General features: G+C 60.3%; 58 protein-coding genes and 1 riboswitch (2 of these 59 running past the window's edge). Of the genes, 27 read left to right on the plus strand and 31 right to left on the minus strand.

From position 1 onward, the window contains the following. Positions 1-596: the 3' portion of a DapH/DapD/GlmU-related protein gene (locus tag FP026_RS19410; RefSeq protein WP_149636255.1), read on the plus strand. Its footprint begins 37 nt before the window's first position; only the last 596 of its 633 coding nucleotides appear in the window; its start codon lies beyond the left edge, outside the window; the stop codon is at positions 594-596. Positions 597-608: 12 nt separating this feature from the next. On the opposite strand, the gene FP026_RS19415 is transcribed toward FP026_RS19410, so the two are convergent. Genes FP026_RS19415 through FP026_RS19445 form a run of 7 tightly spaced genes read right to left on the minus strand, consistent with a single transcriptional unit; the run spans position 609 to position 6,302 of the window. Then, entirely contained in the window at positions 609-929 is a 321-nt protein-coding gene (locus FP026_RS19415; protein ID WP_149636256.1) for a TfoX/Sxy family protein, read from the minus strand. A 3-nt stretch (positions 930-932) separates the two neighbouring features. Further along, the gene (locus FP026_RS19420) at positions 933-2,567 is read right to left on the minus strand and encodes an NTP transferase domain-containing protein (RefSeq protein ID WP_149636257.1); all 1,635 of its coding nucleotides are present in this window, start codon (positions 2,565-2,567) and stop codon (positions 933-935) included. After that, on the minus strand, positions 2,564-3,271 hold the full coding sequence (locus FP026_RS19425; RefSeq protein ID WP_149636258.1) for an XdhC family protein: 708 nt from the start codon (positions 3,269-3,271) through the stop codon (positions 2,564-2,566). The genes FP026_RS19420 and FP026_RS19425 overlap by 4 nt, the downstream gene beginning before the upstream one ends. Further along, entirely contained in the window at positions 3,271-3,600 is a 330-nt protein-coding gene (locus FP026_RS19430; RefSeq protein ID WP_047633158.1) for an XdhC family protein, read from the minus strand. The genes FP026_RS19425 and FP026_RS19430 overlap by 1 nt, the downstream gene beginning before the upstream one ends. A 10-nt stretch (positions 3,601-3,610) precedes the next feature. Next, positions 3,611-4,855, minus strand: coding sequence for a vWA domain-containing protein (locus FP026_RS19435; RefSeq protein WP_149636259.1), 1,245 nt, complete (start codon positions 4,853-4,855; stop codon positions 3,611-3,613). A gap of 3 nt (positions 4,856-4,858) precedes the next feature. Then, the gene (locus FP026_RS19440; protein WP_149636260.1) at positions 4,859-5,788 is read right to left on the minus strand and encodes an AAA family ATPase; all 930 of its coding nucleotides are present in this window, start codon (positions 5,786-5,788) and stop codon (positions 4,859-4,861) included. 19 nt (positions 5,789-5,807) lie between these two features. Further along, positions 5,808-6,302, minus strand: a complete 495-nt coding sequence (locus FP026_RS19445) for a flavin reductase family protein (protein ID WP_149636261.1) — start codon at positions 6,300-6,302, stop codon at positions 5,808-5,810. Positions 6,303-6,470: 168 nt separating this feature from the next. Here FP026_RS19445 and FP026_RS19450 point away from each other — a divergent pair, with 168 nt between their 5' ends. From FP026_RS19450 to FP026_RS19470, 5 genes are all read left to right on the plus strand, one after another. Beyond that, complete coding sequence (locus FP026_RS19450; RefSeq protein WP_149636262.1) at positions 6,471-7,553, plus strand: ABC transporter substrate-binding protein; 1,083 nt, start codon at positions 6,471-6,473, stop codon at positions 7,551-7,553. Positions 7,554-7,694: 141 nt separating this feature from the next. Beyond that, positions 7,695-8,381 (plus strand): ribulose-phosphate 3-epimerase, encoded by a 687-nt coding sequence (rpe, locus tag FP026_RS19455; RefSeq protein ID WP_113332575.1) that lies wholly within the window; start codon positions 7,695-7,697, stop codon positions 8,379-8,381. A gap of 16 nt (positions 8,382-8,397) precedes the next feature. Next, positions 8,398-8,889, plus strand: a complete 492-nt coding sequence (locus FP026_RS19460; protein WP_149636514.1) for a hypothetical protein — start codon at positions 8,398-8,400, stop codon at positions 8,887-8,889. A gap of 132 nt (positions 8,890-9,021) precedes the next feature. Continuing rightward, positions 9,022-10,323, plus strand: a complete 1,302-nt coding sequence (purB, locus tag FP026_RS19465) for an adenylosuccinate lyase (protein ID WP_149636263.1) — start codon at positions 9,022-9,024, stop codon at positions 10,321-10,323. 121 nt (positions 10,324-10,444) lie between these two features. After that, positions 10,445-10,855, plus strand: a complete 411-nt coding sequence (locus tag FP026_RS19470) for a hypothetical protein (RefSeq protein ID WP_246665390.1) — start codon at positions 10,445-10,447, stop codon at positions 10,853-10,855. Between the two features lie 28 nt (positions 10,856-10,883). On the opposite strand, the gene FP026_RS19475 is transcribed toward FP026_RS19470, so the two are convergent. Both FP026_RS19475 and FP026_RS19480 read right to left on the minus strand, forming a co-directional pair. After that, positions 10,884-11,306, minus strand: coding sequence for a low affinity iron permease family protein (locus FP026_RS19475; protein ID WP_149636264.1), 423 nt, complete (start codon positions 11,304-11,306; stop codon positions 10,884-10,886). A 128-nt stretch (positions 11,307-11,434) separates the two neighbouring features. Further along, entirely contained in the window at positions 11,435-12,241 is an 807-nt protein-coding gene (locus FP026_RS19480) for a DUF2189 domain-containing protein (protein WP_149636265.1), read from the minus strand. Positions 12,242-12,411: 170 nt separating this feature from the next. Between FP026_RS19480 and FP026_RS19485 the strand changes: the two genes are divergently transcribed. The 5 genes from FP026_RS19485 (at position 12,412) to FP026_RS19505 (ending at position 15,563) form a co-directional block, all read left to right on the plus strand. Further along, complete coding sequence (locus FP026_RS19485; RefSeq protein ID WP_149636266.1) at positions 12,412-12,966, plus strand: RBBP9/YdeN family alpha/beta hydrolase; 555 nt, start codon at positions 12,412-12,414, stop codon at positions 12,964-12,966. Positions 12,967-13,231: 265 nt separating this feature from the next. Further along, complete coding sequence (gene purC / locus FP026_RS19490) at positions 13,232-13,996, plus strand: phosphoribosylaminoimidazolesuccinocarboxamide synthase (protein ID WP_007696300.1); 765 nt, start codon at positions 13,232-13,234, stop codon at positions 13,994-13,996. Positions 13,997-14,013: 17 nt separating this feature from the next. Then, the gene (gene purS, locus FP026_RS19495) at positions 14,014-14,256 is read left to right on the plus strand and encodes a phosphoribosylformylglycinamidine synthase subunit PurS (RefSeq protein WP_112339946.1); all 243 of its coding nucleotides are present in this window, start codon (positions 14,014-14,016) and stop codon (positions 14,254-14,256) included. A 103-nt stretch (positions 14,257-14,359) separates the two neighbouring features. Further along, positions 14,360-15,031: a phosphoribosylformylglycinamidine synthase subunit PurQ gene (gene purQ / locus FP026_RS19500; RefSeq protein WP_149636267.1), complete on the plus strand. Its 672-nt coding sequence runs from the start codon at positions 14,360-14,362 to the stop codon at positions 15,029-15,031. 124 nt (positions 15,032-15,155) lie between these two features. Beyond that, positions 15,156-15,563 (plus strand): hypothetical protein, encoded by a 408-nt coding sequence (locus tag FP026_RS19505; protein WP_149636268.1) that lies wholly within the window; start codon positions 15,156-15,158, stop codon positions 15,561-15,563. Positions 15,564-15,612: 49 nt separating this feature from the next. Here the strand turns inward: FP026_RS19505 and FP026_RS19510 are convergent, their stop codons facing one another. Continuing rightward, entirely contained in the window at positions 15,613-16,587 is a 975-nt protein-coding gene (locus FP026_RS19510) for a threonine ammonia-lyase (RefSeq protein ID WP_149636269.1), read from the minus strand. Positions 16,588-16,610: 23 nt separating this feature from the next. Further along, positions 16,611-16,689, minus strand: a riboswitch (ZMP/ZTP riboswitch). A 90-nt stretch (positions 16,690-16,779) separates the two neighbouring features. Next, positions 16,780-17,025 (minus strand): DUF1127 domain-containing protein, encoded by a 246-nt coding sequence (locus FP026_RS19515; RefSeq protein ID WP_149636270.1) that lies wholly within the window; start codon positions 17,023-17,025, stop codon positions 16,780-16,782. A 105-nt stretch (positions 17,026-17,130) separates the two neighbouring features. On the opposite strand from FP026_RS19515, the gene FP026_RS19520 reads away from it, so the two are divergent. From FP026_RS19520 to FP026_RS19535, 4 genes are all read left to right on the plus strand, one after another. Further along, on the plus strand, positions 17,131-18,549 hold the full coding sequence (locus FP026_RS19520; RefSeq protein WP_149636271.1) for a PLP-dependent aminotransferase family protein: 1,419 nt from the start codon (positions 17,131-17,133) through the stop codon (positions 18,547-18,549). A gap of 120 nt (positions 18,550-18,669) precedes the next feature. Then, positions 18,670-19,272: an acyloxyacyl hydrolase gene (locus FP026_RS19525; RefSeq protein WP_149636272.1), complete on the plus strand. Its 603-nt coding sequence runs from the start codon at positions 18,670-18,672 to the stop codon at positions 19,270-19,272. Between the two features lie 170 nt (positions 19,273-19,442). Continuing rightward, a complete protein-coding gene (gene purL, locus FP026_RS19530) occupies positions 19,443-21,674 on the plus strand; it encodes a phosphoribosylformylglycinamidine synthase subunit PurL (protein WP_149636273.1) in 2,232 nt (743 codons plus the stop codon). Between the two features lie 14 nt (positions 21,675-21,688). Next, positions 21,689-21,922 carry a BolA family protein gene (locus tag FP026_RS19535; RefSeq protein ID WP_004108912.1) on the plus strand — a complete coding sequence of 78 codons (234 nt, stop codon included), beginning with the start codon at positions 21,689-21,691 and terminating at the stop codon, positions 21,920-21,922. Here the strand turns inward: FP026_RS19535 and FP026_RS19540 are convergent. Next, the gene (locus FP026_RS19540) at positions 21,908-23,107 is read right to left on the minus strand and encodes a hypothetical protein (RefSeq protein WP_149636274.1); all 1,200 of its coding nucleotides are present in this window, start codon (positions 23,105-23,107) and stop codon (positions 21,908-21,910) included. The genes FP026_RS19535 and FP026_RS19540 overlap by 15 nt on opposite strands. 217 nt (positions 23,108-23,324) lie before the next feature. Next, positions 23,325-23,627, minus strand: a complete 303-nt coding sequence (locus FP026_RS19545) for a hypothetical protein (RefSeq protein ID WP_149636275.1) — start codon at positions 23,625-23,627, stop codon at positions 23,325-23,327. A 383-nt stretch (positions 23,628-24,010) separates the two neighbouring features. On the opposite strand from FP026_RS19545, the gene grxD reads away from it, so the two are divergent. From grxD to FP026_RS19560, 3 genes are all read left to right on the plus strand, one after another. Further along, positions 24,011-24,346, plus strand: a complete 336-nt coding sequence (gene grxD, locus FP026_RS19550) for a Grx4 family monothiol glutaredoxin (RefSeq protein ID WP_149636276.1) — start codon at positions 24,011-24,013, stop codon at positions 24,344-24,346. 138 nt (positions 24,347-24,484) lie between these two features. Next, positions 24,485-25,717 carry a multidrug effflux MFS transporter gene (locus tag FP026_RS19555; RefSeq protein WP_149636516.1) on the plus strand — a complete coding sequence of 411 codons (1,233 nt, stop codon included), beginning with the start codon at positions 24,485-24,487 and terminating at the stop codon, positions 25,715-25,717. Between the two features lie 13 nt (positions 25,718-25,730). Beyond that, complete coding sequence (locus tag FP026_RS19560) at positions 25,731-27,014, plus strand: multidrug effflux MFS transporter (protein WP_149636277.1); 1,284 nt, start codon at positions 25,731-25,733, stop codon at positions 27,012-27,014. A 17-nt stretch (positions 27,015-27,031) separates the two neighbouring features. Here the strand turns inward: FP026_RS19560 and FP026_RS19565 are convergent, their stop codons facing one another. The 6 genes from FP026_RS19565 to rpsD form a co-directional block, all read right to left on the minus strand. After that, complete coding sequence (locus tag FP026_RS19565) at positions 27,032-27,961, minus strand: adenylate/guanylate cyclase domain-containing protein (protein WP_149636278.1); 930 nt, start codon at positions 27,959-27,961, stop codon at positions 27,032-27,034. Positions 27,962-28,079: 118 nt separating this feature from the next. Next, positions 28,080-28,904 carry an inositol monophosphatase family protein gene (locus tag FP026_RS19570; protein WP_149636279.1) on the minus strand — a complete coding sequence of 275 codons (825 nt, stop codon included), beginning with the start codon at positions 28,902-28,904 and terminating at the stop codon, positions 28,080-28,082. 16 nt (positions 28,905-28,920) lie between these two features. After that, positions 28,921-29,748 (minus strand): inositol monophosphatase family protein, encoded by an 828-nt coding sequence (locus FP026_RS19575; RefSeq protein WP_149636280.1) that lies wholly within the window; start codon positions 29,746-29,748, stop codon positions 28,921-28,923. Positions 29,749-29,820: 72 nt separating this feature from the next. Continuing rightward, complete coding sequence (gene ttcA / locus FP026_RS19580) at positions 29,821-30,708, minus strand: tRNA 2-thiocytidine(32) synthetase TtcA (protein WP_149636281.1); 888 nt, start codon at positions 30,706-30,708, stop codon at positions 29,821-29,823. Positions 30,709-30,769: 61 nt separating this feature from the next. After that, complete coding sequence (locus FP026_RS19585; RefSeq protein WP_149636282.1) at positions 30,770-31,699, minus strand: glutaminase; 930 nt, start codon at positions 31,697-31,699, stop codon at positions 30,770-30,772. A 72-nt stretch (positions 31,700-31,771) separates the two neighbouring features. Then, on the minus strand, positions 31,772-32,389 hold the full coding sequence (gene rpsD, locus FP026_RS19590) for a 30S ribosomal protein S4 (RefSeq protein ID WP_149636283.1): 618 nt from the start codon (positions 32,387-32,389) through the stop codon (positions 31,772-31,774). A gap of 285 nt (positions 32,390-32,674) precedes the next feature. On the opposite strand from rpsD, the gene FP026_RS19595 reads away from it, so the two are divergent. Then, a complete protein-coding gene (locus tag FP026_RS19595; protein WP_149636517.1) occupies positions 32,675-32,902 on the plus strand; it encodes a CopG family transcriptional regulator in 228 nt (75 codons plus the stop codon). Further along, positions 32,899-33,339, plus strand: coding sequence for a TA system VapC family ribonuclease toxin (locus FP026_RS19600; protein WP_149636284.1), 441 nt, complete (start codon positions 32,899-32,901; stop codon positions 33,337-33,339). The genes FP026_RS19595 and FP026_RS19600 overlap by 4 nt, the downstream gene beginning before the upstream one ends. Positions 33,340-33,346: 7 nt before the next feature. Here FP026_RS19600 and FP026_RS19605 read toward each other — a convergent pair whose 3' ends face one another. From FP026_RS19605 to FP026_RS19630, 6 genes are all read right to left on the minus strand, one after another. Then, the gene (locus tag FP026_RS19605; protein ID WP_149636285.1) at positions 33,347-34,861 is read right to left on the minus strand and encodes an ATP-binding protein; all 1,515 of its coding nucleotides are present in this window, start codon (positions 34,859-34,861) and stop codon (positions 33,347-33,349) included. 130 nt (positions 34,862-34,991) lie between these two features. Continuing rightward, a complete protein-coding gene (locus FP026_RS19610) occupies positions 34,992-36,137 on the minus strand; it encodes an alpha-hydroxy acid oxidase (RefSeq protein ID WP_149636286.1) in 1,146 nt (381 codons plus the stop codon). A gap of 85 nt (positions 36,138-36,222) precedes the next feature. After that, positions 36,223-36,687, minus strand: coding sequence for a GNAT family N-acetyltransferase (locus FP026_RS19615; protein ID WP_149636287.1), 465 nt, complete (start codon positions 36,685-36,687; stop codon positions 36,223-36,225). Between the two features lie 2 nt (positions 36,688-36,689). Continuing rightward, the gene (murI, locus tag FP026_RS19620; protein ID WP_149636288.1) at positions 36,690-37,490 is read right to left on the minus strand and encodes a glutamate racemase; all 801 of its coding nucleotides are present in this window, start codon (positions 37,488-37,490) and stop codon (positions 36,690-36,692) included. Next, positions 37,471-38,313 carry an RNA methyltransferase gene (locus FP026_RS19625; protein WP_149636289.1) on the minus strand — a complete coding sequence of 281 codons (843 nt, stop codon included), beginning with the start codon at positions 38,311-38,313 and terminating at the stop codon, positions 37,471-37,473. The genes murI and FP026_RS19625 overlap by 20 nt, the downstream gene beginning before the upstream one ends. Positions 38,314-38,427: 114 nt before the next feature. Then, complete coding sequence (locus FP026_RS19630; protein WP_188112635.1) at positions 38,428-39,033, minus strand: hypothetical protein; 606 nt, start codon at positions 39,031-39,033, stop codon at positions 38,428-38,430. A gap of 222 nt (positions 39,034-39,255) precedes the next feature. On the opposite strand from FP026_RS19630, the gene FP026_RS19635 reads away from it, so the two are divergent. After that, on the plus strand, positions 39,256-40,470 hold the full coding sequence (locus tag FP026_RS19635; RefSeq protein ID WP_004108975.1) for an NADP-dependent isocitrate dehydrogenase: 1,215 nt from the start codon (positions 39,256-39,258) through the stop codon (positions 40,468-40,470). 119 nt (positions 40,471-40,589) lie between these two features. Then, the gene (locus FP026_RS19640) at positions 40,590-41,216 is read left to right on the plus strand and encodes a glutathione S-transferase family protein (protein WP_149636290.1); all 627 of its coding nucleotides are present in this window, start codon (positions 40,590-40,592) and stop codon (positions 41,214-41,216) included. A 150-nt stretch (positions 41,217-41,366) separates the two neighbouring features. On the opposite strand, the gene FP026_RS19645 is transcribed toward FP026_RS19640, so the two are convergent. From FP026_RS19645 to recA, 3 genes are all read right to left on the minus strand, one after another. Further along, positions 41,367-42,218, minus strand: a complete 852-nt coding sequence (locus FP026_RS19645; RefSeq protein ID WP_149636291.1) for an AraC family transcriptional regulator — start codon at positions 42,216-42,218, stop codon at positions 41,367-41,369. Positions 42,219-42,355: 137 nt separating this feature from the next. Further along, on the minus strand, positions 42,356-45,016 hold the full coding sequence (gene alaS, locus FP026_RS19650) for an alanine--tRNA ligase (RefSeq protein WP_149636292.1): 2,661 nt from the start codon (positions 45,014-45,016) through the stop codon (positions 42,356-42,358). 172 nt (positions 45,017-45,188) lie between these two features. Then, a complete protein-coding gene (gene recA, locus FP026_RS19655) occupies positions 45,189-46,274 on the minus strand; it encodes a recombinase RecA (RefSeq protein WP_149636293.1) in 1,086 nt (361 codons plus the stop codon). A 239-nt stretch (positions 46,275-46,513) separates the two neighbouring features. Here recA and FP026_RS19660 point away from each other — a divergent pair, with 239 nt between their 5' ends. Both FP026_RS19660 and FP026_RS19665 read left to right on the plus strand, forming a co-directional pair. Then, positions 46,514-47,458, plus strand: a complete 945-nt coding sequence (locus FP026_RS19660) for a carbohydrate kinase family protein (RefSeq protein WP_149636294.1) — start codon at positions 46,514-46,516, stop codon at positions 47,456-47,458. 46 nt (positions 47,459-47,504) lie between these two features. Next, positions 47,505-48,431 carry a pseudouridine-5'-phosphate glycosidase gene (locus tag FP026_RS19665; protein WP_149636295.1) on the plus strand — a complete coding sequence of 309 codons (927 nt, stop codon included), beginning with the start codon at positions 47,505-47,507 and terminating at the stop codon, positions 48,429-48,431. A gap of 71 nt (positions 48,432-48,502) precedes the next feature. Here the strand turns inward: FP026_RS19665 and trpS are convergent, their stop codons facing one another. Together trpS and cckA are read right to left on the minus strand one after the other, a co-directional pair. Then, positions 48,503-49,522 carry a tryptophan--tRNA ligase gene (gene trpS / locus FP026_RS19670; RefSeq protein WP_149636296.1) on the minus strand — a complete coding sequence of 340 codons (1,020 nt, stop codon included), beginning with the start codon at positions 49,520-49,522 and terminating at the stop codon, positions 48,503-48,505. 224 nt (positions 49,523-49,746) lie between these two features. Continuing rightward, positions 49,747-52,404 carry a cell cycle histidine kinase CckA gene (gene cckA / locus FP026_RS19675; RefSeq protein ID WP_432444136.1) on the minus strand — a complete coding sequence of 886 codons (2,658 nt, stop codon included), beginning with the start codon at positions 52,402-52,404 and terminating at the stop codon, positions 49,747-49,749. Positions 52,405-52,656: 252 nt separating this feature from the next. On the opposite strand from cckA, the gene FP026_RS19680 reads away from it, so the two are divergent. Next, complete coding sequence (locus FP026_RS19680; protein WP_149636298.1) at positions 52,657-53,610, plus strand: flagellar biosynthetic protein FliO; 954 nt, start codon at positions 52,657-52,659, stop codon at positions 53,608-53,610. An 87-nt stretch (positions 53,611-53,697) separates the two neighbouring features. Here the strand turns inward: FP026_RS19680 and dksA are convergent, their stop codons facing one another. After that, positions 53,698-54,117, minus strand: coding sequence for an RNA polymerase-binding protein DksA (gene dksA, locus FP026_RS19685; protein ID WP_015340076.1), 420 nt, complete (start codon positions 54,115-54,117; stop codon positions 53,698-53,700). A 281-nt stretch (positions 54,118-54,398) separates the two neighbouring features. On the opposite strand from dksA, the gene FP026_RS19690 reads away from it, so the two are divergent. After that, entirely contained in the window at positions 54,399-54,890 is a 492-nt protein-coding gene (locus tag FP026_RS19690) for a SixA phosphatase family protein (protein WP_149636299.1), read from the plus strand. A 139-nt stretch (positions 54,891-55,029) separates the two neighbouring features. Further along, positions 55,030-56,258 carry the 5' portion of a YcjX family protein gene (locus FP026_RS19695; RefSeq protein ID WP_149636300.1) on the plus strand. The gene runs 247 nt beyond the window's last position, so 1,229 of the gene's 1,476 nt are visible here — the first part of the coding sequence; the start codon lies at positions 55,030-55,032; its stop codon lies beyond the right edge, outside the window.

The raw sequence follows: 56,258 nt of genomic DNA on the forward strand, positions 1-56,258 counted from the left end.
CCGAGACCGTTATTCACCCAACGGCGAGCATAAGAGATTCGAGCGTCGGCAAATGCTGCGAAATCCTGGCCGACACGTCTTTGCATACCGTCGAACTCGGGGATTACTCCTATTTAGGTCCTCGCTGCATTGTGGGTGATGCAACGATCGGAAAGTTCTGCGCTATCGCCGCAGAAGTCAGGATCGGCGCCCCCAATCACCCGATGGACCGCCCATCCATGCACCGCTTCACCTATTGCCCGGAATATTACTCGGCGGACACCGTACGCGACACTTCTTTTTTTGATCGACGCAAGCAGGATCGCGTCGTCATCGGTAACGACGTTTGGATCGGTCACGGGGTCATTGTTTTGCCAGGCGTGAAGGTTGGAGACGGCGCCGTACTCGCGGCAGGCGCCGTTGTCACCAAAAACGTCGAGCCATATACCGTCGTCGGTGGTGTTCCCGCCAAATTCATCCGCGAGCGGTTCACGCGAACCATTGCAGAGAGACTTACGTCGATCGCCTGGTGGGATTGGCCATTCGAGACCATCATGGGACGGCTCGCGGATTTTCAGTCAAGCGATATCGAGGCCTTTTGCGAGCGCTGGGCGTAGGACGCACTTGCCCTACTTATCCGAGCGCAATGCCGCCTCATAGGCGAGCCAGACCCACCGCGCCATCACATCTGGATCGTCGAAAGCATCGTCGGGTATCGACCAGTAGGGCATGTTGATCGGCTTGCCCTTCTTGCCCTCGTAAGCCCAGCGCCGCGCGCCGGCTGCTTCGAATTCGGAAGCGCTGGCATCGTCCGCCTTCAATAGAATCTCGTCGTCCACTTCGAGCGCCAGGATTCGACCCAAGTGGTAGATTCCCTTGCCGCCGAACATCCGTTTGATGGTGATCGGCCCGAGAGACTGAAACATCTCTTCGATATCGGTATTGTCCATTCCCTACCCCTTCAAAATACCGCCGGCCGCGACGACGGCGTCGGGCGTATCGACATCGAGATGTGCAGCCTCGCCGATCTCCACGTCAACAACGGGAAGCCCTGAGGTTTCGATGATATGTCGGGCGCCTACATCGCCCTCCAGTCGCATCACGGCGTTCAAAACGGATCTCGGCAGGATAACGGGATTGCCGCGCTTGCCGCCGGATACCGCCCGCACGATCGCCTGACCATTCGCCTTGCGAAAAGCGGCAGTCAGTTTTTTTAGATCGTCGCTGGTGACCCCAGGCATATCGGCAAGCATGACAAGAACGCCATCGGCCTTTTGCGCCGCGTGCGTACCAACGCCCGCAACAAGCGAACTCGCCATGCCCGAGGCGTAATCCGGATTGAATACCGATTCGACGGCAAGACCGCTTAACGCGTCTTCGATCTCCTCGCGGCGATGCCCGGTGACCGCTACGATATCCGATACGCCGCTTGCCATGGCAATCGATGCCGAACGGCGAACCAGCGGCACCCCGTCGAACTCCGCCAGAAGCTTGTGCGAGCCACCCTCACCCATGCGGCTTGCCTTCCCAGCAGCCAGGAGCACGATGGCAACCGATATCTGCGCGGCCGGCTTGGCAACCATATCGCGTGGCCGCGGCCGTGACTGAATTTCCATGAGCAACCCTCCCACGCCCATGCCAGTGATATCCCGCGACGCCGGTCGTTCGCCGGCTAAGATACGATCGAGCACCCAATCGAAACCATTCTCCTTCGGGCTGCGCGCGCATCCGGGCGCCCCGACGACGTAGACGTCGCCCACGCTGCCGAGCACCAGCAGATTGCCGGGATCGACTGGCATGCCGACCTGGATCACCTCGCCGCCGACAAGCCGGATCGCTTCCGGAATGACGTCGCCAGCATCGATGACGGCCGATGCCCCGAAAACGATCACCAGCTTGGGCAGTTGGTCGGGTGCCGCCAAGCCGCGGCGGATCGCGTGGGCGACAGCACCCGCTCTATGAGCAACCCGCTCTTCCCGCTGCAATACGCTGCCCGACGACTGCAGCCGCTGCGACAGGATCCGTGCCGTCTTGTCCATGACCGAGGCCTTCAGCGACGGCAGTTCGGTGGCGACGAGCGATATAGCGTGCGGCACGAACGGCTTGACCTCGAAGACCGGCATGCGCCGCAGAATTTCGACGCCTTCGGCGACTTTGGCTCCCGAAACGGCAAGCGGAATGATCTTGAAGGTCGCGACCATGTCGCCGGCGCGGATGGGCACATGATCTGCGAGACAGGCAAGGGTGATCGCCGGATCGACGCTGTTGATCCGATCGACCGCTGCGCGATCTGCAACGAAAAGACCATCGACGGCGCTGTGAACATTGACCCGTCCCGTGGCAGCCTCGGAGAAAGTCAGATGATCGGGAGCGACGGACCGCGCCAGCCGGTCGGCTGCCTCATCTTCCATGAGATCGCCCGGCTCGATCCGCGCGGCAATAACGCGCTCGATCCCGGCGGCAGCGAGCCGTTCGATATCCTCGCCGGCAAGTCTATGTCCCTTGGAAAGGCTGCCATCGGACAGCCGGACGGAATGCGCGAGAACCGCGCCTTCCGCCTCCGTAGTCGAAAATTCGCCGAAGATCATAACGTGCCGCCCTTTGGCGAAGATACGTCGCGCCCGCGAAGGGAGCCGACGATCTCAGCCAGAATGGCGACGGCGATCTCGGCCGGACTGGCGGCGCCGATAGGAAGCCCGATCGGCGCGTGGATACGGGCAAGCTCCGCTTCGCCCAACCTCTCGCGCCTCAAGCGCTCCAGACGACCCGCATGCGTCTTGCGGCTGCCGAGCGCCCCTACGTAGAAACAGCCCGTTCTCAGCGCCTGGATGATTGGCTCATCATCGATCTTCGGATCGTGGGTCACGGCGACCAGCGCCATATAGCTATCCAGCGGACGCTCCTTCAGCGCATCGACCGGCCAATCTGCGATGAGGTCGATCCCCTCGAAGCGCTCCGGTGTCGCAAAGGCGGTGCGGGGATCGATGATCGTCACGTCGAAGCCGGCAAGCGCCGCCATCCGCGCCAGGATCTGGCTGATATGCACGGCGCCGATGATGACGATGCGGGGCGGCGGCAGATGCACGTTGAAGAACAGGCTCTGTCCGTCCACCTCAAGCGCTGCGGACTTGCCCGAACGGAATGCCGCCGAAACAGCATCGGCAAGCGCGCCTTCCAGCGCGTCGCCTTCGACAATGAGCCTGTCCGGCCCACCGGAGAGATCGGTGACGAGGATAGCCGCCTGCCGCCTGCGCCTCATCTCATTCAGCCGCGCCAATATCTGACGGTCCATCAGGCAAGCCTTTCGACATAGACGCGGATGCGGCCGCCGCAGGAAAGGCCGACGCGCCAGGCCGTTTCATCGGCAACACCGAATTCCAGCATGCGTGATTTGCCGGTCTCGATGACGTCGAGAGCCTCGGTAATGACGGCGCCTTCGACACAGCCGCCGGAAACGGACCCGTGAAAATTACCCTCGCCGTCGATAACGAGATGGCTGCCGGACGGGCGTGGCGCCGAACCCCAAGTATCGACAACAGTTGCCATGGCCACGTTGCGGCCCGCCGATACCCATTCCTCCGCAATCACGAGCGGATCCAGACTTTCGGATATATCTGACATCGGAGCCTCATTATTTGCCGAGAAACCGTCGTGGATCATAGGTATCCGCGCGGCCGGCTGTGAGGGCCGATACAAGATCGGCCAGAGATAATAGATTGTGAACCGGACGGAATTCGTCAACATGCGGCAGCATTGCTTTTACGCCGCGGGCGCGCGCCTCGAAACCCTCGAATCGCAGGAGCGGATTGAGCCAGATCAGCCGTCGGCAGGAGCGATGCAGGCGATCCATCTCCGCGCCGAGCAATTCCACGCCTTCGCGCTCCAGCCCGTCGGTGATCAAAAGCACGATCGCGCCCTGCCCCAGCACCCGCCGCGCCCATATCAGGTTGAATTCCTTCAGCGTCTCGCCGATCCGCGTTCCGCCAGACCAATCGCGCACCGCCACCGCGCATTCATCCAGCGCCTGATCCGGGTCTTTGTGGCGCATCGCTCTGGTGACATTGGTCAGGCGCGTTCCGAACAGAAACGTATGCACACGCCGGCGCCGTTCGGTGAGCACATGCAGGAAATGCAGAAAGACGCGCGTATACTGGCTCATCGAGCCTGAAATGTCCGCGAGGACGACCAGTGGCGGCTGGATTTCCTTCGGTTCCCGGAAGCGCGGCAGGATCAGCGCCCCTCCGGTTCGCAGGGCTGAACGCATCGTCGCGCGCGGATCGACCTTGGCCGCTGTGCGGGATGGGGCGAAGCGGCGCGTGCGCACGCGGTCCAGCGGCAATTGCAGCTTCTCCAGCTCCTTCTTGGCGACAGCTATCTCCGTGGCGGACATCTGTGCGAAATCCAGACGGCGCAGCACCTCGCTGCCGGAACTGGTAAATCGTGCATCGATTTCGATGTCAGGCGTTTCGCGCTGCGGGCGCTGGTCGTTGCGGTCATTGAGCAACGCATCGCTTGCCCGGCTCTCGCCCGGCTTCGGCTTTTCTTTTTCTCGGTAATCGGGCGCGACCGGCGACATCATCGCGATCATTTTCGCGATGAGATCGCGCGAGCGCCAGAACAGCCGGAATGCCTCATCGAATACAGCAAGATCTTCATGCCGCTTGACGAAGACGGAACAGAGGGCGGCATGGAACTCCTCGCGGGAACCGATGCCGATCGCCTCGACCGCCTCGATGGCATCGGCAATCGCTCCTGGGCCGATCTTCAGGCCGGCCTTGCGGAGCACCCGGCCGAACAGCACGATATTATCGGCGAGGCGCCCGTCACCAGGCGGTGACGGCGCAACGATGATGCCATCCTGCGCGCCCGGCTCCATGGCTCATCCCGCCGCAAGCAGTTCGGATTTGACTTCGTCCAATACACGCTTGCCCTCGGTACCCTGAATACGGGCGATATCGTCCTGGTATTTCAGCAGCGTTCCCAGCGTATCCGAAACGGTCTCCGGATCGAGCGCCAGCCGATCGAGTTCCGTCAGGGCGGTCGCCCAGTCGATCGTCTCGGCGACGCCCGGATTTTTGAAGAGATCGAGCGCACGCAGCTTCTGCACATAGGCGACGATCTGGCGCGACAGCACCTCATTACATCCCGGCACCTTGCGGCGGATGATTTCGAGTTCCTGCTCGGCCTCAGGATAATCGACCCAATGATAGAGGCAGCGCCGCTTCAAAGCGTCGTGAACTTCGCGCGTGCGGTTCGTGGTGATGATGACGATGGGCGGCTCGGCAGCGCGGATCGTCCCGAGTTCCGGCACCGTCACCTGAAAATCGGAGAGCACTTCCAGCAGGAATGCTTCGAAAGCCTCATCGGTGCGATCAAGCTCGTCAATCAGGAACACCGGCGCGCGCCCACCGACACCCGACAGCGCCTGCAGCACCGGCCGGCGGATAAGATAGCGCTCGGAGAAGATATCAGCCTCGATGCGGTCGCGGTCGGTAAGACCGGAGGCTTCCGCGAGACGGATTTCCAGCATCTGCGCCGGATAGTTCCATTCATAGACAGCCGAGGAAACATCCAGTCCCTCATAGCATTGCAGGCGGATCAGCGGCCGATCGAGCGCCTTCGACAGAACCTTGGCGATTTCGGTCTTGCCGACGCCGGCCTCGCCTTCGAGAAAGAGCGGCCGCCTCATCTTCAATGCGAGAAACAGGACCGTGCCAAGCGCACGTCCGGCCAGATAGTCATGGGCGCCGAGCAGCGCCATCGTTTCATCGATGGAACCCGGTAGCGAAGGTAATGTCTGATCCGCCATGAAAACTCCCTTGAAGGGGTTATAGCGTGTGATAGCCCCGGTTCATATAGAGCAATGCCGGCTTTGGCTCGCTGTAGCGTATGGCCATCACCTCGCCGAAGATGATGTTGTGCGTGGAAGCTTGCTTGATCTCGATCACGCGGCAATCGAAAGCAGCAAGCGCGTCGCTGAGGACAGGCGCGCCTGTCACCAGCGTTTCGAACTTGCCGGTTGCGAAGCGCTCGTCGGTGGTCAGCTGCGTCTTCCCGGAAAAGGCGTCGGCTAGGGACTGGTGATCGGCACCGAGCGTATTCAGGGCAAAAATGCCGCTATTGAAGAAGATCTCGTTCTTGACGTTGCTGTTGTTGACGCAGATGAGAACCGTCGCGGGGCTGTCCGACACCGAGCAGGCAGCCGTGATCGTCACCCCGCGCCGCTCCGAGCCGAGCGCCGTCGTCACCAGCTGCACATGTCCCGCATAGCGGCTCATGGCATCTCGATAAAGCGCCGGATCCATACGCTGCCTGTCTAGCATCACCGTCTCCATATTCCTGTGATACCTTATCTTCCGCTCAATATGGCGGCCAGGTGTTAGCTTTTCTACAATAGCGCCATTGAAAACAGAGCGATTTTGTTGCTTTTTCTTTGACGATGCCTATCAGGCGGATAAATAGAGCAGAAAATTGTCCGGGATAATCCATCGATGAATGTTCTGCGTCGCCTTCCGCTTCTTTTCGCACTGCTTTCGGCGGCCGGCAGCAGCTACGCCGCAGGAATCCATATCGGCGTGGTGGCGCCGCAGGGCGGCAATTTCGCAACGCTGGGCGCGGAGATCACCACTGGGGCCAATTTCGAGATCCAGGCCCAAAAGGATACGGCGACCGTCATCGACGACCCCTGCACCGAGGACGGTGGCCGGGCTGCCGCCGAGGCATTGATCGCCGCCAAGGCACAGATCGCAATCGGCTTTCTTTGCACCGAAACATTGGAGGGCGCGCTTCCGCGCCTCAAGGACGCCGGTATCCCGGCCATTACCATCTCCGTACGCTCCCGCATTTTGATGGAAGATGCGCTGAAGAATGGCTGGCCCCTGTTCCGCCTCGCACCCACCGATAGCGCCGAGGCTGCCGTCGCGATTAACACCATCCTGAAAAACTGGACGGCCGAGCCGATAGCACTGATCGAAGACGGCACGATCCACGGTCGCGAACTGGTGGGTGCGATCCGTAGCGCGCTCGAGGAAAAGGGGTTGAAGCCGGTCTTCACCGATACCTACCGACCCGGCCAGGATCAACAGATCGCGCTTGTCCGTCGCTTGAAGAAGGCCGGCGCCACGCATGTCTTCATTGGCGGCGACCGCAGCGATGTCGCCGTCATCGCGCGCGACGCCAAGAGCGAAAACATTCAACTGGCCCTGATGGGTGGCGACGCAATGCGTGCAGCCGATACGCCCGTGCCTTTGCTGGAAGGCGTGCAGGCGATCGCCCTGCCCGACTATGCAAGCCTGCAGGCCGCACAGCAGACCGTCCAGGCCATGCGCGCTGGTGGCATCGAACCAGACGGCTATATCCTGCCGGCCGCGGCCGCGGCGCAGATCGCCAGCCAGGCAGCCGAAGGCGCCAAGGCGGAAAACAAGCCCGTCGCCGATAAGTTCGTCGACACGGCATTCCAGACGGCGATCGGCCCGATCACCTTCGGACAGAACCACGAATTGACCGAAAACCCCTATCGCCTGCTGGAATGGCGCGGCAATGCTTTCGTCCCGGTGACGACGCCGTCGAACTAAGGCGATCCGTTCGGGCGGTTGTTTGCCCGCGACAGCGGTGCTAATCCAGACACCACTGCATAATTTAAAGCGCTACAGCGGCCTCAGCGCGTCACAGGTGACGCGCGGCGCTGTAGAAATCAGTTGGAGCTCAGCTATCCCATGACCTTGCCGATCCGTATCGCCCCTTCCATCCTCGCCGCCGATTTCGCCAAGCTCGGACAGGAAGTCAAGGACGTGACCGAAGCCGGAGCCGACTGGATCCACCTGGACGTCATGGACGGGCATTTCGTGCCGAACATCTCCTTCGGCGCCGATGTCATCAAGGCACTGCGCCCCTATACGACCGCGACCTTCGACTGCCATCTGATGATCTCGCCCGCCGATCCCTATCTGGAAGCCTTCGCAAAGGCCGGGTGCGACCGCATCACCGTTCATGCCGAAGCCGGCGTGCATCTGCACCGCTCGCTGCAGACCATCCGTCATCTCGGCAAGAAGGTCGGCGTCACCCTCAATCCGGCAACGCCGCTTTCCGTGCTGGAAAACGTCCTCGACGATATCGATCTCATCCTGATCATGTCGGTCAATCCGGGCTTCGGTGGCCAGAAGTTCATTCCGGCCATGGCCGACAAGATTCGCAACGCCAAGTCCCTGATCGGTGACCGCCCGATCGAACTCGAAGTCGATGGCGGCGTCTCCGTTGAAACGGCCCCTCTGATCACGGCTTCCGGCGCCAATGTCCTCGTTGCCGGTTCGGCGATCTTCAAGGGCGAATCTGTCGATGCCTACCGGCAAACGATCGGTGATCTCCGGGCAGCCGCCGAACGAGGTCGCGTTGGATCAAACTAATCCGACCAATGCCATCATCGTGGCGGGCCGGACACGGACCGTCGCCTCGCATTGCCTTGAAGTTCTGGGCGGTGCGCTATGCTGGGGTGCGGCCATGGCCGCTTCGGCGCTCGTTGCGCTTTATTGGCGCAACGGCCTTCTGACCAGTCATCTCCCGGCTCTTGCCCTGGTGTACTTCTTCGGCGGCACCCTCGCCTGGCCCATTCTCGTGCCGCTCACCCGGCGCGTCATCCGTAACCGCCCGACAAGCGCGCGCTTCGCTGCTTTCTTTCTAGCGCTCTCTATCGGCACGGCGGCCATGACGGCGTTTCTCTTTGCCATGGACTATCGCTGGTTCTATTCGCGCTGGCATGCGCCTTTCGGCTCGCTCATCTGGACATTCCAGTTCCTGTACACCGGCGCCAGCGCCGTTTACCAGTTCGCCATTCTCGGCTTGCCCCTATTTCTGCCGTTCGGCCTGCTATGCCTGATCGCCGTTTCCGCCTATCTTGCGCGACGGACACGTTGAGGCGTACCAAGGATTGGCCCAACAAACATTGTGCCAACAAACATTGTGCCCACAAACATTGTGATTGCCGCTCGTCTTTGTTATGGGGGCGCCGAGGTTTCCTTTCCCATTAGCCAAGAAAGCTTTGAGCCAATGATCCCGCGCTACTCCCGACCGGAAATGGTCGCCATCTGGTCGCCCGAAACCAAGTTCCGTATCTGGTTCGAGATCGAGGCCCATGCCTGTGATGCGCTGGCAGCTCTCGGCGTCATCCCGAAGTCGGCGGCAGACACCATCTGGGAAAAGGGTGGCAAGGCCACCTTCGACGTTGCCCGCATCGATGAGATCGAGGCCGTCACCAAGCACGACGTCATCGCCTTCCTGACGCATCTGGCCGAAATCGTCGGGCCGGATGCCCGCTTCGTGCACCAGGGCATGACCTCATCGGACGTGCTCGACACTTGCTTCAACGTTCAGCTCGTCCGCGCCAGCGACCTGCTGCTTGCCGATATCGACAAGCTTCTGGAAGCCCTGAAGCGCCGCGCCTTCGAGCACAAGGATACCGTTACCATCGGCCGCTCGCATGGCATTCATGCCGAACCGACGACCTTCGGCGTCAAGCTGGCGCTCGCCTATGCCGAATTCGAGCGTTGCAAGCAGCGCCTGATCGCGGCTCGCGAGGAAGTCGCCACCTGCGCCATTTCCGGCGCCGTCGGCACCTTCGCCAACATCGATCCCCGCGTTGAAGAACATGTTGCCGCTGCCCTCGGCTTGAAGCCGGAGCCGGTCTCCACCCAGGTCATCCCGCGCGACCGTCATGCAATGTTCTTCGCCACGCTCGGCGTCGTCGCCTCTTCGATCGAACGCCTGGCCACTGAGATCCGCCACCTGCAGCGCACCGAAGTCCTGGAAGCCGAAGAGTATTTCTCGCCCGGCCAGAAGGGCTCGTCCGCCATGCCGCACAAGCGCAATCCGGTATTGACGGAAAACCTGACGGGCCTTGCCCGCATGGTCCGCTCCTATGCCATGCCCGCCATGGAAAACGTAGCCCTCTGGCACGAGCGCGATATTTCCCACTCGTCCGTCGAGCGCATGATCGGCCCGGATGCGACCGTCACGCTCGATTTCGCGCTCGCCCGCATGACAAGCGTCATCGACAAGCTGCTGGTCTACCCGGAAAATATGATGAACAATTTGAACAAGTTCCGCGGACTTGTTCATTCGCAGCGCGTGTTGCTCGCCCTCACCCAGGCAGGCGTTTCCCGCGAGGATGCCTACCGCCTCGTTCAGCGCAATGCCATGAAGGTCTGGGAGCAGGGCAAAGATTTCCTCGAGGAACTGCTCGCCGACCAGGAAGTGCGCGCAGCGCTTTCCGAAGAGGATATCCGCGAGAAATTCGACCTTGGCTATCACACCAAGCATGTCGACACGATCTTCAAGCGGGTTTTCGGCTAGGCCCGATCCATCGATCTGATTTTGAAGAAGCGGCGCGGAAAACTCGCCGCTTCTTCTGTTTTGCGGATAAGATCCTGGCAGCGATTATTCCAACGCAGTGTGCAAGCGCGGTGTGCAAGCAATGATCTGGTTCGACGCAGTCCTGGAACATCCTGCGGACGATGACCTGCTGAGAGGCTGCATCGCGGCGTTACTCGATCTGCACACGCAGAGCGTGGACGTCGTCCACGACATCGGAGAAATGCGCGGTGCGTCCGTCACTTGCGTGGTCGCCGGCGCATCGGAAGACGCCTATTCGCAAATCGTGACCATCTATCTTTCGGGGGATCGTCAACAGCCCGATATCATTGAAGGTGGCGCACGGCTGGCACGATTGCTCGGCAGATCGTTGCTTCTTGCGAACGATGCCACCGCGGACCCCTACTCGTTCATTCTCGTGTCCAGGACCGGAGTGCGGTCGGTCGTATCGGTCAATCCCGGCGAGCTAGACACGCACGACCGTTACGTGATCCCGAAGCAACAGGAGCGTTAAGCGACTGGGGCCTATTCGCTTGGCGCGTCTACGTTTCGCGTCCGATTTTCCGATGGATCGATCTTTGCGACGATCCTCTTTCGCCGTTGTCGTCGCGTCGGGCCGCCTTCTCCACCAGACGGTCGAGATGCTTCAAATCCTCCTCGTCCAGGTTCTCGATGCCGATGAAGCGGTTCTCTGCGGCACTGGTCAGGATGAGCTCGTTGAGCTTGGCCTGGATGGCACGCGTGTCGCGCGTCTGCGCGTTCTGCAACAGAAAGACCATCAGGAAAGTGATGATCGTCGTGCCTGTGTTTATCACGAGCTGCCAGTTTTCGGAAAAATCGAAAATCGGCCCGGTCAAGCCCCAGACGAAGACCGACAGCAGCGCCAGTATGAAAACGACCGGTTTTCCCGCCCCTTCCGAAACCACCGTGGCGAAACGAGCGAAGATATGTTTAAGCCTTGCCATGAACCTTATCCTCGGCTGAACTCACCTATCTCTCGAACTTATTTCAATTCGCGAGATGGACGCAGATCAACGCTGCAAGGTCACGCTGGTTCCCGCCGAGAAGACGGGAACCAATGACAAGCCGGCCTCTAGCGAGGCTCGGTCGGCACCACCAGCTTGCGATAGAGGTGCCAAGTGGCGTGACCGAGTATGGGCATGATCACGGCCAGCCCCGCGAAGATCGGAATCGTACCGATCACCAGCAGCGCCGCCACGATCAGGCCCCAGACCGCCACCGGTATCGGATTGATCAGCGTCGCCCGGATGCTGGCGTCGACCGCGGCCACGACACCGACATCGCGGTCCAGCAGCAGCGGAAAGGTAACGACCGTGGTCGCCAGCACGACAAGCGCGAAGATGAAGCCGAGGAGATTGCCCCAGAACATCATCGCTATGCCTTCGGGCGTCGTCAGGATACTCGACACGAAGGATGTGAGCTTCGGCGGTGCGCCATCACCGAAATAGATGAAGTAGAGATTCTGCGCCACGAAGAGCCAGACGATGAAAAGGCCGAACAGCATGAGGCCTGCGACGATGATCGACGGCAAGGCTGGCGAGAAACGGACCTCGAAAGCATGGCTCCATGACGTATCCAGCCCCTTCTCCCGCCGTCGGCTGATCTCGTAAAGGCCGATTGCCGCAATGGGACCCAGCAGGGCAAAGCCCGACATCAATGGAAACAGCAGCGGCAGCAGGTTCTGGTCCGTGCTCCAGATCGCAAGCGCAATGCCTGCAATCGGATACATCAGGCACAGGAATACGTAATGCGATGGCTTTTCGCTGAAGTCGTCCAGCCCCAGTTTCAGGGCATCGACGAGGTCAGCAATGCCGATCTTGCGGATGGCGGGGCGGGTAAATGTGTGGTCCGCTCCTGCCATGACGTGAAAGGCCGTCATAATGCTCTCCTCCTCAACCTCGATGTGCTCGGCTGGCGGCGCAAAATGGCGGCAAAATGGCTGCCGACATCCTCATTCGCTACCGGCAGCGGCGATATTAGCAAATTCTGCCGCAATTGTCGCCTTTCTCACTTGACAGTTGGGCTCCCGTTTTCCACATCGGCGCAATCATGAAAGCCTCCGACGCAAACATTCTCATTATTCCCGGCTATACGAATTCCGGCCCCGACCACTGGCAGACGCGGTGGGAGCAGAAGCTCTCCACCGCGCGGCGCGTGGAACAGGCGGAATGGTCGAAGCCGGTGCGCGATGACTGGGTCGCCCGCATTGCCGAGGAAGTGAACGCTTCGGATAAGCCCGTTGTGCTCGTCGCGCATTCGCTCGGCGTCCCCTCGGTGATCCATGCGATCCCGCATTTCCGCAACAAGGTTGCCGGCGCCTTCTTCGTGGCGCCGCCCGATGTCGCCAATCCGGATATCCGGCCGAAGCATCTGATGACCTTCGGCCCCTATCCTCGCGATCCCCTGCCGTTTCCCTCTGTTACCATCGCAAGCCGCAACGACCCCTTCGGCAGTTACGAGCATGCGGATGATGTTGCCAACAGCTGGGGTTCACTGCTGATCGATGCCGGTGAAGCCGGCCATATCAATACCGAATCCGGGCATGGCCCCTGGCCCGAAGGCACGATGGTCTTCGCCAAGTTCCTCAGCCAGCTGAAGCCTTGATTGCGCCGAAGCAACGGTGGGTAGAAGCGCGCCGCGCCTCACTAGCCTGTGAAGTAGCGGGCACCTTCATTCCATCGTCAGATAAAAGCCTGTAAAACAGGCTAGCAAAGGATCCCGATTCCCAGCATTGGCACCCCGTCAAGGCCGGAATTCCGAGGAAGGAGGCGCAGGCGGATTGTGAATTCGCTTCTTATCCGTTATGGGGACGCCCACATATGATCCACTTGCGCTATACCGTAAGCGCCAAAGACAGAGAACAATACCAATGAACCGTCGCCGCCGTATTTACGAGGGCAAGGCCAAGATCCTTTATGAAGGGCCTGAGCCGGGCACGCTGATCCAGTTCTTCAAGGACGACGCCACCGCCTTCAACAAGAAGAAGCACGAAGTCATCGATGGCAAGGGTGTTCTGAACAATCGCATCTGCGAGTATATTTTCAGCCATCTGAACAAGATCGGCATTCCCACGCATTTCATCCGCCGCCTCAACATGCGCGAGCAGCTGATCAAGGAAGTGGAAATGATTCCGCTCGAGATCGTCGTGCGCAATGTCGCCGCCGGTTCGCTCGCCAAGCGCCTCGGCATCGAGGAAGGCGTGGTCCTGCCGCGCTCGATCATCGAGTTCTACTACAAGTCCGACGCGCTCGAAGACCCGATGGTCTCCGAAGAGCACATCACGGCCTTCGGTTGGGCCAATCCGGCCGAGCTCGATGACATCATGGCGCTCGCCATCAGGGTCAACGACTTCATGACCGGCCTTTTCCTCGGCGTCGGCATCCAGCTCGTCGATTTCAAGATCGAATGCGGCCGCCTCTTCGAAGGCGACATGATGCGCATCATCCTCGCAGACGAGATCTCGCCGGACAGCTGCCGCCTCTGGGACATCGAAACCCACGAGAAGATGGACAAGGATCGTTTCCGCCGCGATATGGGCGGTTTGGTCGAAGCCTATTCCGAAGTGGCGCGCCGCCTCGGCATTATCAATGAAAACGAACCCGTGCGCGGCACGGGCCCGGTTCTCGTCAAGTAAGTTCAGAAAGGACAATCGTGATCAAGGCTCGTGTAACCGTCACGCTGAAGAACGGCGTTCTCGATCCGCAGGGCAAGGCAATCGAAGGCGCGCTCGGCGCACTCGGCTTTGACGGCGTCCATCAGGTCCGCCAGGGCAAGGTCTTCGACCTCGAGCTGGAAGGCGCTGACAAGGGCAAGGCCGAGGCGGACCTCAGAGCCATGTGCGAAAAGCTTCTCGCCAACACGGTGATCGAGAACTTCAGCATTTCGATCGACTGATTGTCCTCTTTCGCGAGCCATCCTTTCTTTGCCTGAGGCAATGAGGTATGGCTCACGAAGCCCATTCCAGCGATTACTCTTCGCCTATTGCGGGACCAGCATCATGAAATCAGCAGTCGTCCAACTCCCCGGCCTCAATCGCGATCGCGACATGATTGCGGCACTGACCAAGATTTCCGGTCATGCGCCGGTGACGGTCTGGCAGACCGAAACCGAAATCCCGGATGTCGACCTGATCGTCATTCCCGGCGGCTTCTCTTACGGCGATTATCTGCGCTGTGGTGCAATCGCCGCCCGTATGCCGATCATGCAGGCGATCAAGGACAAGGCCGACAAGGGCGTCAAGGTTCTCGGCGTCTGCAACGGTTTCCAGATCCTGCTCGAAGCCGGCATGCTCCCTGGCGCGCTGATGCGCAACGCCTCGCTGAAATTCGTCTGCCGCGAAGTGAAGCTGGAAGTTGTCAATGCCGAGACGGACTTCACCGCCGCCTACGCCAAGGGTCAGGTTATCCGCAGCCCGGTCGCGCATCACGACGGCAACTATTTCGCCGATACCGAGACGCTGAAGGCGATCGAAGACAACGGCCAGGTGGTCTTCCGCTATGCGGAAGGCACGAACCCCAACGGCTCCGTCAACGATATCGCCGGCCTGATGAACGCTAAGGGCAACGTGCTTGGCATGATGCCGCATCCGGAAAATCTGATTGAGGCCGCCCATGGCGGCAGCGACGGCCGCGGATTGTTCGCCTCCGCGCTCGGTGTGGTCGCCGCCTGAGGCGATCATCCACACCAACGTGGAATTGCGAACTGACCGGCGCTTTGTCCGATAAGTGCGTTGGAAGGTTCCTTTCATATCATCGGCTAGAGCAGCCCAAACCCATCCATTGGAAGAGAGATTGATGCGCCCTCGCCTCGCTACCGGATTTTATTCTGCTGCTGCTCTTGTGGCTGTCGGCCTTCTCGTCACGTCCTGCGGCACACGCGCACCGACCGCTGTTACGGTTGATCGCACCGCCCTGACGACGATGGAACGTGTCATGCTCAATGCCAGCGCCTGCTGGTTTAAGTCCTCCGACCCGGCCTTCGCCGGTTATCAGCTCTCTCCGGAGCTCAACTCCTTTACCGGTCGCCCGCGCATTCTTGTGGTCGACAAGAAACATCCGACCGGCCGGCCGTCGCTCGTTGTGCAAGCGGAAGGCAATCCCGCACAGCTGCAGGCCTTCGGTCCGATGATGTCAGGCGCTTCCGGCGGCCGCATCACGGGCGACGTCAATCGTTGGGCTGCGGGTTCGAAGGGCTGCCAATAACGGTTTCGCCGCCGCGGTTCTGTTACCGGCGAATAAGCCACCGCTCGGATTACGCGGACGTACTTTTAGGGTTCCCAATCCACGATTCGAACGCCCCGGGTTCGACGTTGCTGCCGCAGACAACGGTTGCCACGGTCTTGCCGGAGAAACGCTGTCGATTCTCAAGAATGGCAGCGACGCCAAGCGCAGCAGCGGGCTCCACGACAAGTCCCGAATGCAGATATAGAAGTCGCATTCCCTCCCTGAGGCTTTCTTCGCTAACCAAAAGGGCGTCATCGGCGACGGCCAATAAATCATCCAGAACTTCCGGGATTACATAGCGCCCGGCGACCCCATCGGCGATGGTGTTCGGATCACCCGCGTCCACAATCCGCCTGGCTTTAAAGGAAAGGGTCATGGCCGGCGCGTTTTGGGGCTGGACCGTGATTATCTCCACGTTCGGCCGCCGGCACTTCAAGGCATAACCGATGCCCGTCGCCATTGCCCCGGCACCAAGAGAAATCAGAACAGCATCCAGCGCTTGAGGAAGTTCCGAAAGCTCAAGCCCGATTGTCGCGGCACCTTCGCAAGTGTCGAGATTCTTGCTGTCCTCCAGGAGGAAGGCACCCGTCTCTGCGGCGAAATCCGAGGCTGCCTGGAGCGCGCCTTCGATCTCTCCTTCGACCAACACCACATTTGCCCCCAGTAGCCGCATCTTTTCCACCTTGAAGGCATTGGCGGTGACAGACGCCGTCACCGTGACATCAAAGTTTCTCAGCCGGCCGCCATAGGCGAGTGCCTGACCCAGATTGCCCGCGCTAGCGCAGACGACCGATTTCCTATCACCTTGCGACTGTAGCCGTGCCAAAACCATCTCGGTGCCACGCCCCTTGAAGCAGCGCACAGGATTCATCGTTTCGACTTTGAGAACAATCCGGCAGCCCAGAGCCCGGCTCAAACTTTCACAGACATATTGCGGTGTATGTCGAAAGACCTTGTGTATGGTCGTGGCAGCGGCTTCGATTCGATCGATATTCAAGCGCATATGAGCCCCCATTGCGTTTCTCGGTAGGGCCCAGGCGGTCGGCATATATCGCTGCGTTCCACGATGGTTTTCCATCATAATCCGCCAGTCGCGCAGCCATAACAAACTCGTTCATCGGCCAGGCGATGTCAACGATGTGAACAACTCTGGATAAACCGGACGTGGACAGGCTTGAAGCGCGGCCGAGCCCGCTCAATCCCAGAAGAACGACTTTTTGGCCTCCGTCGCCGCCTCGTGCCGCGTCAGGCCGATGTCGCGCAGCTGATCATCCGTCAGGCCTCGCAAGACCCAGCGGCTCTCACGCTTCTCCAGCCAATGCAGATAGACGGCCCAAAGCCGAAGCACCGGATGCGGCTTTGGCTGTGCCGCCCGGACTTTTACGCCTGCCGAAGACGCGTCTTGCGCCTCGGTCGAGCAGATTGCATCTATTGTACTCATCTTCATTCTCACATGATGGTGACAATTTTCGTGCATCAAGCCAAACGATACAAATTGACTCATAATCTTGACTCAATGACGGAGACAATCTAGGAAATTGTCATTATGACAAATTGGCTTCCTGACATTTCAAGCGGGACTGGTCCCGTCTACATCCGCGTCGCCGACAGTATCGAGAATGCGATCACGCATGGCGTTCTGCCGCCCGGCACCAAGCTGCCGCCACAGCGCAATCTTGCCTATGACATCGGCGTAACCATCGGCACGGTAAGCAGGGCCTATGCGCTCGTGCACGAACGCGGCCTTGTGGCCGGCGAGGTCGGCCGCGGCACCTATGTGCTGGAACGCTCGAATGGCAAGCAGATCGAGCTCGTCGATCCGATCACGCAGGCGCTTGCCGGCACGCGCGGCCTGAATACGCCGGAAGCGAAGATTCGCTTCGATACGACCGCCGCGCCCGACATTGGCCAGGGCGAAATCATCGGCAGGCTCTTTGCCGACATCAGCAGCGAGCATCAGACGGAAATTTCCTCCTATTCCCGGAATTTCCCGGCAAGCTGGTTCCAGGCGGGACAAATCTGGCTCGCCCGCAACGGCTGGCAGCCGGCAATCGAGACGATCGTGCCAACGCTCGGCGCCCACGCCGCCGCCATCGCGGTTATTTCGGCCGTCACGTCGCCGGGCGACAAGATCGTCTTCGAGAACCTGACCTATACGCAGATCAGCCGCGCCGCGCGTCTCCTTGGGCGCCGCTCGATCCTGGTGGATTCAGACGAGCACGGCATGATCCCAGAGGATTTCGAGCGCCTCTGCCAGCAGCAGCATCCGCGCCTCGCCTTCGTGATGCCGACGGCACATAATCCCACACTGGTGACAATGCCGGAATCCAGACGCCGGGCGATCGCCGCCATCGCGCGCCGGCATAGTGTCTGGCTGATCGAGGACGACCTCTATGGCGGCATGACCGGCGACCCAAATCCGCTCATGGCTGCCATCGCGCCGGAACGGACTTTCGTGGTCAGCAGCCTGTCGAAGTCGGTGACGGCGGGCGTACGCGGCGGCTGGGTCGCCTGCCCGCCGCATTTTGCCCAACGCATCAAGGTCACCCACAAGATGACGACCGGCGGCCTGCCCTTCATTCTGGCGGAGACCTGCGCCCGGCTCGTACTCGGCGGTCACGCACTGGAGCTGCGCCGCAAATCGGTCGAGGAGATCAGGGCGCGCGAACAGATCGCGCGCGAGGCGCTGGCGGGTTTCGAGTTCAACTCGCATCCGCATCTGCCGTTCCTGTGGCTGAAGCTGCCCGAGCCCTGGCTTTCGGGCACATTCAAGAACGCCGCCCTCGCCGAAGGAGTGCTGATCGACGACGAAGATGAGTTCAAGGCAGCGCGAATCGAACGGGTTTTCCACAGGGTCCGCGTCGCCTTCTCCTCACCGCCACAGCGGGAAGATGTCGTGGCCGGCTTCATGATATTACGCAGGTTGTTGGAAAACGGTTCATCGACATACGATAGTCACATTTAAGCAAGTCTTATCAGTTTATCGACAGATATCTTGCGGAAATACTATTGCGTCATCTCGACTCTTAGTACCCTACCATTCTATCAATAAGTGAGGATTCGCCCGCCACACCAGGGGGAGTGCATGGCTATTGCAGGCTATTTAAGCAAGCGTTTAGTTACGAGTTTTCTGGTAGTCAGTTCCGTATTCATAGCAGGTCAATCCATCGCAGCCGCCGCGGATACGGTTGCGGTTGCCCCTCAAGCCAAGATCTTCGACGAATTGCGTTTCGGCGCGAGCGGATCGGTTCAGAGCGGATATGATCACGAGAATGGCGTCTTTCCGGATGTCCAGGTCCTGTTCAACCCGTTCGGTTACAATCCGACCGCCGATTGGAAAGATCAGCTGACCCATCCGCGTATCCATCTGGGAACCTCGATCGGCACGGGCGGTTCGGCAACGCAAGTCTATGGCGGTCTTTCCTGGACACTCACGCACAGCAACGGTATCTTCACGGAAGTCGGCTTCGGCGGCACGGTACACACCGGCAATCTCGACGATTGGCAGGATCATGGCCCGATGCTCGGCTGCCGCCTGCTGTTCCACGAATATGCCGGCCTCGGCTATAATTTCGACAGTCATTGGAACGTGATGGCGCAGATCGCGCATGCGTCGCACGCCAATCTTTGCGACGGCCCCAATGGCGGCATGACGCGCGCGGGCCTCATGGTCGGCTACAAATTCTGACCTCGAGCAGCGGTCGCCGATGGCCGCGCGCTTGCCTTCTCCAACATCAATGCCGGCGTGTTGTGAACGCCGGTGATTTTCCTGTCGCACGACAGGGAGACTTGCGCTAAAGAGACCCCGATCCCTGACCGGCCTTCAAACCCTTTACAGGCAAGGACACTCGAGCGCCCATGACCATTTCCAATTCGATCCAGATCACTCCCGAACTGATTGCCGCCCACGGCCTGAAGCCGGATGAGTATCAGCGCATTCTGGATCTGATCGGCCGCGAGCCTTCCTTCACCGAGCTCGGCATCTTCTCGGCCATGTGGAACGAGCATTGCTCGTACAAATCTTCCAAGAAGTGGCTGCGCACCCTGCCGACCAAGGGGCCGCGCGTCATCCAGGGCCCTGGTGAAAATGCCGGCGTGGTCGATATCGATGACGGCGACTGCGTCGTCTTCAAGATGGAGAGCCATAACCACCCCTCCTATATCGAGCCCTATCAGGGTGCTGCCACAGGCGTCGGCGGCATCCTGCGCGACGTCTTCACCATGGGTGCCCGCCCGGTCGCCGCCATGAACGCCCTGCGCTTCGGCGAGCCCGATCATCCGAAGACCCGCCATCTCGTCTCCGGCGTCGTCGCCGGTGTCGGCGGCTATGGCAATTCCTTCGGCGTTCCCACGGTCGGCGGCGAAGTCGAATTCGATGCGCGCTACAACGGCAATATCCTCGTCAACGCCTTTGCGGCCGGCCTTGCCAAGTCTAATGCGATCTTCCTGTCGGAAGCCAAGGGCGTCGGCCTGCCGGTCGTCTATCTCGGCGCCAAGACCGGCCGTGACGGCGTCGGCGGCGCGACCATGGCGTCTGCTGAATTCGACGAATCGATTGAGGAAAAGCGCCCGACCGTTCAGGTCGGCGACCCCTTCACCGAAAAGTGCCTGCTGGAAGCCTGCCTGGAACTGATGCAGACGGGCGCGGTCATCGCCATTCAGGACATGGGTGCCGCCGGCCTCACCTGCTCCGCCGTCGAAATGGGCGCCAAGGGCGACCTCGGCATCGAGCTCGATCTCGACAAGGTCCCGGTACGCGAAGAGCAGATGACAGCCTATGAAATGATGCTGTCGGAAAGCCAGGAGCGCATGCTCATGGTGCTGCAGCCGGAAAAGGAAGCCATCGCCAAGGCGATCTTCGTCAAGTGGGGCCTGGATTTCGCCATCGTCGGCAAGACCACCGACGACCTGCGCTTCCGCGTCATCCATCAGGGCGAAGAAGTCGCTAACCTGCCGATCAAGGATCTCGGCGATCAGGCTCCGGAATATGACCGCCCCTGGCGGGAATCCGACAAGCGCGCCGCCCTGCCCGCCGATCTCGTCGCGGCGCCGGAAGATTACGGTCAGGCGTTGCTGACGCTCGTCGGCTCCGCCAATCAGTCCAGCCGCCGCTGGGTCTATGAGCAGTATGACACGCTGATCCAGGGCAATTCGCTGCAGCTTCCAGGCGGTGACGCCGGCGTCGTCCGCGTCGAAGGCCATCCGACCAAGGCTCTCGCCTTCTCCTCGGACGTTACCCCGCGTTATGTCGAGGCCGATCCGTTCGAAGGCGGCAAGCAAGCCGTGGCCGAATGCTGGCGCAACATCACGGCGACCGGCGCCGAGCCGCTGGCCGCGACCGACAACCTGAACTTCGGCAATCCAGAAAAGCCCGAGATCATGGGTCAGTTCGTCGGCGCCATTAAGGGCATTGGCGAAGCCTGCCGCGCGCTGGACTTCCCGATCGTCTCGGGCAATGTCTCGCTCTACAACGAGACCAATGGCATCGCGATCCTGCCGACCCCCACCATTGCCGGCGTCGGCCTGCTGCCGGACTGGAAGGCGATGGCCCGCATCGGCTCCGCTTCCGAAGGCGACCGCCTGCTGATGATCGGTGTCGACGGCAGCCATCTCGGCTCCTCGATCTATCTGCGCGATATCATCGGTTCAACCGATGGCCCGGCTCCGGAAGTCGATCTTTTTGCTGAGCGCCGCAATGGCGATTTCATCCGCTCCGCCATCCGCAACGGCCAGATCACGGCCTGCCACGACATATCGTCCGGCGGATTGGCGTTGGCACTCGCCGAAATGGCAATGGCATCCGGCAAGGGTCTGCGCGTGGACCTCGCGGAATGCAAAACTTTGCCGCATGCAGCGCTTTTCGGTGAGGATCAGGCTCGCTACGTCATCGCCGTTCCGGCCGATGTCGCCGATTTCGTCTGTATCAATGCGGAAAGCGCTGGCGTGCCATTCCGCCGCCTTGGAACCGTCGGCGGCGATGCGCTTGCCATCGATGGCCTGTTAACGCTTCCGGTTGAACAGTTGCGCGAGGCGCATGAATCGTGGTTTCCTGCCTTCATGGATGGCGGCTCGCTCGCCGCTGCTGAATAATCGAGGTACCACTCATGCCCATGAATCCCGGCGATATCGAAGACATGATCAAGGCCGGCATTCCCGGCGCCAAGGTGACGATTCGCGACCTGGCCGGGGATGGCGATCACTATGCCGCCGAAGTTGTCGCGGAAGCCTTCCGCGGCAAGAGCCGCGTGCAGCAGCACCAGATGGTCTATGATGCCCTGAAGGGCAATATGGGCGGCGTGCTGCACGCCCTTGCGCTGCAGACGTCAGCGCCCGACTGAGAGCGCCTGCGCCGCTTCGCCGGAGTTGAAGCTCAGCTCCGGCAATCTCTTCGGTGAGAATTCAGCGAAATCCGAGGCCGGCAACGGACCGGCCGTCATCAGCGTAAAATCGAAGAAGGCCTTCATATCGGGACCGAGCACATATTGCCGGTGAACCCGCAGGAAATCGCGCTTGATCTTCTTGTAATGCTTTTCCGACAGCATCTGCTTGAAGCGCACGAAGAGGACCGAAGCCTGCCGGGCATCCTCATGCCCGCAAACAGCTGCGACCTTCGCCTTATAGAAGTGAATCGCATCAGTCAGACAGTGAACGTCGAGCCAGAAAATCTCCTTGCAGCGGGCGATCAACCCGACACGCGAGCGCAGCACGGATGCCGGCCGCATGAGGGCGCATTGCAGGATGGCGCTGCCAAGCGTCATGAACACCACGCGCTTGCCCTGCAGCAGTTCCGGCTCCCGCTCGAGCAGCAGGCCGATCACATGAGTGGCAACGGATGAGCCCATGCTATGTGAAGAAATGACGAATTCGTCGATATCGGGCTCATCGAGGGCCTGACGCACGCTGATCGCGCTCGCCTCCAGCCATTGCTTGGCGCCGAGCCCGTTCAGTCCCGCCATTGCCACGGCCATTTCCCAGTCGGAGAAAAGATGCAGGGTATGCAACTTCTCCGCCTGCGGCAGAAATACATAGACGAAGAACGCGACGGCCAGCGCGATGCTGCCGATATGGCTCCAGGCCGGCAGCCCGAACACGAACGGCGTGAAGGCGATGGAGAGGCTGATCAACAGCCCCGCGAGTATTAGCAGAAAGGGAAAGACGAAGAATAGGCCGAAGCGCCAGGCGTGACGGAAATAACCGACCATCCCACCCGAAGCGGCAACCCGTGCGGCGGCAAGATATCCCTGCATGAGCCGCGTAAAGAACGGCCTGCCGTTCAAGGCCGAGACCAGATCGTTGTGATCAACGATATGAATGCGGCTCTGCGTTTGCCAATCCGCAGCTGTCGCGGTCACATCGAAACAGGGTGCCCGACCGAAATTTTTCAACTCGTCGACGAAGACTGAAAGATCCCAAACCGCAGCGCTCTGCCGCGCCGAACGCTCGTAGCGAGCCCGATGCGCCGCCGCATCCAGCGGCTCGAAACCAGGGAAGTGGAGAACCACCCTCTTCTTGATATTGTTCATATGGCAGTCTGTCCCTGGGCGCACGAGCGGCATCGAAAATACTGGAAATCGCCAAGACCACGGGCTGCGGGCTTTTTCATGGCGGCGCCTACAATTCATCTGAACGTAAAAAGATTGAAATCAAGTGTTTATGGTCGTGGTCATCGGCGGAAAAGAAAACGCTCATAGGTGCCATCCAACTTGCCGCCGCACCGCGCGGTGACAAGAAGGCGACACGTCAGCATTCACGACCGGGATAGGGAGAACTGTCGGCACAGGGATCCGCCGGCGGCGCGATCATGATTTTTTGAACGATCGGCGGCACCGTTGGTCGCGGTGTCGGAGCAGTCGAAGCGCGGTAGCCGAAGGCAATGCTCAAAACGAGCACGATGGCACAGACGGTGACGGCGCTGTTCAGAATAGAAGCTCTTGGCGTGCGCACATGCTCATAATATTCCCGCTCGCCCTCGCTCGTTTCCTCCGAACTGTAAAATTCCCGCTCCTCACCAACCTGCCCGTCGGAATAGTGATGGTGGCTCATGGTGTCCGCTTCCTCAAAATATGAATTCAATGCCGACAAGGGACCGATACGCGCCAAATCGCATCAATCGACAAACCCTAACAAACATACCGGCCGTTTGTAAATTAAGTAGCGGCCTAATATTAATCGTCCCTTGGTTCAAATTTTCATTTGTGTTGTTCAGGCTCGGAGTTGAAGAGGCGTTTTCAAAACGCACTGTTCAGAAAAAATTGCCAATGAGCCGTTTCCGCCATCTTTCTTAACCGCTGATGCCGGAAATCCATTCATGCGATGAAAAAGGCGAAGCGTACGTTTTGCCGCTGGAAATCGCGCCTGTCGCTTGCTATTTAAGGAACAGATTTAACGCTGCGGACCTTGACCCCGCATGTGAAAGGAACTGGACAATGAGCGGCATTCACGAATTCATCGCCAATGAAGTTAAGAACAACGACGTCGTTCTTTTCATGAAGGGCACGCCCCAGTTCCCGCAGTGTGGCTTCTCCGGCCAAGTGGTCCAGATTCTCGATTACATCGGCGTCGACTACAAGGGCATCAATGTCCTTGCCGATGCCGAGATTCGTCAGGGCATCAAGGACTATTCCAACTGGCCGACCATTCCGCAGCTCTATGTAAAGGGCGAATTCATCGGCGGCTGTGATATCGTGCGCGAAATGTTCCAGGCGGGCGAGTTGCAGCAACACCTCCAGGAACACGGCATCAGCGTTCGCGGCGCCGCCTGACCGGGCACCGGGCTCCTCGTCCGGTTTCCATAGTTCAATTTGATCGAAAGGCGCTGCCACCAGGCGGCGCCTTGACATGTTTATGGGAATAAAACCGTGACGACCACATCTCAGGCTATGTCCCATGGGCAGCTGCCCATGGGCAAACGCGAGTTCATCGCACTCGCGGCCTTCCTGATGGCGATCAACTCGCTCGCGATCGACATCATGCTTCCCGCCTTGCAGCAGATTGGCTCCAGCCTCGGCGTGATGAACGAGAATCACCGCCAGTATGTGGTGACGGCCTATCTCATCGGCTTCGGCTCGGCACAGCTCATCTACGGCCCTCTGTCAGATCGCTTCGGTCGCCGCTTGCCTTTGCTGATCGGCATCACCGTCTACGTCGTCTCCGCCTTCGGCATTGCCCTTATTCCGTCCTTTGCCGGCCTGCTCCTCCTGCGCTTCGTCCAGGGTCTCGGATCGGCAGCGACACGTGTCATCACCATTTCGATCGTTCGTGACGTCTTCGGCGGCCGCCTGATGGCCGAGGTCATGTCGCTGATCATGATGGTCTTCATGATCGTGCCCGTCATCGCACCCGGAAGCGGCCAGATCATCCTGCTGGTCAGCACCTGGCACATGATCTTCGTCTTCATCGGCACGATGGCGACACTTGTCGGTCTCTGGATGTACTTCCGGCTTCCCGAAACGCTGAAGCCGGAAAACGTCCGGCCTCTGACGGTCAAATCCGTCGCGGCGGGTTTCCGCATCGTCCTGACGAACCGGGTGGCGCTCTGTTACACCCTTGCCAGCACGTTCCTGTTCGGGGCGTTGTTCGGCTTCATCAACTCGGCCCAGCAGATCTACAGCGGCATTTACGGACTCGGCGTCTATACGCCCGTCGCCTTTGGCGGCGTGGCGCTGTTCATGGCCTTGTCATCCTTCATCAATTCGCAGCTCGTCGGCCGTTTCGGCATGCGGCGGCTGTCGCATGCGGCGCTGCTCGGCTTCTCCGTCGTTACCTTCATCTGGATGATCGTCCAGCTTTACGGTCCGGCGCCGATGCCCTTCCCGCTCTTCATGATCTTTTTCGCGCTGGCGATGTTCCAGTTCGGCTGGATCGGCTCCAATTTCAACTCGCTCGCCATGGAGCCGCTCGGCCATGTCGCCGGAACCGCCTCCTCGGTGCTCGGCTTCATGAGCACGGTCGGCGGCGCATCGATCGGCGCTGGCATCGGCCAGTATTTCAACGGCACGGCGACGCCGATGGTGATCGGCTATTTCACCGTCTCGCTGATCGGTTTGATGTTCGTGCTGATTGCCGAAAAAGGGCGCCTCTTCCGCCCGCATAATGCGCCGCCTCCGGCCGACCAGTCCCTCGCTTTGCATTGACAGGCATACTCAAATGACAACCGCCCCTCAGTCTCAATCGCCGGAACAGTCCGGCTCCAACCGCATCGGTCTCGGCATCGTGGAATTCATCCTCATGATCGCCCTGATGACGGCCAGTATCTCCATGGGTATCGACAGCATGCTGCCGGCGCTGCCGAACATCGGCCAATCGCTTCATGTCGCCAACCCGAATGACACTCAGCTCGTCATCGGCGTCTACTTCCTCGGTTTCGGCATCTGCCAGCTCTTCTTCGGCAGCCTGTCGGACACCTATGGCCGCCGACGCATCCTGCTCGGCGGCCTCGCCTTCTACACGGTGACGCTGTTTGCGGCGGCCTGGAGCGGCGATCTCTTCGCGCTGCTCGTCTTGCGCTTCGCCCAGGGTGTCGGCGCCGCAGCCGTGCGCATCACGACCCTTGCCATCGTGCGCGACTGCTTCGGCGGGCGTGAAATGGCCCGCGTCATGTCCTATGTCATGATCGTCTTCATGATCATGCCGATGGTTGCCCCCTTCGTCGGTCAAATGATCGTTGCCTATTCAAACTGGCAATGGATCTTCATCCTGCTCGGCATCGCCAGCGCTGGCCTGTTCCTGGTCGCCTTCTTCCGCATGAAGGAAACGCTGCCCGCCGAGGAACGCCTGCCGCTTTCGGTCGCCTCCGTCCTGTCCGGCTTCAAAACAGTGCTGACCAATCGCATCACCTGTGGCTACATGATCGGCCTGACGCTCTATACCGGCGTCATCTGTGCCTACGTCGTTTCCGTGCAGCAGGTTTTCGGCGAAGTCTATAGCCTTGGGGACACGTTTCCGATCGCCTTTGCGGCAACGGCAGCCGGCACTGCGGTAGCGCAGTTCGCCAATGGCTATTTCGTCCGCAGCTTCGGCATGCGCCGTATTTCTCATGCCGCCATGATCATTTTCACCGTCCTTGGTGCTATGGGCTACGCTGTCGGCATGTTCGGTCAGCCAAGCTTCACGTTCATTTATGTGCTGATCTCGGTCATGCTGATGATGTTCGCGGTCATCACCACCAACTGCATGGCGATCAGTCTCGAGCCGATGGGGCACCTGGCGGGCACGGCAGCCGCCATCACCAGCTCGATCTCCACGACGATCGGCGTTCTCATCGGCGGCATCGTCGGCCAGATGTTCGATGGCACCGCGCAGCCGCTGCTTGCCGGCTTCACCATATTCGGCGTGTTGTCGATCCTCGCAACGCTCTGGGCGGAGCGCGGCAAGCTCTTCACCCATCCGGGCGATGCGCCGGCACTGGAACCTGGCATGGGCCACGTCTGACGACGTGGTTCCCTTCCTTACGCGCCGCTGCGCGGACGACTGACCCAGCGCAGCGCCGCGGCGATCGCAAGCCCGCAGAGCGGCCACATCGCCCAAGGCGTGCCGTGCCAGGTGAAAAGATTGATCGCGACAATGCCGATGCCGGTGATGACAAGGCTGGCAATCGCCATATCGATCTGCCTGTTGCCGCGGACGTAGCGGAACGCCGCAACCCATAGAATAGCGAGTATGGGCCATTTTGCCCAGAACTCGCCATGCCAGGTCAGCCCGTTAAGTATGGCAAGCCCGAGGCAGGCGACGAGCATCCCTCCATAGCTCCGCCGCCAGTCTCGCAGCGCAGGCTCTTGCACCACCGGCTCGGGCGCCCGCGCAGGAGCCGGTTCCGGCGTCGAACGATAATCGGATGTGGTGTCGACAACCTGCACGCCGCCGATCCGCACCGCGTAGCTCGGCACGCCGCCTTCGATATTCTTGACCTCGAGTTGACCAAGAAAATCGAACCCAACCGCCACCTTGTTGCGGACCTGGTCATAAACCGTGTTGGAAATGACGATGCCGCCCGGCACGGCACGCGATTGCAGCCGGGCGGCAATATTGACGCCATCGCCATAGAGATCGTCGCCATCGGCGATCACATCGCCGAGATTGAGGCCGATGCGAAAAAGCATCTGCTTATCCGGGGCGCTTGTGGCATTGTAGCCGGCAAGCTCATTTTGCGTATCGATTGCTGCGCGCAACGCTTCGACAACGCTGGGAAATTCGGCGAAAACACCGTCACCCCAGGTGTTGATCACCCGGCCGCCATGCGCTTCGATCAGCCGTTTCATCGCCTCGCGGTAACGGCGAAGGGTCGAAAGCGTCCCCTCCTCGTCTTTCCCCATGAGGCGCGAATAATCCTGCACGTCTGCGCAGAAAATGGTGGTCAGCTTGCGGCTCGTCTCGGACATTTGTCTTCATCCTCGCGGCAAGCACCGACCAGGGCTCTTGCCTGTTGCCGCAAAGATAGCCCTCCAGGGGCCACTTTCCAAGTGGGGCACCGTCGGCAATTCAATCGCAAAATCGGCTTTAAAGGGTGAAGACCTCACGCCGCAGCAATTCCCAGGTATCCTTGTCCACTGCAATCAGCAGCCCGCCGTCGAGATGGCGCGGCAAATAGGGAGAGCCGTCGAAACGACGGACATAGGCGCCGGCTTCGGCTGATATCAACGCTCCCGCCAGATGATCCCAGGGCATCAGCTTGTTGTACATGAGATAGTGCACATAGCCGCCGGCAAGTGTGCGGTATTCATGGGCCGCGCATCGATAGCAGGTCGTGTAGCGCACCTTGGCGAGATTACCCATGATCTCGGCGCGCTTTTCCTTGGGCAGAAAGCCTGTGGCTGCCATGCCGACCAACTCTTCCAGCGCAACCGGCTGAGCCGTGTTCAGACGCAGCATCTCGCCGTCGGGCCGGCGCAGCCATGCACCACCGCCGCGTTCCGCCAGCACCCAATCGTCGCCCATCGGATCGAAGATGATGCCGGCGACCGTTTCTCCCTTGGAGACGACCGAGGCCATGACGCCGAAGGCTGGAATGCCGGCAGCGAAATTGAACGTACCGTCGACAGGATCGACGATGATGGCAAGATCGGCATCCGCCAGTTTCCCGAGCAGCGCCGGATCGGCGGCGACCGATTCCTCGCCGATGAAAAGCGCCTCGGGCCAAAGCCGTGAAACCTCGGCCTTTATCATGCGCTCTGCACGCTCATCGGCTTCCGTCACGAGATCGGTCGCCTCGCTCTTGGCGCGGATATCGTCGCTGCCGAGCCGGCGGAAACGCGGCAGGATCTCCGTCTGTGCCGCGCGGCGCAGCACGTGAGCAAGGGTCGTAACGTCAACGAGCGATGTCATGCTTTATCCTTTCCCGTCAGGCGCCGATGATGTCGCGACGAATCATCCGCCAGCTTTCCTCATCCGGCGCAGAAATAATGCCGCCCATCGTTTCGCCGGGCCTGTAGGGCGTGCCATCGAATTTGGCGGTATAGCCACCGGCTTCCTGGTGCGCCAGCACGCCGGCAAGATGATCCCATGGCATTAGCTTGGAATGCCCGATGAAATGCCATTTGCCTGACGCCACCATCCAATATTCGTAAGCCGAGCAATTGAGCGAGAAGACCATACGGGTCTTCGACAGATTGCTGCAGATGCGCGACCGATCGGGCTCATCCATGTGCCCCCAGGATATGGCGCCCGTCATTGCGCTCAACGGAGCAGGCGCGGCAACGGAAAGCCGTTTCGTCTGTCCGGCCTTCCGACGCAGGAAGGTGCCCGAGCCCTTCATGGCCGTAACAGTATCGCCGAGGACGCAATCATGGATGACGCTGGCGATTGTCTCGCCATTGGCGATGACAGCGACGATCGTGCCGAAAACCGGCAGGCCTGCCGCAAAATTGAATGTGCCGTCTACCGGATCGATGGTAAAAGCAAGCTCCGCATGCGCCAGAGCAGGCACGACTGATTTGTCCGTCTCATAGGCCTCTTCACCAACGATAAGGGCAGCCGGGAAACGCGCCTTCAGTGCTGCGGTGATATGCTTTTCAGCCAGAAGATCGGCCTCGGTTACAAGATCGATAGCCGAGGTTTTCTCCGAGATGTCGCCGGCATCCAGATTGCGGAAGCGCGGCATGATTTCCTTTGCCGCCGCTTCGGCAACGATCGTCATTACATAGTCGAAATCCGCATCGGAGAAAGTCATCGGAAGCCTCTGTTTTGAAGGGCTTCCTCTTATGCCCGATTCGATGACATCGGTGTGGCAAAAGCGCTGAATTTACGCCGGATCGCCGGAAGATCCCTGTGTCATCAACCCAGCGAAATCGAAGAGTTTCGGGTCGAGCAGGTGTGACGGGTTCACATGCGCTAGAGCGCGCAGCATCGTATCCTTGCGGCCAGGCATGCGCCGCTCGATATCGGCAAGCATGTCCTTCATGGCATTTCGCTGCAATCCGTCCTGCGAGCCGCAGAGGTCACAGGGAATGATTGGAAACTGCATGGCGGCGGCGAACTTGGCAAGATCGTCCTCCGCCGTATAGGCGAGCGGGCGCAGCAGCATCAGATCGCCCTCGTCGTTGAGAAGCTTCGCCGGCATGGAAGCCAGGCGGCCACCATGGAAGAAGTTCATGAAGAAGGTTTCGAGAATATCCTCGCGATGATGGCCAAGCACCAACGCATCGCAACCCTCCTCGCGCGCGATGCGATAAAGATTACCGCGGCGTAGGCGCGAACAGAGCGAGCAATAGGTTGCGCCCTCCGGCACCTTCTCCTTCACGATCGAATAGGTGTCGCGATATTCGATTCGATGCGCAACGCCGATCTTCGTTAGATATTCGGGCAGAATATGCTTCGGAAAATTCGGCTGGCCCTGATCGAGATTACAGGCGATCAACTCCACCGGCAGCAAGCCGCGCCATTTCAGATCAAGGAGCTGCGCCAGCAAGCCATAGGAATCCTTGCCGCCTGACAGCCCGATGAGCCAGCGCTTCTGGCCCTTCAGCATCTGGAAGTCTTCCATAGCCTGGCGTACCTGCCGCAACAGGCGCTTGCGAAGCTTGTTGAACGAGACTGAACGCGGCGCATCGGAAAACATCGGATGTACGGCAGAACCGCTATCCTCAGCCTCGATATCGATATCGTCCTTTACCGTCGTCGCGATATTCATTCCGTCATTCCTTGCGTCTCGCCACGCTGATATCAGAAAGCGGCACGAGAAGACATGGGTATCAATCGCCGAATACGGACCAGCCGGTGCGCGCCGCCAGCATTTCCAGCGCGACCGCGCCAAGTTGCGAATTGCCAACCTTGTTCAGCCCCGGCGACCAGACGGCAATGGAGCCGATGCCCGGCGCAACGGCCAGAATGCCGCCGCCGACACCGCTCTTGCCCGGCAGGCCGACATGATAGGCGAAATCGCCGGAACCGTCATAATGGCCGCAGGTCAGCATCAGTGCATTGATGCGCCGCGCCCGCTTCGGCGAAACGACGGAATGCCCGGTGATCGGGTTACTGCCGCGCGCGGCGAGATAGAGCCCCGCCTTTGCCAGTTGCTGGCAGCTCATCGAAAGTGCGCATTGATGGAAATAGACGCCAAGCACATGCTCGACAGGATGGTGGAGGTTGCCATAAGCGCGCATGAAATTCGCGAGTGCGAAATTGCGAAATCCCGTCTGCGTCTCCGAACGCGCCACCTTGTCATCGATGCTGATCGCTTCGTCGTCGGCCACATAGCGCACGAAGCGCAGGAGCTCACCAATCGCCTCGCGCGGCTCGTGTCCCGCCAGCACGACATCGCTGACGGCAATGGCACCCGCATTGATGAAGGGGTTACGCGGAATCCCCTCTTCGCGCTCCAGCTGGACGATGGAGTTGAAGGCCGTGCCGGACGGTTCGCGTCCTACACGATTCCACAAGCTCTCGCCGACTTTGCCCAGCGCCAGGGTCAGCATGAAGACCTTGGAGATACTCTGGATGGAGAAGGGAATGCCGGCGTCGCCGATGCTATAGACATCGCCATCGACCGTGGCGATCGCCATGCCGAACTGCTTCGGATCGACCTTCGCCAGTTCCGGAATGTAATCGGCGACCTTGCCCTCGCCGATGCGCGGCGAAAGTTCCGCATGAATGCCGTCGAGAATGGCCTGCAAATCCGTCATGAGGCGCTCCAAAGACAAAAAAGCCGCTCGAACCGAGCGGCTTTTTCATTCATCAAGAAAGTTATCCGCTTATTAACGCGAATAGAATTCGACGACCAGCTGCGGTTCCATGACAACGGCGTAAGGCACGTCGGCAAGAGTCGGAACGCGAGCGAAGGTCGCAACCATCTTGTTGTGGTCGGCTTCGATGTAGTCCGGAACGTCGCGCTCAGCGAGACCAACCGATTCCAGAACGATCACGAGCTGCTTCGACTTTTCGCGAACTTCGATGACGTCGCCAGCCTTGCAGCGGTACGAACCGATGTTGACACGAACGCCGTTGACCGTGACGTGGCCGTGGTTGACGAACTGACGGGCAGCGAAGACGGTCGGAACGAACTTGGCGCGATAGACGATCGCGTCGAGGCGCGATTCGAGCAGGCCGATCAGGTTCTCCGAGGTGTCGCCCTTGCGGCGGTTGGCTTCGTCGAAGGTGGCGCGAAACTGCTTTTCACGCAGGTCGCCGTAGTAGCCCTTCAGCTTCTGCTTGGCGCGCAGCTGCACGCCGAAGTCGGAAAGCTTGCCCTTGCGGCGCTGGCCGTGCTGGCCCGGGCCGTATTCGCGACGGTTGACCGGGGATTTCGGACGACCCCAGATGTTCTCGCCCATACGGCGGTCAATTTTATACTTGGACGATTCGCGCTTGCTCATCGCATTTCCTTTCAGAATGTTATGGCGGCCTGCTGCCAAGCCGCTTGAAGGAAACACGCCCTCCTCTGAACTCCATTTTCGAGCTCTGACAGGCTTCTCACATTAGCGAACGGAGAAAGCCACGGGACATGTCAAATGAAACACCGGACATTTCTGCCCGGCGTTGGGGCGGTCTGTAAGGGGTCGTCATGAAAATGTCAACAGCGCCACTCGGCCAAGATTGAGAATGTCGCAGTAAATGCTATATATGATGCGTGATGTTTGATGCGCGATCAAGGTATGCCTATGCGAACAACTTTGGCGATCGATGACGATGTACTTGCAGCCGCCAAGGCGATGGCGGAACAGCAGCGTCGTAGCGTCGGCGATGTCATTTCGGATTTGGCTCGCCGATCACTCAGTCATCCACAGCCGCTAAAGGAACGCAATGGTGTCCCATTGCTGACACCCAAGCCCGGCAATCCTCCAGTCACCCTTGATTTCGTCAACAAGCTTCGTGACGAGCTTCCATGACGTTTCTGCTGGACATCAATGTCTTGATTGCCTTATTCGATCCGACTCATGTAGCGCACGATGTTGCCCACGGCTGGTTTCACTCTACAGGCAGCGAAAGCTGGGCGACCTGCCCATTGACGGAAAATGGCGTCATTAGAATTCTCAGCCAGTCCAGCTACCCAAATTCTCCTGGTCCGCCCTCGACAGCAGCTCTTCTCGTCGCGCAGCTTCGCGGTCTGCCAGGTCACCGATTCTGGGCCGATGATGTCAGCTTGCTGGACAATAGTTTAGTAGACTCTACGAAACTTCTCACTGCTGGACAGATTACGGACACATATTTGCTGGCTCTGGCCAAATTCCACGGAGGCCGACTAGCAACGCTTGACCGGCGTCTGTCAGCCATCGCGGTCAAGGATGGAAAAGCGGCGTTGCATATCATCACCGGCAACCCATAATCCGCAGCTATTCCGCCGCCTGCTCGCCGCTATCCAGATCGGGCGCATTGGCATCACCAGGCGCAGTCTGGGACCCCATATCCGGGAAAGCGACGATGCGCTTGCCGGAGAAATCCGTGTGGACGACGACGCTGCCCTGCTCCTCGAAATAGCTGAGGAGACGCCGTGCGCGCCGTGCCGAATGGGTGCCGTAGGCGCGGGCGATGTGGGCATCGGACGGGCACGGCTCGCCGCTGATCGCGGCCTTGGCCAACATCAAAAAGACGCCCTGCAGATCATCGGTAACGCTTGAGGACAGCGAGAGCGCGGTTGTCCATTGATCGGTCGCCATGACTTCCTCGTCGGCGCCGGAGCGGGCAATCGCCACGCGCCGACGAAACTCCGACAGGCTCATCGGCGCACCGGGGACGCGGCGCATGCGCAGCCGCACGAGAAACTCCTGATAGAGCACCGAATCCGTACGGAAGCCGGAGGCCGGATCGTCGAGGATCTCCGAGAGCACGGCGCTCACCCTCGCCTCGCGATCCTCGCTCGATAGTTCCGGCTGGCTGACCTTCGGCTCCGTAGGCGCCGGGCCGGCGGCCGGCACGGAGCGGGAAAGCTCTGCCATAATATCGGTCGTCGGACGCGGCGCTGGCGTCGTGCGGCGAATGACTGGCCGCGTGAACTCTTCCGGATCCGGCGTGAAGATCAGATCTTCCACATCCTGCGGCGCATCGGGCAGCGGCATCAGCTTCGGGCTGGAGGAACGCGCCGAGGTCTCCACCGTGCCGATGGTGATCGGCAGCGGCCGGCGCGAGAGTGCCGGACCGAGAGCTACGAAATTGCCGCGCTTCAGGTCGCGGAACATTTCCGCCTGCCTGCGATCCATACCGAGAAGGTCGGCGGCGCGGGCCATATCGATATCGAGGAAGGTACGGCCCATCAGGAAGTTGGAGGCTTCCGCCGCAACGTTCTTAGCAAGCTTCGCCAGGCGCTGCGTGGCGATGACGCCGGCAAGGCCACGCTTTCGACCGCGGCACATCAGGTTGGTCATGGCCCCAAGCGACATCTTGCGCGCATCTTCCGAGACGTCGCCGCCGACCGAGGGCGCGAACATCTGCGCCTCGTCGACCACGACCAGAACCGGATACCAGAATTCGCGATCGGCATCGAACATGCCGTTCAGGAAGGCGGCGGTGGCGCGCATCTGCTGCTCGATATCAAGCCCTTCGAGCGTCAGCACGCAGGAGACGCGGTGCTGGCGGATGCGGTTGGCGATGCCGGCAAGTTCAGCTTCCGTACGCTCGCCATCGACGACCACATGCCCGAACTTGTCGGCCAGCGTGACGAAATCGCCTTCGGGATCGATGATGACCTGCTGCACCCATTGTGCCGATTGCTCCAGCAGCCGCCGCAGGAGATGCGATTTTCCGGAGCCGGAATTGCCCTGCACCAGAAGACGCGTCGCCAGCAGCTCCTCGATATCGAGCTGGGCGCTGGTCCCGCCGGACGCCGTTCCCATGTCGATGCCGACCTGCAATGCACTTCCCCTATGAGCAAGAATCAAATGTGGATGCGTCCCATCTTTCTGAAAGGACGCGCCCTCGTCTAGCAAAGATTTCCAAGCTTCGCGCCCGTGGATTGAAAAAACCCACAGGCGATTGCGAGATCTATCTGAACCGCAGATTGGCCCGCGACAACTGGCTGACCGAGGTGCAGCCCATCAGCTTCATGTCGCGCTCGACTTCCGTGCGCAGATGCCTGAGCGCGCGCTCCACGCCCGCCTGACCGGCAGCGGCCAGCGGATAGAGATAGAAGCGGCCGAGGCCGACTGCCTTGGCGCCGAGCGAAAGCGCCTTCAGCACATGCGTGCCGCGCTGGACGCCGCCATCCATCATGACATCGATGCGATGGCCGACGGCGTCGACGATCTCAGCCAGCTGATCGAATGCCGAGCGCGAGCCGTCCAGCTGCCGGCCGCCATGGTTCGAGAGCACGATGCCGGTACATCCGATGTCGACAGCACGCTTGGCATCCTCAACCGACATGACGCCTTTGAGGCAGAACTGCCCGTTCCAGTGCTTCACCATCTCGGCGACATCGTTCCAGTTCATCGACGGATCGAGCATGTCGGTGAAATATTTGCCGATCGACATGGCGCCGCCGCTCATGTCCACATGCTCGTCGAGCTGCGGCAGGCGAAACTTCTCGTGCGTGATATAGTTCAGCGCCCAGGCCGGCTTGATGGCGAACTGGGTGAGGCCCGCCAGATTGAGCTTGAACGGAATGGAAAATCCGGTGCGAAGGTCGCGCTCGCGATTGCCGCCGGTAATGCTGTCGACCGTCAGCATCATCACGTTTACGCCGGCTTCCTTCGCCCGCTCCATCATCGCCCGGTTCAGCCCCCGGTCTTTATGGAAATAGAACTGGTAGACCTGCGGCCCCGCATACTTCTTGCGGATTTCCTCGAGGCTGACAGTGCCGAGTGAGGAGACGCCGAACATGGTGCCGAGCGACGAGGCTGCCGCGGCCACCGCATTCTCGCCCTGGTGATGGAACAGTCGCTGCAGCGCCGTCGGCGAGCAATAGAAGGGCGTCGCGAGCTTTTGTCCCATAACGGTGACAGACATGTCGATCTCGCTGACCCCACGCAGAACATTGGGAACGAGATCGCAGCTTTCGAAGCTCGTGGTGTTTCGCCGCAGCGTCACCTCGTCGTCGGCTGCGCCGTCGATATAGTTGAAGATCGGACCGGGAAGACGCTTCTTCGCGAGGAGGCGAAAATCATGGAAGTTGTGGCATTCACGCAGACGCATGGCTTGCCTCGACAACACTGCTATCATTCTCAAAAGGCATCAAATATCGACCTCCCAATATCCCGCCGCTCAGTCCGATCGTGAATTACAGCCGGTGCAAGCGTGCTTCCCATTTGTAAAGCACATCCGGCTCCTTTTCCTCATTGCCTGCCCCGTCCGACTCGTCAACCGCGAAGAAGCCGTGTTTCAAGTAAAAGCGGCGGGCAGGCTCATTTCTTTGGAATGTCCAGAGCGAGAGCACCGGGTAGGCCGACTTGGCGATATCAAGCAGGCGGCTGCCGATGCCGCGCCCCTGTGCTTCGGGCAGAACATAGAGCTGGTCGATCCAATCCTCGAGGAAGGCGATGACGCCGACCAGGCGACCACCCTCTTCCGCACCCCAGATTTGGCAGTCTTTGAAGACCACAGCACTCCAGAAGCCAACGTCCTCTTCCGGCGTATGAAGCCCGGCAAGCGTCGGCAGCCGTTCGTTGAAGGACGCGCGATGAACGGCCGCAGCCGCCGGCATGTCCGCGAGATCGAGTTTACGCAATGAAATCTTGTCAGTCATCATCAAGCCTTGAGCCCAAAACCCTGCATCAGCCGGCGGGTGGGGAAATCCGGCGCCCCGGAAGTGAAGACCGCAAAGTCGAAATTGTCGGGATGGACGGCATCGGCCACCTGCGGCACCAGACTGCGGGCACGCCTTGCAATAGCCTCTGCGGGATCCAGCCAGTCGACCGGCCACGGCGCGAGCCTGCGGAAGATATTGGCCATGAACGGATAGTGCGTGCAAGCCAGCACGACGATATCCGTCTTGCGGCCATCCATCTCGACGAAGCACTGCTCGATCTCGGCCATGACGGCCTCGTCGCTGACAACGTCGCCGCGAATATAGGCTTCCGCCAGGCGTGCCAGGTCCTGCGATCCAACGAGCCGCACATGGCATTGCGTGGCGAAGGACTGGATCAGGTCGCGCGTATAGGCGCGCTTGACGGTGCCCGGCGTCGCCAGCACCGAGACAAGGCCCGAGCGGGTTCGCTCTGCCGCCGGCTTGATCGCCGGCACCGTACCTATGAAGGTCATCTGCGGAAAAGCCGCGCGCAGATCAGCGCCGGCCAGCGTGAAAGCCGTATTGCAAGCGATAATGCAGACTTCCGGATCATATTGCCCAAGCAGTTTCGCAAAGAGATCGACGATGCGCTCCCTCAGCGCCGGCTCTTCCCAACTGCCATAGGGAAAACCGGCATCGTCCGCGATATAGATGAAACCGCGCTCCGGCATCAGCACGCGCGCCTCGCGCAGCACGGTCAAACCGCCGATCCCTGAATCGAAGACAAGGACCGGTTTCAGCTCATTCGCCGCTGCTGTCATCGTTCGTGGTTTCCTTGGGTGCTTTGGAGGATCGGGGATGCGAGCCGCTGCCGCGCGGGGACTTGCGCGAGAAGCGGTCGAGAGACGAGATCACCCCACGCAAGACGCTGATTTCCTGTTCGGTGAACGCCCGGCGCGAGAGGACAGCCCGGAGATTGTCGACCATTTTCGGCTTTTTCCCGGCGGGATGGAAATAATTGCGCGCATCCAGCGCCTCCTCGAGTTGGTCGAAAAGGCCGAAAAGCTGCTCCTTCGTCGAAGGCCGCTGCTCGAGCGCCTGGAAAGGCACGGCACCCAAATCCTCCATGCCCGATTTCATCCATTCATAAGACATCAGCAGCACCGCCTGGGCGATGTTTAGCGAGGCGAAGGCCGGATTGACCGGAAATGTCACGATCTCGTCAGCCAGCGCCACTTCCTCGTTCGTCAGGCCCCAGCGCTCACGCCCGAAGAGAATACCGGTGCCCTCGCCCGCCTTGAATTTGGCGCGAAGGGTCTCGGCCGCAACAACAGGCGAACGCACCGGCTTGTAGCCGTCCCGTTCTCGAGCTGTCGTCGCATAGATGAAATTGAGATCAGCGATCGCCTGCTCCAGCGTCTCGTAAACCTTCGTCGCCTCGATGATGTGATCCGCTTTCGAGGCGGTCGCCTGCGCCCTCTCGTTCGGCCAGCCATCGCGCGGATTGACGAGCCGCAGCTCGACAAGCCCGAAATTCGCCATCGCGCGCGCCACCATGCCGATATTCTCGCCCATCTGCGGCTCGACCAGAATGATGGCCGGCCCTTCGGCCAGAAGTTGACGCTCGCTGTTCGTGCCTGCCATGATGTCCTGCTCTCCGCGCGCGAACCGTCTCGCGCAAATCATGGGTCGGAATAACGAGACAGCCGCCGGTCGGCAAGGTTTTTGCGCATCACTGGCTCAGCAAACCGCGCCCAGCTATTGCGGATTTGCCGGCTTCTGCTGATCCGTCGGCTGCGACTGCTGATCGGACGGCTGTTGCTGTTGTTGCTTGACGAGATCCTGCATCACGCCTTTGAGCGAGCTCGGATTGCCATTGTCATCGTTGGTGACGATATCATCCACGACGGGTCGTCCGCCCTCCTCGACGACCTCGAAGCGCACCGTCGTCACCTTCTGGTCGTCGGCATCCGACCCCATACACGTGGATTTCTTAAAGGTCGCCAACACTTCGGTCGCATTGTTCTTGGGTGGCTGGGCGGCGATCTTCACATCCTCCAGCGGACAGGCGTCCTGCGCGTTGACGATGACGTCATAGTCGAACGGCGAGATGCCGTCCTCGTCGGCGGCGGGAAACTGGGCGGCCGCCTGATATTTCGCCGCGAAATCCTTGCTGTAGATATCCTTGAGCTTGCTCTCGTCGAAGATATCCTGCCAATCGCTGTCGCCGCCCGCCCAGTTCGAAACGGTCGCGTCCATGATGGCCTTGACCGGCGTCGTCGCATCGGCTGCCAGTGCCATATGCGCACCTAGGGAGAGCTGAAAGAGCGTGAAGGCAAGCGCGGATGCGGCAAATTTCTGCATGACGTGATTCCGTAATAACAGGCAAAACATGCGCGACATTAGTCCCATCGACCGCTTTGGCAATGGCCGGATCGCAAAAAGCGGGTGATGCCACGAATGATCAAAAACGCTATGCCCTAGGCTCTATCGGCTTTGCGTTCCGCACTTGCGGTGCTATAGCCCTCGGGACTTCATATTACTCACTGGACCGTCCGGTCCCATCAGCTTAAACGAGGCAGAAGCATGAAGAAGATCAAGGTCGCTAACCCCGTTGCCGATCTCGATGGCGACGAAATGACTCGCATCATCTGGCAGCTCATTAAAGAAAAACTGATCTTCCCCTACCTCGATATCGATATCGACTACTACGACCTCTCGGTCGAAAACCGTGACGCCACCAACGACCAGGTCACCGTCGACGCCGCCAACGCCATCAAGAAGTACGGCGTCGGCATCAAGTGCGCGACGATCACGCCGGACGAAGCCCGCGTGAAGGAATTCAACCTCAAGGAAATGTGGAAGAGCCCGAACGGCACGATCCGCAACATCCTCGGCGGCGTCATCTTCCGCGAGCCGATCATCTGCAAGAACGTTCCGCGCCTCGTTCCGGGCTGGACGCAGCCGATCGTCGTCGGCCGTCACGCTTTCGGCGACCAGTACCGCGCCACCGATTTCAAGTTCCCGGGCAAGGGCAAGCTGACCATCAAGTTTGTCGGTGAAGACGGCACGGTCATCGAGAAGGAAGTCTTCAACGCTCCAGGCGCCGGCGTTGCCATGGCCATGTACAACCTCGACGAGTCGATCCGAGAATTCGCCCGCGCCTCGATGATGTACGGCCTGATGCGCAAGTGGCCGGTCTACCTCTCCACAAAGAACACCATCCTCAAGGCCTATGACGGCCGCTTCAAGGACATCTTCGAGGAAGTCTACCAGAACGAGTTCAAGGCTCAGTTCGACGAAGCCGGCATCACCTACGAACACCGCCTGATCGACGACATGGTTGCCTCCGCTCTCAAGTGGTCCGGCGGCTATGTCTGGGCCTGCAAGAACTACGACGGCGACGTCCAGTCCGACACCGTTGCCCAGGGCTTCGGCTCGCTCGGCCTGATGACCTCGGTTCTCTTGACGCCTGATGGCAAGACTGTCGAAGCCGAAGCCGCGCATGGCACGGTCACGCGTCACTACCGCCAGCACCAGAAGGGCCAGGAAACCTCGACGAATTCGATCGCTTCGATCTTCGCCTGGACCCGCGGTCTCGCCCATCGCGCCAAGCTGGACGACAATGCAGAACTCGCAAAGTTCGCCTCGACGCTGGAAAAGGTCTGCGTCGATACCGTCGAAGCCGGTTATATGACCAAGGACCTGGCGCTGCTGATCGGCCCCGATCAGCCGTGGCTCTCCACCACCGCCTTCCTCGACAAGATCGACGAAAACCTCAAGAAGGCCATGGCTGCCTAAGCCTTGCCGACATGAGCAGATACGAAAACCCGGCTTCCGCGCCGGGTTTTCTTTTGCGCTGAATCTTGCGGCTGCGGCTAACCAGTGGCAAAAAGGCGCGCAACAAAAGGGAGAGGCAGATGGCTGAAGAACTTGTTTTCTATACCAACCCGATGTCGCGTGGACGCATCGCTCGCTGGATGCTCGAGGAGACTGGCCAGCCCTACCGTACCGAATATCTCGATTTCGGCACCACGATGAAAGCGCCCGAATATCTGTCGATAAACCCGATGGGCAAGGTGCCAGCCATCAAGCACGGCGACACCGTGGTCACCGAAGGTGCCGCCATCTGCGCCTATCTGGCCGAAACATTCCCACAGGCGGGCCTTGCCCCGACGGCGGCCGAGCGCGGTCGCTACTTCCGCTGGATGTTCTTTGCCGCCGGGCCGATGGAGATGGCGGTCACCAACCGTGCCCTCGGCTTCGAAGTCCCGCCGGAACGTCTGCGCATGGCCGGCTGCGGCAGCTTCGCGAATGTGCTTGATGCCATGGAGTACGCCGTCACGACCTCGCCGTTCATCGCAGGCGACCGCTTTACGGCCGCCGATGTCTATGTCGGTTCCCATGTCGGCTGGGGCCTAAATTTCGGCACCATCGAAAAGCGGCAAGCCTTCATCGACTATTGGAGCCGGGTGAGCGACCGCGACGCCTACCGCCGCGCCAACGAGATTGACAACGCCGCCATGCCGAAGCCGGCTACTGCATAATTCCTCAAATCGGAATCGATTTAAGGATAAAATTATGCAGCAGATTAATAGTGTTACAGCGAGCTTTGCGCGTCATATATGACGCGCGGCGCTGTAATGCCTGACAATACAAGGCATTAAGAGGATATCTTCGATTGCGCCCATATGCCGCTATTGCAGCGGCATATGGATATCGGTCAAAAGCTCCGTCGGCGGCACGTCGCGCGGATTGTTGATATATTCCTCGAACATGACGGTATCGCGCAGCTGCCGCCCGGAAGCCGGAAGCCATTGCGCATAGAGCCATTGATAGGCCTTGTGCATGTTGGCATAAGGCCCTTTGTGGCGCAGCACGGCATATTCGCCGCCATCGAGCGAGCGGCGCTCCAGCGGCGCGTCGGCCGCCATTCCATCGCCGGCGGTGACGCAAGCAAGGGAGCGCAGCTTGTCAGCCTCGACGACATCAGGATCGTCGAGGTAGACGCCGATCATGCGCATGTCCGCCGCGGCAAGGCCGCGAGCAAAGATCGTGCCGAAGAGTGTCTCGAAAGCCCGGCCGATCTGCATATAGGAGCCGCGATGGGCGACACCGATCAGTGACATCGGGGAAATGGTGCGAAGCGTAACGTCGAACATAACCGTGATCCTTCCTTGGGTGCTGGGTTCGAAGATCGTGTGGCTTCCCTCATTCCGATATCGCGCCGGCGGCATGCCGTAGACGAATCTGAAGATGCGGTTGAACGACTGGAGGTTGGGATAGCCCGACCGCTTTGCAATGTCGCTGACGGATAGACGGGTGTTGACGAGATCGCCGGCGGCCCGGTGCAGCCGCAGCCGCTTGACGGTTGCCGCCGCCGTCTCGCCATAGATTGCCCGATAGACCCTGTGCCAGTGGTAGCTGGACATGCAGGCGATTTCGGCGAGCTTTTCCATATCGAGTTCATCGTCCAGATGCTCATGGATATAGGCCGAAACCCGGCGCAACCGGGTCTCGTAAAGCGTCCACGCCGTTCCACCACTCATGTCAAACCCTCTTGCAAATCGATCGGCCCAACAAGAGCATAACCGAATTTGACAAATCCTGCGGAGTTGCGTGCGCAAAAGAAAATGGCGGATACCGAAGCATCCGCCATTTTAATTAGAAATACGAAATCAGCGTATTAGCCAGCAAGTGCCGAAGCAATCGCCTCGATCGCTTCGTCAGCCTTGGCGCCATCCGGGCCGCCGGCTTGGGCCATGTCGGGACGGCCGCCGCCACCCTTGCCGCCGAGGGCAGCCGAAGCGACGCGCACGAGATCGACGGCGCTGAAACGGCCGACGAGATCCTCCGTGACGGCGACGACAGCACTTGCCTTACCATCCTCCGAGACGCCGATCAGCGTCACGACACCGGAGCCGAGGCTTGCCTTCGCCTCATCCGCCAGACCCTTGAGATCCTTGGGATCGACGCCGGAAACCGGCTTGCCGAGGAACTTGACGCCGTTGACCTCCCGGACCGCATCAGCGGAGCCGCCTTGGCCGCCGCCCATGGCAAGCTTGCGCTTTGCATCGGCCAATTCGCGTTCCAGCTTGCGGCGCTCGTCCATCAAGGCTTCGACGCGCGAAACAACATCGGCGGGCTGAACTTTAAGCGTCGAGGCGAGGGTCTTTACGCGATCGTCCTGTTCGGCCAGATAATCGCGCGCGGATTCGCCGGTCACGGCTTCGATACGGCGCACGCCGGCGCCGACGGCGCTATCGCCGAGAATGCGCACAAGACCGATCTGGCCGGTGGCGGAAACATGCGTGCCGCCGCAAAGCTCGACCGAGTAAGGCTTGCCGGACTTGGCACCGCGCACGCCCTGCCCCATCGACACGACGCGAACTTCATCGCCATACTTCTCGCCGAACAGTGCCATGGCCCCTTCCGCAATCGCATCGTCGACGCTCATCAGGCGGGTGGTGACGGGCGAATTCTGCAGAACGATCTCGTTCGCCATCTCCTCAACAACCTTCAGCTCCTCGGCCGACATCGGCTTCGGATGAGAGACATCGAAGCGCAGGCGCTCGGGCGCGACCAGCGAGCCCTTCTGCGCCACATGTGTGCCCAGCACTTCGCGAAGCGCTTCGTGCAGCAGATGGGTGGCGGAATGGTTGGCACGCAGGCGCGAGCGCCTGTTGTGATCCACCGTCAGCACGACCGCATCGCCGACCTGGATCTTGCCTTCCGACACTTCCGAACTGTGAATGAAAAGGCCTTCGCCCTTCTTCTGGGTGTCGCCAACCGTGAGCTTGCCATGATCGCTAGCGATCACGCCGGTATCGCCCATCTGGCCACCGGATTCGCCGTAGAACGGCGTCTGATTGACAACGATCTGAACCTTGTCGCCGGCATTGGCGCTATCGACGGCAGCGCCGTCTTTGACGATAGCCTGGATGACGCCTTCGGCCGTTTCCGTGTCGTAGCCCAGGAATTCGGTGGCGCCGAACTTTTCCTTGAGTTCGAACCAAATGGTTTCGGTCGCCTTGTCGCCGGAACCAGTCCAATGCGAACGCGCCTCGGCCTTCTGACGCTCCATCGCATCCGTGAAGCTGGAAATATCGACGCCGATGCCACGCGCGCGCAGCGCATCCTGCGTCAAATCGAGCGGGAAGCCGTAGGTGTCGTAGAGCTTGAAGGCGGTTTCGCCGTCCAGGCTGTCGCCCTTGTGCAGGTCTGAAGTGGCATCGTTCAGCAGCGACAGGCCGCGCTCCAGCGTCTTCCGGAACCGGGTTTCTTCAAGCTTCAGCGTCTCGGAGGTCAGCGCCTCGGCACGCACCAGCTCCGGATAGGCGCGGCCCATCTGCTGGATCAGCGCCGGCAGCAGCTTCCACATCAACGGCTCCTTGGCACCGAGCAGCTGCGCATGGCGCATGGCGCGGCGCATAATGCGGCGAAGCACATAGCCGCGGCCTTCGTTCGACGGCAGCACGCCATCGGCGATCAGGAAGGCGGAGGAGCGCAGGTGGTCGGCGATGACGCGATGGCTGGCGCGGTGCTCGCCGTCGGCCTTGACGCCAGTCGCCTCTTCCGAGGCTTCGATCAGCGCGCGGAACAGGTCGATATCATAGTTGTCATGCTTGCCCTGCAGCACGGCAGCGACGCGCTCGAGACCCATGCCGGTATCGATCGACGGACGCGGCAGGTCGACGCGCTGTTCCTTGGTGATCTGCTCGAACTGCATGAAGACGAGGTTCCAGATCTCGATGAAGCGGTCGCCGTCTTCCTCCGGAGAGCCGGGAGGGCCGCCCCAGATGTGATCGCCATGGTCGTAGAAGATCTCGGAACAGGGACCGCAAGGGCCTGTATCGCCCATCGCCCAGAAATTGTCGCTGGTGGCGATGCGAATGATCTTGTCGTCGGAAAGACCGGCGATCTTCTTCCAGAGATTATAGGCGTCATCATCGGTGTGATAGACCGTGACGAGCAGGCGCTTGGCATCGAGGCCGAATTCCTTGGTGATCAGGTTCCAGGCGAGCTCGATGGCGCGCTCCTTGAAATAGTCGCCAAAGGAGAAATTGCCGAGCATTTCGAAGAAGGTATGGTGGCGTGCGGTGTAGCCGACATTGTCGAGGTCGTTGTGCTTGCCGCCGGCGCGCACGCATTTCTGCGCCGTCGAGGCCGTCGTATAGGGACGCTGCTCCAGGCCGGTAAACACGTTCTTGAACTGCACCATGCCGGCATTGGTAAACATCAATGTCGGATCGTTGCGCGGAACCAGCGGGCTCGACGGCACGATCTCGTGACCGTTTTTCTTAAAATAGTCGAGGAAGGTCGACCGGATTTCATTCACACCGCTCATATGGGGCCCTTCAGTCCTGCGCTCAGCAACTTGCATCAAAGTCAGTGGCTTTTATCGTTCGCTCCCGGCGCTGTCCAGCCGCACGAACAAAACCGGCCGCACATCCCTTGGACAATACGGCCGGTTTCGAATTTCAGTCTCACATCAAGCCCTGGATTGCTCCCGGAAGTCTTTATTCTCCAGAAGCGTCGCCATCGTCGGCGTCGGGACCGCCATTCTGCAGGAAGCGATCGGCGATCAGGCCGGCATTCTGGCGCAGCGACAACTCGATCTCGCGGGCGAGATCCGGATTGTCGCGCAGGAAGATTTTCGCGTTTTCGCGGCCCTGGCCGAGGCGCTGGCTGTTATAGGAGAACCAGGCGCCGGACTTTTCGACGATGCCGGCCTTGACGCCGAGATCGACCAGTTCGCCGGTCTTGGAAACGCCTTCGCCATACATGATGTCGAACTCGACCTGCTTGAAGGGCGGCGCCATCTTGTTCTTGACGACCTTGACGCGGGTCTGGTTGCCGATCACCTCTTCGCGCTCCTTGACGGCGCCGATACGGCGGATATCGAGGCGAACCGAGGCATAGAACTTCAGCGCATTACCGCCGGTCGTCGTTTCCGGCGAGCCGAACATGACGCCGATCTTCATGCGGATCTGGTTGATGAAGATCACCATGGTCTTGGATTTCGAGATCGAAGCCGTGAGCTTGCGCAGCGCCTGGCTCATCAGACGGGCCTGCAGGCCCGGCAGGCTATCGCCCATCTCGCCTTCGATTTCGGCGCGCGGCGTCAATGCCGCGACGGAATCGACCACGAGAACGTCGACAGCGCCGGAGCGCACCAGCGTATCGGTGATTTCCAGTGCCTGTTCGCCGGTATCGGGCTGCGAGATCAGAAGGTTCTGCAGGTCGACGCCGAGCTTGCGGGCATAGACCGGATCGAGCGCATGTTCTGCGTCCACGAAGGCGCAAATGCCGCCCTTCTTCTGGGCCTCGGCAATGGTCTGCAGCGCGAGCGTCGTCTTACCGGAGCTTTCCGGTCCGTAAATTTCGATGATGCGCCCCTTCGGCAAGCCGCCAATGCCAAGCGCAATATCAAGGCTCAGGGAGCCGGTGGAAACCGTTTCGATTTCGACCACGTTCTCGTTAGAGCCGAGCTTCATGATCGAGCCCTTGCCGAACGACCGCTCAATTTGAGAGAGTGCCGCTTCAAGTGCCTTGCTTTTATCCACCGATTTGTCCTCTACAAGCCGCAAAGAATTCTGAGACATCCGATCCACCTTTAGGTTATTGAAGCCGCTCTAGCAATGTCGCCGCCGATGAGAATTCTGTACTCTATTTGTTCTATTATCGCAAGGGTACAACAAGCAATTGAAAGAAAAAGGTAAAATGAATTCCGTTCTATTTTTGTTTTCTTCTTTCTTCCCAGGCACTTGCATGCCTGCGACGGTGAATTGCGAGATGTTATCGACCTGTCCGATTCGTCCTTTCGACCGCTGAGGAAAACCATATGGCGAAGAAGATTCTCGTTCTCGGCGGCGCACATATCGACCGGCGCGGCCGCATCTTCGGCGAGACGGCACCCGGCGCCAGCAATCCCGGCGCATGGTTCGAAGAGCCCGGCGGCGGCGGCTTCAATGCGGCGCGAAATCTCGCCCGCCTCGGCTTCGACGTCAGGCTGATCTCGCCCCGCGGCGGCGATCCCTCGGGCGAAATGGTAGCGGAAGCGGCAAGCCACGCCGGCATCGACGACAGGCCCTTCGTCTTCCTCGATCGCAAGACGCCGAGCTACACGGCGATCCTCGAACGCGACGGTAATCTGGTCATCGCCCTTGCCGACATGGAACTCTACAAGCTGTTCGTCCCGAGACGTCTGGCGATTCGCGCAGTTCGCGACGCCTTCGAAGGGACCGACCTCGTTCTCTGTGACGCCAATCTGCCCGCCGAGACCCTGGCCGCGATCGCGGCAAGAGCCGCCGTCTTCAGCAAGCCCGTCGCGGCAATCGCAATCTCGCCGGCGAAAGTCGTGCGGCTGAAACCGAGCCTTGCCGGCATCGATCATCTGTTCCTCAACGAAGCCGAGGCGGCCGCGCTGACCGAAAGTCGGCCGGAAGACCCGCTCGAATGGGTGAACGGATTGCGCGCCCTCGGCCTGCGCAATGGCGTCATCACTCGTGGTAGGCGGCCGTTGATCGCATTTTCCCGCGATCTCGTCGTCAGCCTGCAGCCACCGGTCGTCGACGATGTCGCCGATGTCACCGGGGCGGGAGATTCGCTCGCTTCGGGCGTTCTATCGGCCCTGCTTGCCGGACATGATCTCGCAGAGGCTGTCCGCCACGGTGCCGCAGCCGCCGCGATCACCGTCCAATCGCCCTTCGCCACAGCCGAAAATCTGTCTCCGGAGCTTTTGAAGACGATGTTGGCCCTTGTTCCCAAGGCCGAAATTCTGTCATGAAGCCTGCTCAGAACGCGTATACTGTTTCAGTGAATTGGAAACGACAATGACCCAGCCTATCTCGCCCCTGCTTCCGATCTCCTATTCGAAGGAAGTCGCCGCCGCGAAACTGCGCGGCGCACCGCTTGTGGCCCTGGAATCGACCATCATTACCCACGGCATGCCCTATCCCGGCAATATCGAGATGGCCCGCAGCGTCGAGGCGATCATCCGGCAGGAAGGCGCAGTGCCCGCGACCATCGCCGTCATCCACGGTACACTCCATATTGGCCTCGAGCCGGAAGAGCTGGAAGCGCTTGCCAAGACGGAAGGCGCGATGAAGGTCTCGCGCGCCGACATCGCCTTTGCGATCGCCGAGCGCCGCACCGGCGCCACCACCGTCGCCGCCACGATGATCGCCGCAGCCCGTGCCGGCATCAAGGTTTTCGCCACCGGCGGCATCGGCGGCGTGCATCGCGGCGCGGAGGAAAGCTTCGATATCTCGGCCGATCTTGAAGAGCTCTCCCGCACCGGCGTCATCGTCGTCTGCGCCGGCGCCAAGGCGATCCTCGATATTCCGAAGACGCTCGAAGTGCTGGAAACCCGCGGCGTGCCGGTCGTAACCTATGACAGCACCGAATTCCCGGCCTTCTGGTCGCGCTCGTCCGGCCTGGCAAGCCCGCTGACGCTGAACAGCCCGGCTGCCATCGCCAATTTCCAGTCCACGCGCGAGCAACTCGGCATCGATGGCGGCATGCTGATCGCCAATCCGGTGCCGGAAGCCGATGAAATCCCGCGCGAGGAAATGGAAATCTATATCGAGCGCGCCCTCGATAGTGCAGAGCGTGACGAAATCACCGGCAAGGCCGTAACACCCTATCTGCTCAGCACCATCTTCGACATCACCGAAGGCCGCAGCCTCAAGACGAACATCGCGCTTGTCGAAAACAACGCGCGTCTAGCCGCCGAAATCGCCGTCGCTCTGGCGGAATAAGTGGATAAATAGAGCTGCGATAAATAAAAGAACGGCCGGGCGCTTCAAAAGACCGTCCGGCCGTTCTTGTTTCAGATCAGGGAAAACAGGCCCAGAGCAGATCGCAGCTCCGCAAGCGTCGACTCCGTCCGCTCCCTCGCCTTTCTCGTCCCCTCCCGCACGACTTCCATGACATAGCCCGGCTCGGCAGCATAGCGTGCTCGGCGCGTGCGGATCGGAGCGAGCAGCGGCTGAAGAATGTCCTCCAGATGTCTCTTGAGAGTGACATCACCGAGGCCACCGCGGCGATAGTGCGCCTTCATGTCATCAACCAATTGCCGATCCTTGCAGAAGGCATCGAGATAGGTGAAGACGACGTTTCCCTCGACCCTGCCGGGATCGCCGACGCGCAAATGATCCGGATCGGTATACATCCGCCGCACTGCATCGCTTATTTCACCCGGCGATGCCGAGAGCGAGATGGCGTTGCCCTGAGATTTGCTCATCTTCGCCTTGCCGTCGACACCTGGCAGGCGCCCCACGCTCGGCACCATCGCCGTGGCTTCCACGAGAACATCACGCCCGATCTGCCGGTTGAGGCGGCGAACGATCTCGTTGGTCTGCTCGATCAAGGGCGCCTGATCCTCGCCGACCGGAACGACGGTCGCCTTGAAGGCGGTGATATCAGCCGCCTGTGCCACCGGGTAGCAGAGAAAGCCGGCAGGCACGTCGCGTTCGAAACCGCGCAGCTGGATTTCCGTCTTGATTGTCGGATTGCGCTCCAGACGGCTGACCGTGACGAAATTCAGATAGAGCAGCGTCAGCTCCGCCAATGCGGGCAAGGCGGATTGAACGCAGATGGTCGTCAGCACCGGATCGATGCCGACAGCGAGATAATCGGTAGCGACCTCTAGAACGTTGCGACGGACCTTCTCGGGATCATGGGCATTGTCGGTCAGCGCCTGGGTATCCGCCAGCAGCAGGAATTGCTGATGGCTATGCTGAAGCGCGACGCGGCTTTTCAGCGAGCCGACATAATGGCCGAGATGGAGTGGACCGGTGGTCCGGTCGCCCGTCAGGATGACCGGACGGGTGTCGATAAGGGAAGACATTTCGTTGCTCCGCAAAAGGAGCCGCCGCAATCGGGAAGGAAAAACGGAAATAGACCATGCTTGCCGGATCACGGCGGCAGGTCGATTTCAAGATATGACGACTGCCGCTCCTAGAAGGAGCGCCACCACAAACGGTAAATGGGTTTGGCAAGGTCGGTCATGCGGGGGTGATATCACCGACGTGCCAGCATTGGCAACATGGCGAGGCGAAAATCGCCTCCGACCTAGGGCTTATCCAGCGTTTCGCGCACGACGACGGCAAGCTGCTTCAGCGAGAACGGCTTCGGCAGGAATCCGAACTGCGCATCCGCCGGCAGATTGCGGGCAAAGGCATCCTCAGCATAGCCCGAGACGAAGATGAACTTCATATCCGGATATTTCTTGCGCAATTCCCGCAGCAGCGTCGGACCATCCATTTCCGGCATGACGACGTCGGACACGACAACATCGACCTGGCCGTCGAGCTCGTCCATGATGTCGAGTGCCTCGACACCGGAGCCGGCTTCGTAAACGGTATAGCCCCGCGTCTCCAGCATGCGCTTGCCGCCGCGCCGCACTGCCTCCTCATCTTCGACCAGCAGCACGACCGCAGACTTGCCGGTAAGATCAGCCGGCTCCTCCGGCGGAGCCACTATGCCGACGCTCTGATCCATGGCCGCGACATCGCGGCTCTCCGGCGCCTTCGCGTCCGATACAGCGGGCATTTCGACGACATGGCGCGGCAGGAAGATGCGGAAAGTCGTTCCCTTGCCTACTTCCGATTCCGGCTGGATATAGCCGCCGGACTGCTTGATGATGCCATAGACCATCGCAAGGCCGAGGCCAGTGCCCTTGCCGACTTCCTTCGTCGTGAAGAAGGGCTCGAAAATCTTGTCCATGATTTCGGGCGCGATACCGGTGCCGGTATCGCTGACCTCGACAAGCACCATGTCCTCATGCGGCAGATAGGGATAGTTGAAAGCGCTGACATCGGCTGCGAGCAGATTGCGGGTGCGCAGCGTCAGCTGGCCGCCGCCGGGCATGGCATCGCGGGCGTTGACGCAGAGATTGATCAGCACCTGCTCGAACTGCGAGAGATCGGTTTTGACAGGCCAGAGATCGCGGCCGTAATCGACATCCAGCTTTACATGCGTTCCGGACAGAAGCCGGTCCACCAGCATGCGCAAATCGCCGATCACGTCGGTGAGGTTCAGCACTGTCGGCCGCATGGTCTGCTTGCGCGAGAAGGCGAGCAACTGCCTGACCAGCACGGCCGCGCGATTGGCGTTGCGCTTGATTTCCATCAGATCCGCGAAGCTCGCATCCGAAGGCCGCGCCTGCAGCAGCAGATGGTCGGAAGACAAAAGGATCGCGGTCAGCACATTGTTGAAATCGTGCGCGATGCCGCCTGCGAGCGTACCGACGGCATTGAGCTTTTGCGTCTGCGCCATCTGCGTCTCGAGCGCCTTCTGCTCGGTCACCTCGACGGCATAGACGATGGCGGCCTCTTCCGGCGCCTCGTCGGTCTGGTCGATCACCGCATTGATATAGAAGCGGAAATGCCGCGCCTCATCCTTCGGATTACGGGAGTCGATCGGCGGAATGTCGCCCTGCCGGTCCTTGGCGGCCGCCAGCGCCTGCTGCAGCTGCGACCGGTCGCTTTCGTTGACGACGCTCTCCAAGGCGGCGCCGCGCTCGATATCGTCGCGCGAGACGAGATCCGAGAAAAGCTTCAGGAACGGCGCATTCGTCCGCAGGATGCGGCCATTGCCGTCGACGGAAGCGATCGCCATCGGCGTATTGTTGAAGAAGCGGCTGAAGCGCATGGCGGCGGCCGAAGCAGATTGCTCTGTATCCGCGCCGTTCTGCCGGGTCAGGACGATGGTGCGGCTCTCGCCGGGAGCGCCGTCGCGCATCGAGGTGACGCTGTGAACGATCTGCACCGGCAGGCTCTGGCCATTGGCGCGACGCAGATCGAGATCGAGCGTCACCGTCTTCTTCAAGCCCGGCTCCGCCTGAACGGACTGGATCAGCGCCAATCCCTCGCCGGCCACCAGATCGCGGATCGTCATCGAGCCCGGTACGAACTTCGTCAGATCGAAGCCCAGCCACTCGGCCAGTGTCGCGTTGAGATAGAAGATCTCACCCTTGCGGCCGGCGGAGAAGAAACCGGCCGGCGCATGATCGAGATAGTCGATCGCGTTCTGCAATTCCTTGAAGAAGCGCTCCTGGTCGTCGCGTTCGGAGGTGATGTCGGTGACCTGCCAGATATGCAGCACCTTGCTGCTGCCCTGTTCCGGCGGCAGCACGCGGGCCTTCAACCGATACCAGTGCGCCCCGTTGCCGCTTCCGTCCGCAGGACCGAGCGGCTTCAGCAGGCGAAACTCTTCCGATCCCTCCTTGCCGTCGCGCAGACCATTGGCGAGACGATACAAGGCCTCGTTGGATTCCCGGTTTCGCGACAGCAGCATTTCCAGCGACTGCACTTCCGTCGCTTTGGCGGCGCCGGTCAGCCGGCCATAGGCGGCGTTGGCGTAGACGATGCGCCCCTTCTCGTCGGTGATCAGCGTCCCATCCGGATGGCTGTTGAGAAACGAACGCGCCAGACTGTCGGATTGCGGCTGCGGCATCACCTCGACGAAGCCGATGATCGAGGAAACGAGGAAGAAGATGCCGACCATGGCAAGAATGCCGAGGCCGCCGAGAACCGCTTCATTGTCGAGCTGGCTCTTGAAGACGACGAAGGCCGCGGCGGCAGCCACGAGAACGAGCGCCAGCAGAATGATGCGCAACACGGTTCCCGAACGAACTCCGCGATCCACCAGCGGCACGCTATACTCGTCGGATGGACGCTGCTTCGTCATAAACCCCTCGTCTCCGCCGTTCTCCTCGCGACATGTCATACACGTTAAGGATCGCCGGAGTCGGACCTTTCGAATCTTCTTTACCAATTTGCGTCATCGGCAAAAAGCTTTGCCGAGCCAGAAAGGCTTGAATTCACAGGCAATAGAACACAAGAGGTATCAATCGCATCTTGTCTCCGCCGCGATCCTGCTCATATGATCGCCGCATAGGAAGGCCAAGTTCAAGGCATCTACCCGCCGGAGCTGCACAATAGGCCGCGACGTCGGGGACAAATACGGGAGTATCTCGACATGTTGGACGACATCGCCGGAGCCTATGGCAGCCGTTTCCTCCTCGCAGCCGGTGGGGTTGGCATCGCCCTGATCGTGCTGATCGCCATTCTGTGGCTCCTGCGCAATCGAGCGCCTTCTCCCTTCGTGCGCGGCGGCAAAAACCGCCAGCCGCGTCTGCAGGTGCTGGATGCCGCCGCCGTCGATGCCCGCCGCCGTCTCGTGCTCGTCAGGCGCGACGGCATAGAACACCTGATCATGATCGGCGGCCCGACTGATATCGTCATCGAGTCCGGCATCTCCGATCCCGCGCGCGCCGGCGTCGCAGCGACGCCTGTCAACGCTCCCATAGCTGCGACGCCTGTCGATGTTCCGGTGGCCTATGAAAGCCGGCAACAACAGCCGGAAAACGCTGCCGAGCTCGATGCCGCTCCTGCGGCACCTCCACAGCGTCTGCAATCCACCGGGGACAGGATCGAAGCCTATCTGCGTTCCGAAACGCCCGTTGCCCCGGCTCTGGAACCGGCGCCGGTGCCGCACGTGGCTGCCGAACGTCCGCAACCGGCAGCTGTCAGTCCGCCGCAACCAGCTCCACAAACCGCTCCGACCATCAGCGAAGCAGAGGCCGCCGACATACTGGACGCCGCCCGCCATGTCGTCCTGCCGCAGCAACAGCCGGCTCCCGCTCGTCCAGTGCCCGTCGAGCCTGTCGCCGCACCTGCGCGCCCCGCCGAGCCCGGCAACGATTTCCAGCGCATACTAGAAGCCGAAATGTCGAAAAACCTGACTGCCGAACGGATCATTCCCAATGCACCGGCACCACGGCAGGTGCAACAGCAGCCTGTTCCATCGCCGGCACCAAGCCCGGCACAGAGGGTCGAACCCGAGCTTGCGCCGCTGACCGGGGCCGACAGCGCCCTCCAGCAGGAAGTGGCGCGCATCTTCGGTGAAATGAGCGTCAGCCGCGACAAATAATGCGCGGCGTGAAGTGCCGGAAATGAAAAAGCACGGGGAGCGGATTCCCCGTGCTTTTACTTGTATCCAGTCGAGCCGACAGCTCGATTATTCGTCGCGATAAACCTTTTCCCGGCGCTCGTGGCGTTCCTGCGCCTCGATCGACAGGGTCGCAATCGGACGAGCATCCAGGCGCTTCAGGCCGATCGGCTCGCCGGTCTCTTCGCAATAGCCGTAAGTACCGTCTTCAATACGCTGCAATGCGGCATCGATCTTGGAGATGAGTTTACGCTGGCGGTCGCGAGCGCGAAGCTCGATGGCTCTGTCTGTTTCCGAAGAAGCCCGATCGGCCAGATCGGGATGATTTGCGCTTTCTTCCGCCAGATGATCCAGCGTCTCGCGCGCTTCTCTAAGGATATCGTTTTTCCATGCTACCAGCTTCGCTCGAAAATAGGCTCGCTGATTCAGATTCATGAACTCCTCGTCTTCCGAGGGCACATAATTGCTAAGATCGATCTTCTCACTCAACGCGATTCTCCTGAAGAACATCTCATATGGCTGGGCTGTATATCCCAACCAATAGTGCCGGTTCAAGCCAAATAGATGCTGTCAACTGATTTTTAAATTTGTCATAAAATTCGGCTAAGCGTCTATTTTTTCATCATTTCTTCCCAGTAACCCGGATTCGCGTCTCTCGTAACCTTCGCGTGAAGGTAGGACATTTCGCCTTCCGGCGGATCGCGTCGCAGTTGACTGAGCATGCAAACAGACGTTACCTCATTAAGGAAATCGAGCTCCGGAATTTCGCCATGGTCAGCATTTCGCCGCCACCCTCCAGGATCTATCTCCTGCGCCATGCCGAGGCCCAGCAGGCCACTCCCGGCCAGAAGGATTTCGACCGTCCTTTGAGCGACAACGGCTATGCTGCAGCCGAGATCGTTGCGGACGAGGCCGCCGACAAAGGCTACAAGCCGGACCTCGTCATTTCATCCACGGCCCTGCGCTGTCGCCAGACTGCCGCCGCCATGCGCCGCGCCGTCACGCCCTCGACGGAATTCCGCTTTGTCGATGCGCTCTACAACGGAACGCCGGACATCTATCTGTCGCTCATATCAGCGCAGACTGATCAGGACTCGGTCATGCTGGTTGCGCACAATCCAATCATCGAGCTGACGCTCGCCGCCTTGATCGGGCGCGAGGCCATGGCCGGCGCGCTCCCGCGCGGCTTTCCGACAGCGGGTCTTGCCGTCGTCGATTCAGCACCGTCGGGCTGGGTCCTGACCGACTTCATCACCGAATAGGGATATTCGCCGAGACGCTCGCCTCGAACGATACCCGGGAAACGCCCTGCCTCTGATTGCAGATGCCGACGCATTCATCTTTTCGGGGCAAGTTTCGATCCCTATATTCACGGTCACGCTGTCATCCAGGGATCCCGCCTTGCCCCCAAGCCTGACCTCTTTTACCGACGACGCCCTCATTGCCTTTGACAATCTTGCCGATCGCGCAGCCGGCCTCGTCAATCCCACAATTCGTCTGGGCGTCACGGGCCTCTCCCGTTCGGGCAAGACCGTCTTTATCTCCTCGCTGGTGCATAATCTTCTGAACGGCGGGCGTCTGCCGCTGTTCGAGCCGGTGCAATCCGGCCGCGTTTCAGCCGTTCGCCTCGAGCCGCAGCCGGACGATGCCGTGCCGCGCTTTCAATATGAGGATCATATTCGCGCGCTCGTCAAAGACCGCATCTGGCCGGATTCGACACGTGCCATCTCCGAACTGCGCATCACGCTGGATTATCAAAGCGCCAGCGGCTGGAACCGCCTGTTCTCGCCAGGCCGTCTCTCCATCGATATCGTCGATTATCCGGGCGAATGGCTGCTGGACCTGCCGCTGCTTGCCAAGGATTTCCGCGCCTTCAGCGAGGAAACGCTGGCTCTGGCCAAAACCGGCATTCGCGCCGAACTGTCACGTCACTGGCTGGAGATAACGGAGGCCGCCGATATCGCTGCACCTGCGGATGAAATGAAGGCACGCGAACTTGCCATCGCCTTCGCCGACTATCTGAAGGCCTGCAAATCGGACGAACGCTCGCTTTCCACACTGCCGCCCGGCCGTTTCCTTCTGCCTGGCGATCTCGACGGTTCGCCGGCCCTCACCTTCGCGCCGCTGAAGCTGCCGGCCGAAGGGACTGCTCCGAAAGGGTCGCTGTGGGCGATGATGGAGCGCCGCTACGAGGCCTACAAGGCGGTGGTCGTCAAACCCTTCTTCCGTGAGCATTTCGCCCGCCTCGACCGGCAGATCGTCCTTGTCGATGCCCTGCAGGCCATCAATCGCGGACCGGAAGCGGTGCAGGATCTCGAACGAGCGCTGACGGACGTTCTGGCATGCTTCCGTCCCGGCACGAACTCGCTCCTTTCCTCGCTGCTCGGTCGCCGCATCGATCGCGTGCTGGTCGCCGCCACCAAGGCTGACCACCTCCATCATGAAAGCCATGACCGGCTGGAGGCATTGACGCGCCGCCTCGTCGAGCGGGCCATAGAGCGCATCGGCATGGCGGGAGCCGGCATCGAGGTCATGGCGATCGCTTCGGTGCGCGCGACGCGGGAGGCAACCGTGACCCGCGACGGACAGACGCTCCCCGTCATCGTCGGCACGCCGATGGACAAGGAAAC

It is taken from the genome of Martinezella tropici, assembly GCF_008370325.1.
Lineage (GTDB): Bacteria > Pseudomonadota > Alphaproteobacteria > Rhizobiales > Rhizobiaceae > Rhizobium > Rhizobium tropici_B.

Coding starts and splice junctions, on each gene's coding strand:
- FP026_RS19415 (WP_149636256.1), bottom strand. CDS start 929: ATGGACAATACCGATATCGAAGAGATGTTTCAGTCTCTCGGGCCGATC.
- FP026_RS19420 (WP_149636257.1), bottom strand. CDS start 2,567: ATGATCTTCGGCGAATTTTCGACTACGGAGGCGGAAGGCGCGGTTCTC.
- FP026_RS19425 (WP_149636258.1), bottom strand. CDS start 3,271: ATGGACCGTCAGATATTGGCGCGGCTGAATGAGATGAGGCGCAGGCGG.
- FP026_RS19430 (WP_047633158.1), bottom strand. CDS start 3,600: ATGTCAGATATATCCGAAAGTCTGGATCCGCTCGTGATTGCGGAGGAA.
- FP026_RS19435 (WP_149636259.1), bottom strand. CDS start 4,855: ATGGAGCCGGGCGCGCAGGATGGCATCATCGTTGCGCCGTCACCGCCT.
- FP026_RS19440 (WP_149636260.1), bottom strand. CDS start 5,788: ATGGCGGATCAGACATTACCTTCGCTACCGGGTTCCATCGATGAAACG.
- FP026_RS19445 (WP_149636261.1), bottom strand. CDS start 6,302: ATGCTAGACAGGCAGCGTATGGATCCGGCGCTTTATCGAGATGCCATG.
- FP026_RS19450 (WP_149636262.1), top strand. CDS start 6,471: ATGAATGTTCTGCGTCGCCTTCCGCTTCTTTTCGCACTGCTTTCGGCG.
- rpe (WP_113332575.1), top strand. CDS start 7,695: ATGACCTTGCCGATCCGTATCGCCCCTTCCATCCTCGCCGCCGATTTC.
- purB (WP_149636263.1), top strand. CDS start 9,022: ATGATCCCGCGCTACTCCCGACCGGAAATGGTCGCCATCTGGTCGCCC.
- FP026_RS19470 (WP_246665390.1), top strand. CDS start 10,445: ATGATCTGGTTCGACGCAGTCCTGGAACATCCTGCGGACGATGACCTG.
- FP026_RS19475 (WP_149636264.1), bottom strand. CDS start 11,306: ATGGCAAGGCTTAAACATATCTTCGCTCGTTTCGCCACGGTGGTTTCG.
- FP026_RS19480 (WP_149636265.1), bottom strand. CDS start 12,241: ATGACGGCCTTTCACGTCATGGCAGGAGCGGACCACACATTTACCCGC.
- FP026_RS19485 (WP_149636266.1), top strand. CDS start 12,412: ATGAAAGCCTCCGACGCAAACATTCTCATTATTCCCGGCTATACGAAT.
- purC (WP_007696300.1), top strand. CDS start 13,232: ATGAACCGTCGCCGCCGTATTTACGAGGGCAAGGCCAAGATCCTTTAT.
- purQ (WP_149636267.1), top strand. CDS start 14,360: ATGAAATCAGCAGTCGTCCAACTCCCCGGCCTCAATCGCGATCGCGAC.
- FP026_RS19505 (WP_149636268.1), top strand. CDS start 15,156: ATGCGCCCTCGCCTCGCTACCGGATTTTATTCTGCTGCTGCTCTTGTG.
- FP026_RS19510 (WP_149636269.1), bottom strand. CDS start 16,587: ATGCGCTTGAATATCGATCGAATCGAAGCCGCTGCCACGACCATACAC.
- FP026_RS19515 (WP_149636270.1), bottom strand. CDS start 17,025: ATGAGTACAATAGATGCAATCTGCTCGACCGAGGCGCAAGACGCGTCT.
- FP026_RS19520 (WP_149636271.1), top strand. CDS start 17,131: ATGACAAATTGGCTTCCTGACATTTCAAGCGGGACTGGTCCCGTCTAC.
- FP026_RS19525 (WP_149636272.1), top strand. CDS start 18,670: ATGGCTATTGCAGGCTATTTAAGCAAGCGTTTAGTTACGAGTTTTCTG.
- purL (WP_149636273.1), top strand. CDS start 19,443: ATGACCATTTCCAATTCGATCCAGATCACTCCCGAACTGATTGCCGCC.
- FP026_RS19535 (WP_004108912.1), top strand. CDS start 21,689: ATGCCCATGAATCCCGGCGATATCGAAGACATGATCAAGGCCGGCATT.
- FP026_RS19540 (WP_149636274.1), bottom strand. CDS start 23,107: ATGAACAATATCAAGAAGAGGGTGGTTCTCCACTTCCCTGGTTTCGAG.
- FP026_RS19545 (WP_149636275.1), bottom strand. CDS start 23,627: ATGAGCCACCATCACTATTCCGACGGGCAGGTTGGTGAGGAGCGGGAA.
- grxD (WP_149636276.1), top strand. CDS start 24,011: ATGAGCGGCATTCACGAATTCATCGCCAATGAAGTTAAGAACAACGAC.
- FP026_RS19555 (WP_149636516.1), top strand. CDS start 24,485: ATGGGCAAACGCGAGTTCATCGCACTCGCGGCCTTCCTGATGGCGATC.
- FP026_RS19560 (WP_149636277.1), top strand. CDS start 25,731: ATGACAACCGCCCCTCAGTCTCAATCGCCGGAACAGTCCGGCTCCAAC.
- FP026_RS19565 (WP_149636278.1), bottom strand. CDS start 27,961: ATGTCCGAGACGAGCCGCAAGCTGACCACCATTTTCTGCGCAGACGTG.
- FP026_RS19570 (WP_149636279.1), bottom strand. CDS start 28,904: ATGACATCGCTCGTTGACGTTACGACCCTTGCTCACGTGCTGCGCCGC.
- FP026_RS19575 (WP_149636280.1), bottom strand. CDS start 29,748: ATGACTTTCTCCGATGCGGATTTCGACTATGTAATGACGATCGTTGCC.
- ttcA (WP_149636281.1), bottom strand. CDS start 30,708: ATGAATATCGCGACGACGGTAAAGGACGATATCGATATCGAGGCTGAG.
- FP026_RS19585 (WP_149636282.1), bottom strand. CDS start 31,699: ATGACGGATTTGCAGGCCATTCTCGACGGCATTCATGCGGAACTTTCG.
- rpsD (WP_149636283.1), bottom strand. CDS start 32,389: ATGAGCAAGCGCGAATCGTCCAAGTATAAAATTGACCGCCGTATGGGC.
- FP026_RS19595 (WP_149636517.1), top strand. CDS start 32,675: ATGCGAACAACTTTGGCGATCGATGACGATGTACTTGCAGCCGCCAAG.
- FP026_RS19600 (WP_149636284.1), top strand. CDS start 32,899: ATGACGTTTCTGCTGGACATCAATGTCTTGATTGCCTTATTCGATCCG.
- FP026_RS19610 (WP_149636286.1), bottom strand. CDS start 36,137: ATGCGTCTGCGTGAATGCCACAACTTCCATGATTTTCGCCTCCTCGCG.
- FP026_RS19615 (WP_149636287.1), bottom strand. CDS start 36,687: ATGACTGACAAGATTTCATTGCGTAAACTCGATCTCGCGGACATGCCG.
- murI (WP_149636288.1), bottom strand. CDS start 37,490: ATGACAGCAGCGGCGAATGAGCTGAAACCGGTCCTTGTCTTCGATTCA.
- FP026_RS19625 (WP_149636289.1), bottom strand. CDS start 38,313: ATGGCAGGCACGAACAGCGAGCGTCAACTTCTGGCCGAAGGGCCGGCC.
- FP026_RS19630 (WP_188112635.1), bottom strand. CDS start 39,033: ATGCAGAAATTTGCCGCATCCGCGCTTGCCTTCACGCTCTTTCAGCTC.
- FP026_RS19635 (WP_004108975.1), top strand. CDS start 39,256: ATGAAGAAGATCAAGGTCGCTAACCCCGTTGCCGATCTCGATGGCGAC.
- FP026_RS19640 (WP_149636290.1), top strand. CDS start 40,590: ATGGCTGAAGAACTTGTTTTCTATACCAACCCGATGTCGCGTGGACGC.
- FP026_RS19645 (WP_149636291.1), bottom strand. CDS start 42,218: ATGAGTGGTGGAACGGCGTGGACGCTTTACGAGACCCGGTTGCGCCGG.
- alaS (WP_149636292.1), bottom strand. CDS start 45,016: ATGAGCGGTGTGAATGAAATCCGGTCGACCTTCCTCGACTATTTTAAG.
- recA (WP_149636293.1), bottom strand. CDS start 46,274: ATGTCTCAGAATTCTTTGCGGCTTGTAGAGGACAAATCGGTGGATAAA.
- FP026_RS19660 (WP_149636294.1), top strand. CDS start 46,514: ATGGCGAAGAAGATTCTCGTTCTCGGCGGCGCACATATCGACCGGCGC.
- FP026_RS19665 (WP_149636295.1), top strand. CDS start 47,505: ATGACCCAGCCTATCTCGCCCCTGCTTCCGATCTCCTATTCGAAGGAA.
- trpS (WP_149636296.1), bottom strand. CDS start 49,522: ATGTCTTCCCTTATCGACACCCGTCCGGTCATCCTGACGGGCGACCGG.
- cckA (WP_432444136.1), bottom strand. CDS start 52,404: ATGACATGTCGCGAGGAGAACGGCGGAGACGAGGGGTTTATGACGAAG.
- FP026_RS19680 (WP_149636298.1), top strand. CDS start 52,657: ATGTTGGACGACATCGCCGGAGCCTATGGCAGCCGTTTCCTCCTCGCA.
- FP026_RS19690 (WP_149636299.1), top strand. CDS start 54,399: ATGGTCAGCATTTCGCCGCCACCCTCCAGGATCTATCTCCTGCGCCAT.